The 57,671-nt window shown below is 34.3% G+C and carries 46 protein-coding genes, 4 tRNA genes and 11 pseudogenes (1 of these 61 running past the window's edge); 30 read left to right on the top strand and 31 right to left on the bottom strand.

Translation table 11 applies throughout. The features are described from left to right. Positions 1-52: 52 nt before the first annotated feature. The 4 genes from pstC (at position 53) to NBW39_RS08070 (ending at position 4,202) form a co-directional block, all read left to right on the top strand. Positions 53-1,141: a phosphate ABC transporter permease subunit PstC gene (pstC, locus tag NBW39_RS08085; RefSeq protein WP_250295801.1), complete on the top strand. Its 1,089-nt coding sequence runs from the start codon at positions 53-55 to the stop codon at positions 1,139-1,141. A 101-nt stretch (positions 1,142-1,242) separates the two neighbouring features. Next, positions 1,243-2,670: a F0F1 ATP synthase subunit beta gene (gene atpD, locus NBW39_RS08080; RefSeq protein ID WP_250295800.1), complete on the top strand. Its 1,428-nt coding sequence runs from the start codon at positions 1,243-1,245 to the stop codon at positions 2,668-2,670. 12 nt (positions 2,671-2,682) lie between these two features. Then, complete coding sequence (locus tag NBW39_RS08075) at positions 2,683-3,027, top strand: F0F1 ATP synthase subunit epsilon (protein ID WP_250295150.1); 345 nt, start codon at positions 2,683-2,685, stop codon at positions 3,025-3,027. A gap of 302 nt (positions 3,028-3,329) precedes the next feature. Then, positions 3,330-4,202, top strand: coding sequence for an IS982 family transposase (locus NBW39_RS08070; RefSeq protein ID WP_250294632.1), 873 nt, complete (start codon positions 3,330-3,332; stop codon positions 4,200-4,202). A gap of 55 nt (positions 4,203-4,257) precedes the next feature. Here the strand turns inward: NBW39_RS08070 and recO are convergent, their stop codons facing one another. Beyond that, positions 4,258-4,980, bottom strand: a complete 723-nt coding sequence (recO, locus tag NBW39_RS08065; RefSeq protein WP_250295149.1) for a DNA repair protein RecO — start codon at positions 4,978-4,980, stop codon at positions 4,258-4,260. A 150-nt stretch (positions 4,981-5,130) separates the two neighbouring features. Between recO and NBW39_RS08060 the strand changes: the two genes are divergently transcribed. After that, complete coding sequence (locus NBW39_RS08060; protein WP_250295148.1) at positions 5,131-5,751, top strand: hypothetical protein; 621 nt, start codon at positions 5,131-5,133, stop codon at positions 5,749-5,751. Between the two features lie 79 nt (positions 5,752-5,830). Here NBW39_RS08060 and NBW39_RS08055 read toward each other — a convergent pair whose 3' ends face one another. Further along, a complete protein-coding gene (locus tag NBW39_RS08055) occupies positions 5,831-6,169 on the bottom strand; it encodes an outer membrane protein assembly factor BamE (protein ID WP_370273642.1) in 339 nt (112 codons plus the stop codon). A gap of 131 nt (positions 6,170-6,300) precedes the next feature. Between NBW39_RS08055 and NBW39_RS08050 the strand changes: the two genes are divergently transcribed. Next, the gene (locus tag NBW39_RS08050; RefSeq protein ID WP_250295146.1) at positions 6,301-7,290 is read left to right on the top strand and encodes a ribonucleotide-diphosphate reductase subunit beta; all 990 of its coding nucleotides are present in this window, start codon (positions 6,301-6,303) and stop codon (positions 7,288-7,290) included. A gap of 211 nt (positions 7,291-7,501) precedes the next feature. On the opposite strand, the pseudogene NBW39_RS09065 reads toward NBW39_RS08050, so the two are convergent. Next, a pseudogene (locus NBW39_RS09065) lies at positions 7,502-7,658 on the bottom strand (IS66 family transposase); the annotation flags it as partial. Positions 7,659-7,754: 96 nt separating this feature from the next. On the opposite strand from NBW39_RS09065, the pseudogene NBW39_RS09270 reads away from it, so the two are divergent. Further along, positions 7,755-8,633 (top strand): annotated as a pseudogene (locus NBW39_RS09270) (IS5 family transposase). Between the two features lie 48 nt (positions 8,634-8,681). After that, positions 8,682-8,843 carry a hypothetical protein gene (locus NBW39_RS08035; protein ID WP_250295145.1) on the top strand — a complete coding sequence of 54 codons (162 nt, stop codon included), beginning with the start codon at positions 8,682-8,684 and terminating at the stop codon, positions 8,841-8,843. 159 nt (positions 8,844-9,002) lie between these two features. On the opposite strand, the gene NBW39_RS08030 is transcribed toward NBW39_RS08035, so the two are convergent. Both NBW39_RS08030 and NBW39_RS08025 read right to left on the bottom strand, forming a co-directional pair. After that, positions 9,003-9,698, bottom strand: a complete 696-nt coding sequence (locus tag NBW39_RS08030; protein WP_250295144.1) for a hypothetical protein — start codon at positions 9,696-9,698, stop codon at positions 9,003-9,005. 361 nt (positions 9,699-10,059) lie between these two features. Further along, a complete protein-coding gene (locus NBW39_RS08025; RefSeq protein ID WP_250295143.1) occupies positions 10,060-13,419 on the bottom strand; it encodes a peptidase M2 in 3,360 nt (1,119 codons plus the stop codon). A gap of 243 nt (positions 13,420-13,662) precedes the next feature. Here NBW39_RS08025 and NBW39_RS08020 point away from each other — a divergent pair. The 4 genes from NBW39_RS08020 to NBW39_RS08005 all read left to right on the top strand — a co-directional run bounded on the left by NBW39_RS08020 (position 13,663) and on the right by NBW39_RS08005 (position 15,948). Further along, a tRNA-Val gene (locus NBW39_RS08020) sits at positions 13,663-13,735 on the top strand. A 26-nt stretch (positions 13,736-13,761) separates the two neighbouring features. Next, the gene (locus tag NBW39_RS08015; protein WP_250295142.1) at positions 13,762-14,658 is read left to right on the top strand and encodes a cation diffusion facilitator family transporter; all 897 of its coding nucleotides are present in this window, start codon (positions 13,762-13,764) and stop codon (positions 14,656-14,658) included. Positions 14,659-14,897: 239 nt separating this feature from the next. Next, the gene (locus tag NBW39_RS08010) at positions 14,898-15,629 is read left to right on the top strand and encodes a hypothetical protein (protein WP_250295141.1); all 732 of its coding nucleotides are present in this window, start codon (positions 14,898-14,900) and stop codon (positions 15,627-15,629) included. Positions 15,630-15,705: 76 nt separating this feature from the next. Continuing rightward, complete coding sequence (locus tag NBW39_RS08005) at positions 15,706-15,948, top strand: hypothetical protein (protein ID WP_250295140.1); 243 nt, start codon at positions 15,706-15,708, stop codon at positions 15,946-15,948. Between the two features lies 1 nt (position 15,949). On the opposite strand, the gene plsY is transcribed toward NBW39_RS08005, so the two are convergent. Further along, a complete protein-coding gene (gene plsY, locus NBW39_RS08000; RefSeq protein WP_250295799.1) occupies positions 15,950-16,522 on the bottom strand; it encodes a glycerol-3-phosphate 1-O-acyltransferase PlsY in 573 nt (190 codons plus the stop codon). Positions 16,523-16,655: 133 nt separating this feature from the next. On the opposite strand from plsY, the pseudogene NBW39_RS07995 reads away from it, so the two are divergent. From NBW39_RS07995 to NBW39_RS07980, 4 genes and pseudogenes are all read left to right on the top strand, one after another. Continuing rightward, positions 16,656-16,982, top strand: a pseudogene (locus NBW39_RS07995) (transposase); the annotation flags it as partial. Positions 16,983-16,998: 16 nt separating this feature from the next. Beyond that, complete coding sequence (locus tag NBW39_RS08765; protein WP_256466296.1) at positions 16,999-17,127, top strand: hypothetical protein; 129 nt, start codon at positions 16,999-17,001, stop codon at positions 17,125-17,127. Between the two features lie 16 nt (positions 17,128-17,143). Beyond that, positions 17,144-18,029 (top strand): annotated as a pseudogene (locus NBW39_RS09265) (IS5 family transposase). 22 nt (positions 18,030-18,051) lie between these two features. After that, on the top strand, positions 18,052-18,222 hold the full coding sequence (locus tag NBW39_RS07980) for a hypothetical protein (protein ID WP_250295137.1): 171 nt from the start codon (positions 18,052-18,054) through the stop codon (positions 18,220-18,222). 105 nt (positions 18,223-18,327) lie between these two features. Here the strand turns inward: NBW39_RS07980 and NBW39_RS09060 are convergent. Together NBW39_RS09060 and NBW39_RS07975 are read right to left on the bottom strand one after the other, a co-directional pair. Then, positions 18,328-18,512, bottom strand: a pseudogene (locus NBW39_RS09060) (IS66 family transposase); the annotation flags it as partial. 140 nt (positions 18,513-18,652) lie between these two features. Beyond that, positions 18,653-19,720: pseudogene (locus tag NBW39_RS07975) on the bottom strand (IS3 family transposase). Positions 19,721-19,828: 108 nt separating this feature from the next. Here NBW39_RS07975 and NBW39_RS07970 point away from each other — a divergent pair. Then, positions 19,829-20,594, top strand: a pseudogene (locus NBW39_RS07970) (IS630 family transposase); the annotation flags it as partial. Between the two features lie 186 nt (positions 20,595-20,780). On the opposite strand, the gene NBW39_RS07965 reads toward NBW39_RS07970, so the two are convergent. The 3 genes from NBW39_RS07965 to NBW39_RS07955 form a co-directional block, all read right to left on the bottom strand. Beyond that, the gene (locus tag NBW39_RS07965; RefSeq protein WP_250295136.1) at positions 20,781-21,632 is read right to left on the bottom strand and encodes a ParB/RepB/Spo0J family partition protein; all 852 of its coding nucleotides are present in this window, start codon (positions 21,630-21,632) and stop codon (positions 20,781-20,783) included. Beyond that, positions 21,629-22,471: a ParA family protein gene (locus NBW39_RS07960; RefSeq protein WP_250295798.1), complete on the bottom strand. Its 843-nt coding sequence runs from the start codon at positions 22,469-22,471 to the stop codon at positions 21,629-21,631. Before NBW39_RS07960 ends, NBW39_RS07965 begins: the two co-directional genes overlap by 4 nt. A 90-nt stretch (positions 22,472-22,561) precedes the next feature. Next, positions 22,562-25,042 carry an ATP-binding protein gene (locus NBW39_RS07955; RefSeq protein WP_250295135.1) on the bottom strand — a complete coding sequence of 827 codons (2,481 nt, stop codon included), beginning with the start codon at positions 25,040-25,042 and terminating at the stop codon, positions 22,562-22,564. Between the two features lie 160 nt (positions 25,043-25,202). On the opposite strand from NBW39_RS07955, the gene hemF reads away from it, so the two are divergent. The 7 genes from hemF (at position 25,203) to sucD (ending at position 29,623) form a co-directional block, all read left to right on the top strand. Further along, on the top strand, positions 25,203-26,027 hold the full coding sequence (gene hemF / locus NBW39_RS07950; protein ID WP_250295134.1) for an oxygen-dependent coproporphyrinogen oxidase: 825 nt from the start codon (positions 25,203-25,205) through the stop codon (positions 26,025-26,027). A gap of 103 nt (positions 26,028-26,130) precedes the next feature. Beyond that, a tRNA-Glu gene (locus NBW39_RS07945) sits at positions 26,131-26,202 on the top strand. A gap of 28 nt (positions 26,203-26,230) precedes the next feature. Beyond that, entirely contained in the window at positions 26,231-26,917 is a 687-nt protein-coding gene (locus NBW39_RS07940) for a 16S rRNA (uracil(1498)-N(3))-methyltransferase (protein ID WP_250295133.1), read from the top strand. A gap of 207 nt (positions 26,918-27,124) precedes the next feature. Then, positions 27,125-27,198 (top strand) — tRNA-Pro (locus NBW39_RS07935). A 155-nt stretch (positions 27,199-27,353) separates the two neighbouring features. After that, positions 27,354-27,554: a 30S ribosomal protein S21 gene (gene rpsU, locus NBW39_RS07930; RefSeq protein ID WP_250295132.1), complete on the top strand. Its 201-nt coding sequence runs from the start codon at positions 27,354-27,356 to the stop codon at positions 27,552-27,554. Positions 27,555-27,583: 29 nt separating this feature from the next. Then, positions 27,584-28,735: an ADP-forming succinate--CoA ligase subunit beta gene (gene sucC / locus NBW39_RS07925; protein ID WP_250295131.1), complete on the top strand. Its 1,152-nt coding sequence runs from the start codon at positions 27,584-27,586 to the stop codon at positions 28,733-28,735. A 3-nt stretch (positions 28,736-28,738) separates the two neighbouring features. After that, the gene (gene sucD / locus NBW39_RS07920) at positions 28,739-29,623 is read left to right on the top strand and encodes a succinate--CoA ligase subunit alpha (RefSeq protein ID WP_250295130.1); all 885 of its coding nucleotides are present in this window, start codon (positions 28,739-28,741) and stop codon (positions 29,621-29,623) included. Between the two features lie 73 nt (positions 29,624-29,696). Here the strand turns inward: sucD and NBW39_RS07915 are convergent. The 3 genes and pseudogenes from NBW39_RS07915 to NBW39_RS07905 all read right to left on the bottom strand — a co-directional run. After that, positions 29,697-29,834 (bottom strand): annotated as a pseudogene (locus tag NBW39_RS07915) (Rpn family recombination-promoting nuclease/putative transposase); the annotation flags it as partial. 71 nt (positions 29,835-29,905) lie between these two features. Continuing rightward, positions 29,906-30,944 (bottom strand): annotated as a pseudogene (locus NBW39_RS07910) (IS110 family RNA-guided transposase). 525 nt (positions 30,945-31,469) lie between these two features. Further along, positions 31,470-32,642 carry an NADH-quinone oxidoreductase subunit D gene (locus NBW39_RS07905; protein ID WP_250295129.1) on the bottom strand — a complete coding sequence of 391 codons (1,173 nt, stop codon included), beginning with the start codon at positions 32,640-32,642 and terminating at the stop codon, positions 31,470-31,472. A 141-nt stretch (positions 32,643-32,783) separates the two neighbouring features. Between NBW39_RS07905 and NBW39_RS07900 the strand changes: the two genes are divergently transcribed. Then, the gene (locus tag NBW39_RS07900; RefSeq protein WP_250295128.1) at positions 32,784-33,401 is read left to right on the top strand and encodes a hypothetical protein; all 618 of its coding nucleotides are present in this window, start codon (positions 32,784-32,786) and stop codon (positions 33,399-33,401) included. Here the strand turns inward: NBW39_RS07900 and dapA are convergent. From dapA to virB9, 7 genes are all read right to left on the bottom strand, one after another. Next, a complete protein-coding gene (gene dapA, locus NBW39_RS07895; protein WP_250295127.1) occupies positions 33,394-34,272 on the bottom strand; it encodes a 4-hydroxy-tetrahydrodipicolinate synthase in 879 nt (292 codons plus the stop codon). The two genes, NBW39_RS07900 and dapA, sit on opposite strands and share 8 nt — an antisense overlap. Before the next feature lie 9 nt (positions 34,273-34,281). Beyond that, positions 34,282-34,755 (bottom strand): single-stranded DNA-binding protein, encoded by a 474-nt coding sequence (gene ssb, locus NBW39_RS07890; protein WP_250295126.1) that lies wholly within the window; start codon positions 34,753-34,755, stop codon positions 34,282-34,284. Positions 34,756-34,822: 67 nt separating this feature from the next. Further along, positions 34,823-34,896, bottom strand: a tRNA-Arg gene (locus NBW39_RS07885). 385 nt (positions 34,897-35,281) lie between these two features. Further along, a complete protein-coding gene (locus NBW39_RS07875) occupies positions 35,282-36,088 on the bottom strand; it encodes a hypothetical protein (protein WP_250295124.1) in 807 nt (268 codons plus the stop codon). Positions 36,089-36,092: 4 nt separating this feature from the next. Continuing rightward, a complete protein-coding gene (locus NBW39_RS07870) occupies positions 36,093-36,701 on the bottom strand; it encodes a hypothetical protein (RefSeq protein WP_370273639.1) in 609 nt (202 codons plus the stop codon). A gap of 4 nt (positions 36,702-36,705) precedes the next feature. Next, complete coding sequence (locus tag NBW39_RS07865; RefSeq protein WP_250295122.1) at positions 36,706-38,145, bottom strand: hypothetical protein; 1,440 nt, start codon at positions 38,143-38,145, stop codon at positions 36,706-36,708. A gap of 316 nt (positions 38,146-38,461) precedes the next feature. Next, entirely contained in the window at positions 38,462-39,244 is a 783-nt protein-coding gene (virB9, locus tag NBW39_RS07860) for a P-type conjugative transfer protein VirB9 (protein WP_250295121.1), read from the bottom strand. Positions 39,245-39,844: 600 nt separating this feature from the next. Between virB9 and NBW39_RS07855 the strand changes: the two are divergent. Continuing rightward, positions 39,845-40,824 (top strand): annotated as a pseudogene (locus NBW39_RS07855) (IS630 family transposase). A 276-nt stretch (positions 40,825-41,100) separates the two neighbouring features. After that, on the top strand, positions 41,101-42,348 hold the full coding sequence (locus NBW39_RS07850) for an IscS subfamily cysteine desulfurase (RefSeq protein ID WP_250295120.1): 1,248 nt from the start codon (positions 41,101-41,103) through the stop codon (positions 42,346-42,348). Positions 42,349-42,901: 553 nt separating this feature from the next. Here the strand turns inward: NBW39_RS07850 and ffh are convergent. The 7 genes from ffh to rseP all read right to left on the bottom strand — a co-directional run bounded on the left by ffh (position 42,902) and on the right by rseP (position 53,676). After that, entirely contained in the window at positions 42,902-44,245 is a 1,344-nt protein-coding gene (gene ffh / locus NBW39_RS07845; protein WP_250295119.1) for a signal recognition particle protein, read from the bottom strand. Then, complete coding sequence (locus NBW39_RS07840) at positions 44,230-45,789, bottom strand: proton-conducting transporter transmembrane domain-containing protein (RefSeq protein ID WP_250295118.1); 1,560 nt, start codon at positions 45,787-45,789, stop codon at positions 44,230-44,232. The genes ffh and NBW39_RS07840 overlap by 16 nt, the downstream gene beginning before the upstream one ends. A gap of 303 nt (positions 45,790-46,092) precedes the next feature. After that, positions 46,093-49,161 (bottom strand): WPE palindromic element domain-containing protein, encoded by a 3,069-nt coding sequence (locus tag NBW39_RS07835; protein WP_250295117.1) that lies wholly within the window; start codon positions 49,159-49,161, stop codon positions 46,093-46,095. Between the two features lie 52 nt (positions 49,162-49,213). Then, positions 49,214-49,663: a 3-hydroxyacyl-ACP dehydratase FabZ gene (fabZ, locus tag NBW39_RS07830; protein WP_250295116.1), complete on the bottom strand. Its 450-nt coding sequence runs from the start codon at positions 49,661-49,663 to the stop codon at positions 49,214-49,216. Between the two features lie 4 nt (positions 49,664-49,667). Beyond that, on the bottom strand, positions 49,668-50,219 hold the full coding sequence (locus NBW39_RS07825; RefSeq protein WP_250295115.1) for an OmpH/Skp family outer membrane protein: 552 nt from the start codon (positions 50,217-50,219) through the stop codon (positions 49,668-49,670). Beyond that, positions 50,220-52,550, bottom strand: a complete 2,331-nt coding sequence (gene bamA, locus NBW39_RS07820) for an outer membrane protein assembly factor BamA (RefSeq protein WP_250295114.1) — start codon at positions 52,548-52,550, stop codon at positions 50,220-50,222. It lies immediately after the preceding gene. A gap of 7 nt (positions 52,551-52,557) precedes the next feature. After that, entirely contained in the window at positions 52,558-53,676 is a 1,119-nt protein-coding gene (gene rseP, locus NBW39_RS07815; protein ID WP_250295113.1) for an RIP metalloprotease RseP, read from the bottom strand. Positions 53,677-53,775: 99 nt separating this feature from the next. Between rseP and NBW39_RS07810 the strand changes: the two genes are divergently transcribed. Further along, positions 53,776-54,054, top strand: coding sequence for an FAD assembly factor SdhE (locus NBW39_RS07810; RefSeq protein WP_250295112.1), 279 nt, complete (start codon positions 53,776-53,778; stop codon positions 54,052-54,054). Here the strand turns inward: NBW39_RS07810 and NBW39_RS07805 are convergent. From NBW39_RS07805 to NBW39_RS07795, 3 genes are all read right to left on the bottom strand, one after another. After that, complete coding sequence (locus NBW39_RS07805) at positions 54,029-54,355, bottom strand: cell division protein ZapA (RefSeq protein ID WP_250295111.1); 327 nt, start codon at positions 54,353-54,355, stop codon at positions 54,029-54,031. The genes NBW39_RS07810 and NBW39_RS07805 overlap by 26 nt on opposite strands. A gap of 72 nt (positions 54,356-54,427) precedes the next feature. After that, positions 54,428-54,706, bottom strand: a complete 279-nt coding sequence (locus NBW39_RS07800) for an HU family DNA-binding protein (protein ID WP_010963035.1) — start codon at positions 54,704-54,706, stop codon at positions 54,428-54,430. Between the two features lie 29 nt (positions 54,707-54,735). Beyond that, positions 54,736-56,388, bottom strand: a complete 1,653-nt coding sequence (locus NBW39_RS07795; RefSeq protein WP_250295110.1) for a 30S ribosomal protein S1 — start codon at positions 56,386-56,388, stop codon at positions 54,736-54,738. 139 nt (positions 56,389-56,527) lie between these two features. On the opposite strand from NBW39_RS07795, the pseudogene NBW39_RS07790 reads away from it, so the two are divergent. Beyond that, positions 56,528-56,899: pseudogene (locus tag NBW39_RS07790) on the top strand (class I SAM-dependent methyltransferase); the annotation flags it as partial. Positions 56,900-56,993: 94 nt separating this feature from the next. Continuing rightward, positions 56,994-57,671, top strand: partial view of an IS982 family transposase gene (locus tag NBW39_RS07785; protein WP_250294632.1) — the 5' portion only. It continues 195 nt past the right edge of the window; the window shows 678 of its 873 coding nt (coding positions 1-678); the start codon lies at positions 56,994-56,996; its stop codon lies beyond the right edge, outside the window.

The following is a 57,671-nucleotide window of genomic DNA, read 5'->3' as shown; positions in this document are numbered from 1 at the left end:
GATGGTGAACTTGTATGACATTTTCGTAGAATAAAATTTGATGTATGGAAAAATGAATTCGGTGATAGTTATACCTGTCCTACTAATCCTTTTATTTTGTCTTAGTAGGTTTCAAGAAGTAAATAAGGTTAAATCTTATCTATATCTTAGTTGTGTATGGATGCTAACTTGGTTGTTAATGCTCTATAATAATTGTTTTGTAACTTTTATTTCTATAGCGTTACTTTTTTTCATGCTTGCTTTTATCTTTAAAAATAAAAGAAATAAGATAATAAAATTTTCGTTATTTGTAGCTTTGGCCATATCATTTTTTATCACTTTATTTATAATGCTATCTATTTTTATTCAATCCATTAATTTTTTTAATAAAGTAACTATTTCAGAATTCTTGTTTTGCTTGAAATGGGGCCACAATGTAGTTACTGTCAATGAAGAGAAGGTAGGATGTTTTGGTATAGCGCCGCTTTTAGTGGGTACATTACTTATAACTATTATAGCAATGTTAGTTGTCGTTCCGCTTGGTTTATTTTCTGCAATATATATTAGTGAATATGCGAGTGAGAAAGTGCGTTATATTGTTAATACAACTTTGCAAGTTTTGTCTGCTATTCCTACGGTTGTATATGGATATTTCGCGGTTGTGTTTTTGTCTTTCTTTATAAAGCAGGTAGCAAATTTTTTTGGTTTAAGTATACACTCAGAAAGTGCCTTAGTTGCCGGTTTATCGATTGGGATAATGATTCTTCCTTTTATTATTTCTTTACTCGAAGATGCCATAAGATCTGTTCCAAAAAGCTTGCGTTATGGCTTTATGGCACTTGGCGCAACTCCAGCGGAAACTATATGGCATATAACAATACCTTATGCAATGCCTACAATTTTAAGTGCAATTTTATTGTCAATTTCAAGAGTGATAGGTGAAACAATGATTGTGCTAATGGCTGTGGGAATCAACGCAAATTTGACTTTTAACCCTCTTAATTCAGTTACTACCATTACCGTGCAGATCGCTACACTACTTACCGGAGATCAGGATTTCAATAGTGTACAAACTCTTGCTGCTTATGCGCTTAGTTTAGTATTGTTTATTATTACTTGGCTATTAAATGCATTTGCATTGTTTGTAATGAAGCGTAACTAGTAAGCGTTTTAATGTTGCAAAATTTCTATTAATAATATAAGATTTATTTTTTTTAGAAGTTTTTTTATGGAATTATAGTGTTAGGTGATAAAAATAAAGAGATGAATATAGGTAGAGCGATTAAGGTAACTCAAGCAGTTGTTGATATAAAATTTGAAGGTGAATTGCCTAAAATATTTAATGCTTTAAAAAGCAAACTAAAATATAAGAATAAGGAGCTGGTTTTAGAAGTTTCGCAGCATATAGGTGACAATATAGTTCGTTGTATTGCTATGGATAGCACAGATGGCATGTCAAGGGGGGATGAATTTGTTGATACAGGTGCACCAATATCGGTGCCAATTGGGCGTTCAACTTTAGGGAGGATTTTTAATGTTGTTGGAGAGCTTATAGATGAGTGTGGTCCACTGAAGGGAAAATATAACTTAGAGCCTATACATAGAGCACCTCCAAGTTTTACTGAACAGAGAATACAGGAAGAAGTTTTAGTTACGGGAATAAAAGTTATAGATCTTCTTGCACCTTATCTGAAAGGTGGCAAAATCGGCTTATTTGGTGGAGCTGGTGTTGGTAAAACAGTCCTGATAATGGAATTAATTAATAATATAGCAAAAGCTCATAAAGGATTTTCTGTGTTTGCTGGGGTAGGGGAGAGAACGCGTGAAGGTAACGATCTTTATCACGAGATGATCACTTCAAATGTAATAAATACAAATGAGCATGAAAAATCTCAAGCTGTTTTGGTTTATGGTCAGATGAATGAGCCTCCTGGAGCAAGGGCTAGAGTTGCTTTAACGGCGCTTACTATGGCGGAGTATTTTCGTGACCGTGAAAACCAAGATGTTCTATTTTTTGTAGATAATATCTTCCGTTTCACTCAAGCTGGCTCTGAAATTTCTGCTTTGCTTGGAAGAATACCGTCAGCTGTTGGTTATCAGCCAACCCTTGCAACTGATATGGGTGCAATGCAAGAAAGAATAGCTTCAACAACTTCTGGCTCTATTACTTCTGTGCAAGCTATATATGTTCCTGCGGATGATTTAACTGATCCAGCTCCAGCAACTACATTCTCTCATCTTGATGCCACCACAGTGTTGTCAAGGCAAATAGCTGAAATGGGAATATACCCTGCTGTTGATCCACTTGATTCAACTTCTCAATCTTTATCTGCTGAAATCATTGGTGAAGAACATTATAAGGTAGCTTCTGAGGTGAAACGTATATTGCAAACTTATAAATCACTGCAAGATATTATCGCAATACTTGGTATGGATGAGCTATCTGATGAAGATAAAATTATTGTTGATAGGGCTCGTAAGATTCAAAAATTTCTTTCTCAACCTTTTCACGTTGCAGAAATATTTACTGGCATGCCTGGTAAATTTGTTTCACTTTCTGATACTGTTTCCAGTTTTAAAGGGATTGTTGAAGGCAAATATGATCACTTACCAGAGGCTGCTTTTTATATGGTGGGGAATATAGATGAAGCAATAAAAAAGGCTGAATTAATGCAGGCTGAAGCTAAATAAAAGTTAAAGATTATGAATACTTTTAAAGTGCAATTTTTCTCTCCTGATGATCAAATTTCATTCAGTGGAGTGGTTTCTCTTTCAGTAAATGGGCTCGAAGGGGAGCTTATGATTTTAGCTCACCATGCTCCTTACTTAATTTATTTATTGCCTGGTATGATTACTGTTAAAATGAGTAACCAAACAGAAAAGAAGGTTGTAATTGATAGTGGCGTATTAGAAGTTGCAAATAATAATTGTAGCATTATAACAAGTCAAATTCAGGTTTTTGATCGTGCAATTCATGATGAGAAATCGTTTAAAAATAAGAGAATTAGTATATATTTAAGTTATCTTGATGAGAAGTTTCTTTCTTAGTTATTTTAGGCAAAAAGTCAATTATCATTCAAGTGGCTATAAGATTTTTGTTCAGGGAGCTCTTTTTTTGTCATCCCAGAAACCCCAGGGTGTTATCCAAGTAGTACTTTTTTTGTCATCCAATTTTTCTGTCATCCAGTATTCTCTTCCCTGTCATTTTTCATAATACCATTCTTTTTTCTGGATCCAAGTAGTCAAGCTACTTTTAACCTCAGTTATGGATTAGAAAATAGATAAAAGTATAACTAAGAAGAGGGAAACAGGGTAAACTCGAGTATTTTAGTAATAATAAGAGGTTACACATGAAGAAAGATATTACAGAACTGTACTGTTGCGTCGAGGATTTTTGTCGTGCGGTAGATGATAATTTTGCAAATAGGTTCTTATCAAACGGCAAAAAACCAACCAGAGTACCAGAAATAGCGCACTCAGAAATTCTAACCATAATCCTATTATACCATAAATCACCATGTAAAAACTTCAAGGCTTTTTATCTTTGTTATCTTCAGTTATTCTATAGATCAGAGTTTTCAAAGCTGCCTTCATATCACAGATTTATTGCCTTAAAGCCGCGAGTTTTGTGGTATTTAGCATTACTTTTGCAATGGTTTTGTGAACAAGCAAAAATGACCGGGATTTCCTACATAGATTCTACTTCAATAGCAGTATGCCATCGAAAAAGAATCTCAAGAAATAAGGTTTTCAAAGGATTAGCAGAGTTAGGAAAGAATACTTACGGCTGGTTTTTTGGTTTTAAATTACATGTAGTAATCAATGAAATAGGTGAAATTCAAGGTGTTACGCTAACCAGAGGTAACGTCGATGACAGAAAACCTGTACCAACTCTAACCAAAAAACTAACTGGACTTTTGTTTGGAGATAAGGGCTATATAAAGAAAGAGCTCTTTGAGAAACTATTCGATAGAGGTCTAAAACTCGTCACTAAAGTGAAAAAAGGTATGAAAAATGCACTGATTTCGCTGAAAGAGAAGATTTTACTAGGGAAAAGATCGATTGTTGAAACGGTTTTTGGCTGCCTAAAAAACAAATTTGAACTTGAGCACACTCGGCATAGATCCACAGTAAATTTCTTGGTACATATTTTTTCTACCCTCATTTCTTATTCAATGCAATCGAAAAAGCCCTGTATTTCTCAGCTTTACTTCGTTGGTTAATCCATAACTGGGGTTTTAGGACACCGTCATTCTTTCAAAAAAATGATAACTAAGATTAAAGCGACAACATGAGGTTTCTCAGCTCTGGAAATTTCACGTTTAACTGCAAAAATAGATACTTATTTAAAAAATATCCTGTGACTTTCAGTCCTAACTGAAATTCTTGGAATGAGTAGCTGTTTTGTAGGTTATTATTGTATACATCATGCAACATTTGTGGAAAAGGTAGGAGTTTATCTGCATAATAATCTCCTGCTTTTTTTGACACTGCTCTACCAGTTTTTGGAGAAATAAATTGTAAATTTTCCTTAACACCTGTTACAGCGCATTTGGATAAGTCTAACTTGAATCCCAATTGCGTAAGAAGCAGAAGCTCTAAGTTAAGATAATGGCTTTGCCAAGACTGATTGTTGTGTTTAATTACATCGATGAAATATCGAAAATTATCATACAGTACAGCACAAGGTTCACTCTCTGGAAGCACTTTTTCTAAAATAGAGGAGAAAGAAACAATAGTAATGCTTTTTAACCTATCTTGAAAGAAATGATGGAATGGAGATTCGATTAATTCACACTTAAAAAAACCTAGGTTTTCAGGTAACTTAGCACTCCATTCTGCATGTAATAGATTACTTATTTGAAACTTATAATTGCTATTGTTTGTTAGCTTAGTTAATCCCCTGCGCTTTCCATGATTTTTTGTAAACAGAGAAAGAATTAAGTTTTTATCGCCGTATTTTTTAGCAGCTATAATGATGCCTTCATCTTTCCATCTCATCTAGAGTAATTAACCGTATTGACCGTATGATATTATAGAAATAGTAAAATTAGTACAGCAAAAACTACGTCTTTGAGCTTAAATCAACTAAAATATATTGACTTTATGTGCAATATTAGCTTTAAACCAGTAAAACAAGCTGCTTAACATATGCGTTTTTTCTGTTCTAATTATATTCTTTTTTTGTTTTTATGTTGTTTTTTGCTTTTTTCGTTATCTTCAACAAAAGCCCAAACGAATGATACGTCAGTTGTTCCTATACCACAAAGGAAAAAAGAAATAGTTGAGCACACTGTTGTAGCACAACCGAGGCAAATTATCGAAATGCAAGAAGAAGTCATTATTGACGAGGGTAAAGAATTCATTCCAATTCCAAAAAGAAAAAAAAGTGTAGGGAAAAAACTAAGAAGGGATGTTAGAGAGGCAAAAAATGAAATAGGAAACGAGAAAAGCGTTGAGAGCAAAAAGGATGAATTAGTTGTAACAGAAATTATTAACTCTATAAGAGACAAACTTACAAAATGCTGGAGCATTCCTGAAAGCGTAGCTTACAAAGAAAATTTTAATATAAAAATTAACTTATTATTATCCAGTCAAGGCGAGATAATTATGGCCGATGTAGCAGACAGTGATTCCTATCGAAATAATCCACTTTTTAGGTCGATAGCAGATAACGCAATGCGTGCAGTATATAAATGTAGCCCATTGACTGGCTTGCCTACTCAGCACCATCACATTTGGCGTGAAGTAACACTAGACTTTATTCTATAGCTAAAGTAATTCTATAAGCCGTTGCTTGTCTATGCTGAGGTACCACGAATGAACCGTGTAGGAAGATCTGGGCAAACTTTTAATCAGAAACAGCCAAAGATCTCTCTGAGATGTCAGTTTCTTTTGTATCTGCAACTTTACCGTTCTGATCGAATGAAATTTGCAGAGACTTACTGCTATACTTCCTTTTTCCTAAGAAGTTAGCTTGTTTAATTTTATATGAGACATAGTACCAAACATTGTCATCGAACTTTGATACTAATGTTGGTGATCCTAAAGTGTGAACTATTTTTTCTTTATCATCGCCTACTTTTACTCGGCTCCACAATTCAAAACTAATGCCGGGAACTCCGTGATTGTGAATAGTGTGTGTGCAGCTCACTGTAAATAATAAAATAAAAGATATTAATACTCGCATCTTTGTTGATAAATTACTTGAAGCTATAATACACTAATAAACTATCTGCCGTCAAATTTCAAAAAGTTAAATTGACTGATTCTCAATATTGCTTAATATAACTATTTACTTGAGAAAATAATAGGTGTCTTATGTCATTGTTAAAAGCAGATCCAATATACAAACCTTTTAATTACCCTTGGGCTTATGATGCGTGGCTGCAGCAACAAAGGATACATTGGATACCTGAAGAAGTTCCGCTTGCTGATGACGTGAAGGATTGGAAAACTAAACTTTCAAACGTAGAAAAAAATCTACTAACCCAGATCTTTAGATTTTTTACTCAAGCGGACATTGAAGTAAATAACTGCTACATGAGGCATTATTCAAATATATTTAAACCAACGGAAATATGCATGATGCTCGCAAGCTTTTCCAATATGGAAACCATACACATTGCAGCTTATTCTTATCTTTTAGACACAATTGGCATGCCAGAAAGTGAGTATCAAGCATTTTTAAAGTATGATGCTATGAGAAAGAAGTATGAATACATGTTAGAATTTGAGGAAAGCAAAAAACACGATAAAAAACATGTAGCTAAAACTCTAGCAGTGTTTGGTGCATTTACCGAGGGGTTGCAGTTATTCGCATCGTTTGCAATTTTGCTCAATTTCCAACGCTTTGGAAAAATGAAAGGCATGGGACAAATAATTGCCTGGTCAGCCCGTGATGAAACTTTGCACACCAATTCAATTATTATGTTATTTAATACATTTATTAAAGAGAATAATGAAATTTGGGACGAAGAATTTAAAGAGGAATTATATTCTGCATGCCGCACTATCGTTGAGCTTGAGGACGAATTCATAAAGCTTGCCTTTGATTTCGGAGACGTTGAAGGACTATCCGCAGAAGAAGTGCGCAATTACATACGCTACGTAGCAAACAGACGGTTAATGCAATTAGGTCTTGAGTCCATATATGGTGTCAATGATAATCCTATTCCATGGCTCGATGAAATACTAAATGGCGTTGAACATACGAATTTCTTTGAAAATAGAGTGACAGAATATAGCCGTGCAGCAACTCAAGGCACATGGGAGGAGGCTTTTACTGAAAACGACACGAATAATAAGTGAGTGCTAATTTTACTCTTCTTTGTCATGCAAGTAGCTGACACTGGAATCTAGAAAAAAAGAAGAACCTGTGCCGCTAATTTGATGATGGGCAAGCAGTCCGTTTGATTATGCATATTGATACTCCTATAAAAAATTTGGGTTGTTGAGTTTACCGTTTTTAAAATCCACTAGAATTCTAACAGTTTCTGGTGTATCCGTTCAGCAGAGTGGTTTAAGAAACAATAGATAGGAGATTTTGGAAAGCCCCTTTGTTTCCATGTTAAGTATAATGAAATTATCCGTTCGAGGAATGTGTTTCCTCGCTGTGATTGTGTAAAATATGAGTTTTTACGGTAAACGACATAATGCCGGATTTGCCGTTCAACGTGGTAATGGAATGGCTTTGTTGCATAGCAACCGAAAAAATCTGGCAGTTACTGACAAAATTCATTATAAAATAGCCATTTAACCTTTGAAGAAAAAATATGCCACAAAAAATGAGAGTCAGTAACCATAGCGAATATAACAAATTTCTCCAAGAAAGAGGAAGCATTTTTTGTTATATCAATGACGCTATAGAAAATTGGTACGAGAATTGTCCAAAAATGCAGGGCGGCAACTATATTTATAGTGATAAAGTTGTAATTTTGGTGCATATAATCACCAGTCTCTTTAGAATTGGTTTAAGACAAACAGTCGGATTTATAAAAGGATATTTGCAACAAATAGGAAGAGATTTGCAGCTATTCACAAGCATCAAAAGAAACTTAATATTAAGATAAATGATTGCAGAAAATAACATGGAAGATATCGAAATTGCTATAGACAGTACAGATATACAACAACACTCCTGAAGGAAAATAGCGAAGATAGAAAGTATCGCAGCTATAGAAAATTGCATGTAATGTTGAATATATAGCTGTAAAATACAGTAACGGTCTGATCACTATGGAGCTTGTGATTTGCTTAAAGAAGTTCATGCCATAAAAGCACTATATGCAGATAGGGCATATGATAGGCACAAGTTTTATAAATTGTGTAACGAATATGATATAAAGGCAAAAATTCCACCAATAAACAATGCGGCAGAACATCCAGAAATAGATTATATGTCTGACAGAAATGCTGCTATTAGATTAATAAAATTATACGGTGAAGATGGCGTGAAAGAATGGAAAAAGAAAGTAAATTATGGGAAAAGATCTTATGTAGAAGGTTTTTTCTCGCGACTGAAACAAACATTCTGGTTTAGTTTTCGGAACAAATCTGAGGTTAATCGTGAGAAGGAACTGCGACTCAAGTGTTATTTGCTCAATAAATTCACTGACATTGGTATGCGAAATGGCTACATGAATTTATCGTAAATTACTACCAGTATAAGGTGCGATGCAACAAGGTCATCCCAGACTGGGATGACAGGAGAAGGAAGCACTGGGATGACAAGAAAGGGCTACTCGGATGACAGAAGAAGGAAGCACTGGGATGACAGGAGAAGGAAGCACTGGAATGACAGAAGAAGGGCTACTCGGATAACAAGAGAAGGAGGCTACTGGGATGACACCATCATAAGGTGAAATGAGATCCCAGTGTCACGCACTGGGATGACAAAAAAAGGAGCACTGGGATGACAAGAAAGGGCTACTGGGATGACATAGCGGAGTGTTATCCCAGTCCTTTTTTCCGTCATTCGAGAACCGTATGACGTCATCCAAGTAGCGTGACTACTTGCTGGATTACCAAACCGCAGAAATTGGAGCACTTTCATCTTCTGGAATATCACAGTACGGTTGTGACATTACTCCTCTTACGGCGCCTGGAAAATTTGCATCATTCACGGCAGGATTGATTGCAATAGCATTTGTGAAAGTGGGATTCTTTGCAAATGCATTAGCTATAGCATCAGCATTGGAACCATCGGTTTTAACAAAACTAGTATCTACATCATGTTTAGTGTAAACATCTCTAGAATTAGCTTTGTCAGCTAGAGCAGATGTATCAGCTTTTTTTGCCAATTCATCATCTACATTTTTTTTAGTGTAAACGTCTGCAGTATTAGCTTTATTATTTAGATCAGTTTTCTTAGCAAAAGTAGTACCTATTTTGGTTTCAGAGATTTTGTCACTGCCATCTTTTGCATCGAATATGGCTTCAACAACCTCTTTTTTTGCTACTTCTTCTGCAAGAACTGATTTACCAGCCGTATTACCATCTATAGTAAGTAATTTTCCTAAAGCTGTTGCTAGACCATTTACTGTGTATTCCGTAGGTTGAGGATTACCATGTTTATGGTATATTAATTTAAGATCATTTCCTGTTACGTCTAAAGTATATTTATTACCCGTGTTATCTTGTAAAGTTACAATTTTAACCTGAGTTAAATCTGCTGTTGCTGTTCCTACAACACTTTCAAATTTTAAACCAGCCTCCATATCACTCTCCGTTAATTATAAAAACCATAGGGTGCATGAAAAAAGTATAATTTTCGTTAATGCTAGATTTTACATAAGATTTCCTTGAGGTTTTTTGCTTCAGAGTTCTTCTCTTGTCATTCCAGTCCCCTCTCCTGTCATCCGAGTAGCTGACACTGGGATCTCATTTTTCCATCATCAGAAACGTTGTACTTTAATATAAAACGGCTACTTTTATGCTCATCAACTTAACTAGATTCCAGTGTCAAGCACTGGGATGACAAGAAGGGGGCTACTGGGATGACACCGAAGGAGCTACTTGTTAGCGGCTAAGAGATACCGCGAATGAATCGCGGTATGACGTAGGAAAACCTTTCTTGGGTTAGCTATAGATGTAGGCCGAGTTGTGATCGTGATAAATGTGGTCGCTTGCGCAATCAAACATTTTCACAAAGCCATTCTCTAGATAAAGATTATATTCGTGATGTTGGTCTGATAATACAATATTATCTTGCTCCCCTAAATTGAAATGACTTGAGTCTGACAGCAATTCGTAATTTGGATTATCTATTTTACTAATGCTGCTTATTACCTTGCCATTGCCATTTGATATAGCTAAACTATAACTATCACCATCTTTCATTATCTTGATGGATACCTTATCTTCAGGTAACACTATAAGCTTTTTCGTATCATTATCGTGAATTACAAATTTGCCATCTTTAAAGTAATACTTGTCTTCCTGCAAAGCACCAACCTTATAATCTGATGTATGCAATTTGTTCCAGAAATCTAACACAGATTGCTTTTCCGCTCCTTCTGCTCTATCATAAAAGGCTTTCACATCATTGTAATCTATCGTTACATTTGCCTTATGCTTCCCTTCCGAGAATTGATCAGAGCTCCTTCCTATTTTCAAGATTGTGTCTTTTAACACTACCTGTTCTTGCTCTTTTTCCTCCACTGAAGCTGTTCTTTTCGTTCTTGTTAAACTTTGTGATGGAATTGGCTGATCAGACTGCATTTCGTCTTCTCTCATGACAGTTTGTTCTTTAGCGGCTTGTGCAATAACATTAGTAGTGCTATGAACTTCTGTCTTAGTTTCACTTACCTGCCCTTTTGGACTTTCAATTTGCTTCTCTTTTGTGAATATTCTCTGATAATCCGTGTAGCCTCTATTAGTGTCACCAATATCGCCATCACCTTGATCGAAAGTTATTTTTTTACTTCCATTTCCCATATTCTCAATTTCAACTTGAGGAGAAACAGATGCTAGGAAGTCGTTATAACTGTAGTTATAATCAGCAGAAAAGAATATTTTACCTTTGAAATTATGGAAGTTATTAGATAACATTCCAATTTCTTCATCACCATCAAACAATTTTACCTTAGTGGAATATGTTTGATCTTTTATTCTAACTATTTCACCACTGGAGTTTTTTTGTATGTGGTAATCATTTGGGTCGTACTTTATAGCAAAAAGTTTGCCAGAGCCATATTTCTCTAAGTTTATAAGGCCCACATTTACATGTTTATGGGAATGATCTCCCTTCTCATATTCATGTGCAAATATTGGATCTATGTATCTATATTCATCTGATATATTTGGCATACCTATTGGATGTTCATTCCCATCTTTCGTCACCGGAACAAGCTTATATGCTCCGTCTTTTTCCACTAATTTTAGATGAGTGATACTAGTTGGTAATTGAAATCTTACATTTGTTCCGTGATCATGAATAAATAGATTACCTTTCTCACTAATATAAAAACCCATATTTTTGAATGCATGTAGATTTTCGCCTCCTTGCTTTACAACCGCTTCGTATACATCGTCGTCTGTTCTATCTGTTCCTTTATTATCCAGTAATGTTCCTTTTTCCACGATTACTCCATTTGCCTTTTGCTCATCGGAATATTGTGCATGCTCTGAATCTTGATGATTCAAGATTTTGGTACCTCTAAGAAGCAGAGAATCTAAATCTTTTTGGATGTGTCCAGTGCTAGGATGCAACAACTCATTTTCATGTAAATGCGCCTCATCAAAGTATTCATCACGTTCAACTGTTCTGCCATCTATCAGAGAAGCTTTATAATGACCATTTTCTTTTGTAACTGCCATGTAAGCACCGCCTTCGTATGAAACATTTAAGTTGTGCAATATATCCTCAAAAACGAAAGTTTCTTTGGTTTGGCCTTCAACTTGTTTGAAGAATCCTGATTCACTTAATAATTCTCCAAGCTTTGTATTTCCGTCATATATAGAAAGTGCACCCATATCTCCTTTACCAAGAGCTTTTATAGAGAAAATCTTACCTTCTTGTGAATCAATTGTACCTCTGATCAAGTTTGGATCGATATTGACCAGCCCATCTAATATTTTTGCTGCTTGGGAATTATTTTCAATTTCATCAACAGCTTTGTTTTTTAGTTGATCAAACTTTAAAAATGCTGGTCTGTATTTTGTATTTTCCTCATTACGTAACTCTTCAATAGTAATCTCTCCTTTATGATATTTTTGATACATTTCACCACGTCCTTTATTCAAATTATCAAATTCATCTACCTGATTCTTAATTTCTGTATCATATTTTGATAATATCCTTAAAGCCTGATTTTTATACTCTAGACTGTTTCGGTATTCATTACCTTGTTGGTCAGAGTAAGTTAGTTTATCCTGTCCATCGGAAGTTTTTACTACCTTGAGGAAATGATATTCCTTTGATATATCAAGTGTATCATTTGTTGCCCTATTTATAGCACGAGCAACATCATAAAATGCAACGTGTTCTACAGGAGAAAAACTTCCAACGTTTTCTCCATCCATTTTTTCTATATTTGCTTTATAGTAGGATACGTTTTTAATTTCTCCACCCACTATTTCTTGACCAATTGCTATGAAATCTCCTTTTGTAACTTGCAAAGCGTTGAGATGTTCCATTGCAGTTTCTGTATCATTCTCAGCAAGCCAACTTTTGAAGTCAGTATCGTGTCCTTTTATGTCTTTCAAGAAACTTTTTGACTCATCTGAGTTACCTTGACGTAAAGCATCTAGGTAGTCTCTTAATAAACTAGGATCTTTTTCCTGTAAGTACATTATCAACGCATGACCTGTTTTATAAACCAAGCTATTTGCTTCGCTGTCCTTTGAGTATTCTAAACTTAAAATTTTATCTAAATCCAAATTTGCAGCTTCAGTTTTGTCGATACTTGATCCTTGAGAATTGAATTTATGATCTGAATGATGCTCAAAGTAGTCTGCAATTCCTTCCATTAATACTGTAGGTAAAGATTTGCCTCCTGTAGCCAAGTAAGTTAAACCATGTGCAAATTCATGCTGAAGGTTATGAACGCCACCTTGCTGGTAGACGTACATTTCAGCAAAAACGTCAGCTTTCCCTTTGTAGTAACATTTACCACCTTCGTCTCCAAGGTAAGAACCGAAACGCTCGCTTCCGCCAAGGTGAGTGTAATCATCCTTGTCATCAAACATGTAAATTTTAAATGTTTGTTCTGAACTGCCGCGTTCTAACTCGAATGCGTTTTTAAAATTAGTAGCTGTTTCTCTTATCTCACTTTCAATGTTAGCAACTTTACTTGCTCTTAAATTATGAGAATAAACCTCTACTTTAATATTTAAATCTTTAACTTCTATAACATGTGGCGAATTAAACCCTTTGCCATTATTGTTGAAATATTCTTCTTTAGTTATATTTTTATTTATTTGTTGATTGATTGTCATAATTCTAACCTCTAATTTATTAACTCTTCAAATATAAGGTGATCTCCCTAAAAAAAACGTAAATGCTTGTATTAATATAACTTATATCTTAGTAAAAAAATATAAGTTGTTAATTTTATGTGAAAAATATAGGGTATAGCTGAAGTTCTATACAGCTATATTCCGGAATCACATTGGACAAGGGCAAAAGCAAAGTGGTTTATTGACTTTCATTCCACCAAAGCACTATACTAAAACCACGATGGGTAATTAGCTCAGTTGGTAGAGCACTTGCTTGACGTGCAAGCGGTCGCTGGTTCGAACCCAGTGTTACCCACGTTTTTGTTCATGAAAAGATTTTATATGACAGCAGTGCATAACGGCAAACACTCAGCAGCACAGTCTAAGCGCTTAATCTATTCCATAATAATAGTTGCGATAACAATGTTTATGGAAATAGTAGGTGGAATAATTTCACATTCGCTTGCTCTACTATCAGATGCAGGGCATATGCTCACTGACCTCTTTGCCTTAGTTTTAAGCTGGTTAGCACATAAATTTTCAGCTAAGAAATCTGATCTGCAAAGATCATACGGGTATCATCGGTTGCAGATAATTGCAGCATTTGTTAATGGTTTAACTTTATTCTTCATTGCAGTAATCATTATAATTGAGTCAATAAAAAGATTTATTTTTCCGGTAAATGTTGAGTGGAAAGTAATGTTAGTAATTGCTACACTTGGCCTGATCTCTAATATTATAGTCTTTTTTATATTACATAGTAAATGCGAGAGCAATATAAACATAAAAAGTGCTGTACTACACGTTATAGGAGATATTTTAGGTTCTGTAGCTGCTATACTTGCATCCATAATTATCATGTTTACTGGATGGCAAATGGTGGATCCGATTTTATCGGTATTTGTCAGTGTAATCATTTTGAATAGTGGCTACAAAATTCTAAAGAATTCTTGCCACATACTCCTTGAAGGTACACCTGAGGGTATATCTGCTGAAGAGATAAAAAGTAAGATCACATCAGAATTACCTGAAGTGATAGATGTGCACCACATACATGCATGGTCACTGTCTGATAATTATTTTATAATTACCATGCATGCTAAAATAAAGCAAAATGTGCAGCACACCAATGTTTTATATGAAATAAAAAAAATATTGCTAGATAAGTTCGAAATAGCACACTCTACAGTCGAGATCGAATACGATGAGTGTGCGGATAATAAGATACTTAAACATTGACGTTTTAAATTATTATGCTATTACTAGAGTGTAATGATGTTGAAGGTAAGTTATGATAGGTGTTTCTCAACTACAATTTCCTCGCAGTGGTTCCAGTAAAGTTAGAACTGCTCTCTATTTATATTTTTATTATGCGTTAACTGTAGTAACCATACCTACTTCGATAATAGTTAGCCTGGTATCTATTCTATATGATGCAGAGATTAAAACGTTTCTTGGATATAAAAAAATAAAAGGTGATGAGAAAATTAAGTAAAAAAGAATATTGGAAAATATTTGGTCAAGGTAACATAATCAAGTCGATCTTAATTTCATGTATTGCAGGACTAACAATTCATTATTTTTTTTCTAAGCTTTTTATATTAACTTGGCTATTAGCACCGATACCATTGGCAGTTGGAATAATCCTGCTACAGCCTGAAACAAGGCCAGCAAAACTTAACCCTATAGCCTTACTTAAAGCTTCATTGAAATTGCTTTCTGAAGGTTTATATGAGAATCTAATTGGTACAAAGAATATGGTGAATGCTATGAAAGAACATATGATGCCTCATATGGCAAATGGTAGCATTATTGACAGTATTAATACACTAAAAGATAAATATGGTGAGAAGATACCAGAACCTAATGGTGTTATACATAATGATGAATTTGTTAAGTTTATTAAGTATATAGAAGGAAAAAAAGAGTTTGGAAGTAATAATAAAAAAGAGTTGATCAATTTTTTTAATAAATGGTGTAATGATGATAAACAAATTCATGTTTCTGGACTCACGGGAGGGCAAATTTTATATTTGATTCTAAAGGCCTGTAATAGTGGAGATAGTGAATCAGTTACAACAAAAAGACGGGAATTGGTAGGGTCTTTAATGTATGCCGTAAACTATGCTAAAGGAACAATTGTTCCCGAAACCTGCTTTACTGGTATTATTTGGTGCAATGTTAAGGTCATTACAATTCATACACCCTGATATTAGAGTAGAACACCTTATGGAAGACAGAACTGGAACGTGTGTAGATGAGGCATGTGAGTTTATTAAGAAATAGTTGAAAAAAAAGAAAAATTACGAAGAGATCTTAAATGCTTGGGATAAGCCAGATGATAGCAGTAACCAAATAACTTCTAATTTTATTCAAGAGATCAGGATACCTTTAATGAGAAATTTGTTTAGCTTGGATTGTAGTGAACAGAATGTAGTAGATACAATAGAAAATCTTGAATATATTAATCCAGGAAAATTAACCGACCCAAACATCGATAATATAAGAAGCAACATGGTCAGCACATGAATTATAAAAACTTATGTTCCTTGCCTTGCAAAAGGTTTGTGATATTTTTATAGTGCTTTAAGAAAATTAATATTGCTACAGTGAGTAGTGCAAAAAATAACTCTTTTTGAAAAAAGAAAGATGCTACAATAGCTATTGCAGTAGCAGTCAAGGAAGCAAGAGAAGAATATCGAAAGGTAAAAAATACTACTAGCCAAACAAATACAAACACTAATGTTACAGGTATATTAAGTGCTATCAACACTCCCAGAGTTGTTGCAACTCCTTTGCCTCCTTTAAATTTTAGCCATACAGGAAACATGTGTCCTAAAACTGCTAAAATTGCAGATATGTATATACAAAGATTGTCATCGAAAAATTGTTGTGCTATATAAACTGCGATGAATCCTTTCAAGGAATCCAGAAGTAATGCCAAAGCAGCAAGAAATTTATTTCCTGTTCTTGCAACGTTTGTAGCACCAATGTTTCCTGAACCTATTTCTCTTAAGTTTATCCCTTTTATTCTTGTAATGATTAAGCTAAACGGTATTGAACCGAGTACGTAGGATAGTATAAGAATTATATACTTCTCCATCATTCTAGCATCCTCTCTCTTGTCATGCAAGTAGCTGACACTGGCATGGCTTTGTTGCATAGCAACTGAAAAAATCTGGTGGCTACTGACAAAATTCATTATAAAATGACGATTTAACTGATTAAGGATAAATATGCCAGTCAAAATGAAGGTCCGCAACCAAAATGAATATAACAAATTTTTGCAAGAAAGAGGAAATATTTTTCGTTACATAGATGAAGCTATCGAAAATTGGTATGAAAATAGTCCAAAAATGCAGGGCGGCAACTATATTTATAGTGATAAAGTTGTAATTTTGGTGCATATAATCGTCAATCTTTTTAGAATTGGTTTAAGACAAACGGTAGGGTTTATAAAAGGATATTTGCAACAAATAGGAAGAAATTTGGCAGTTATCAGCTATTCACAAGCATCAAGGAGATTCAAAAAACTTAATATCAAGATCAATGATTGCAGAATTGTATCTGTTCAGATGCATGGCTAATGCTGAAACAAAAATTCCAGTGCTCCCTTTCTTGTCATCCCAGTCTGGAATGGCTTTGTTGCATAGCAACCGAAAAAATCTGGCAGTTACTGACAAAATTCATTATAAAATAGCCATTTAACCTTTGAAGAAAAAATATGCCACAAAAAATGAGAGTCAGTAACCAAAACGAATATAACAAATTTTTGCAAGAAAGAGGAAATATTTTTCGTTACATCGATGAAGCTATCGAAAATTGGTATGAAAATAGTCCAAAAATGCAAGGCGGCAACTATATTTATAGTGATAAAGTTGTAATTTTGATACATATAATAACCCATCTATTCAGAATAGGTTTGAGGCAAACAGTTGGATTTATAGCAGGATACCTTGAGCAAATTGGGAAAAATTGCAAGTTATCAGCTATTCACAAGCATCAAAAGAAACTTAATATTAAGATCAATGATTGCAGAAAATAATATGGAAGATATCGAAATTGCTATAGACAGTACAGATATACAACAATACTCCTGAAGGAAAATAGCGAAGATAGAAAGTATCGCAGCTATAGAAAATTGCATGTAATGTTGAATATATAGCTGCAAAATACAGTAACGGTCTGATCACTATGGAGCTTGTGATTTGCTAAAAGAAGTTCATGCCATAAAAGCACTATATGCAGATAGAGCATATGATAGGCACAAGTTTTATAAGTTGTGTAACGAATATGATATAAAGACAAAAATTCCACCAATAAACAATGCGGCAGAACATCCAGAAATAGATTATATGCTTGATAGAAATGTCGCTATTCAGTTAATGAAATTACATGGTGAAGATGGCGTGAAAGAATGGAAAAAGAAAGTAAATTATGGGAAAAGATCTTATGTAGAAGGTTTTTTCTCGCGACTGAAACAAACATTCGGGTTTAGTTTTCGGAACAAATCTGAGGTTAATCGTGAGAAGGAACTGCGACTCAAGTGTTATTTGCTCAATAAATTCACTGACATTGGTATGCGAAATGGCTACATGAATTTATCGTAAATTATTACCAGTATAAGGTGCGATGCAACAAAGCCCACTGGGATCCAGGAAAAAGAATGGTGTCATCCCAGTGCTTGACACTGGGATCCAGGAAAGTTTGCTTGTAAGCAAGCAAACTAGCACAGAAAGTGGTTACAACATTTTCGATGAGATTATATGGAAAACTGGATTCCAGACTGGAATGACATCATAGGGGCTACTCGGATGACAAAAAAAGGAGCACTGGCATGACACCTCTCTTGGGCTCTTTTAGCCATAAACATTAAGAAATTTACTAGTATCCGTTCAGCAGAGTGGTTTAAGAAACAATAGATAGGAGATTTTGGAAAGCCCTTTTGTTTCCATGTTAAGTATAATGAAATTATCCGTTCGAGGAATGTGTTTCCTCGCTGTGATTGTGTAAAATATGAGTTTTTACGGTAAACGACATAGTGTCGTATCTGTTGTTCAGCATGTCAATGGAATGTTTTCTGAATCATTCAAAGGAGAGTAGACCAGCGGTATAGTGCACCCATTTGTCTAGACCATTTTTTTCAAAGTAATCCGATTTTTTTGTAAAGAAGTTCTAATCTAAAAAAAATAATGAATATGTGCGTCCACACACATTTAAAGCACATATTCATTCATTGTCTATGATAATAGAGATCAGCAGGAGTTTTATAATGTAAAGACTGATGTCGCCTTCTATAGTTATACCAACCAACAAAATCCTTTATTACAACATCCAAATCTCTGATACTGTTTGGTCTATAGTAATATATGGCTTCTTGTTTTAAAGTTCTCCATAAGCGTTCAATAAATATATTATCAAAGCAGCGTCCTTTATGATCCATGCTGATTTTTATATTAGCACGCTCTAACTCCATAATGAAATTATAGCTTGTAAATTGCACACCTTGATCACTGTTGAAAATCTCAGGTTTACCTTGTTTTAGAGCTTCTTTGAGAGTATGAATGCAAAATCCAGCATCAAGATATGGTGATAATGAATGAGCAATAATATAGCGACTATACAAGTCCATTATTGCTACAAAATAGACAAACTTACCTTCAAGCATAATGTACGTTATATCAGTGGCCCACACCTGGTTAGCTCTACAAACAATCAAACCTTCAAGTAAATAAGGATATATTTTATGTTTTTTATCTTTAATGCTAGTGTTATGTTTTTTTCTACAATATAACCCAGTAATTCCCATCTTTTTCATTATTCTCAAAACCTTCTTATGGTTGATTACTATTCCATTTGCTATAATTTCAGCAGTAATTTTTCGATATCCATAATGGCAGTCTGAAGCCAAATATATTTCTTGAATTAAATTTGCTATCTCACTTTCATCATTAATTATAGGACTATAATATAAGCTAGACCTGCAAATCCTCAATAAATTAGCTTGTTTTCTTATTGATAGATCAGAGTCTTTTTCTATAAGTTTTATCCTATCTTTTTTGTTTATTTCAGTAATTTTTTTTTCAAGTAATTATTTTCAACCGTCAATTCCCCTATAACTTTATGCAAATTTTCTATTTCTTGTCCTAATATCCTTTGTTTTCTTATACTCTCACTTTCTTCTATAAATAGGTCTTTTAATCTTGCTAATACTCTATCACGCCAATCATATAAATTTGTTGATGGTATTACTACATATCTCTGCTGTGCTTTTTTGATTTTTTATTGCTTCCAAAGCTATCTTTGCTTTTAACTCTGCTTTTTTGTTCTCATACTACACTCCATTCTTTTCCCTTTTTACTCGGATTAACCATTTTTTTTTGGTCTAATTTATGGGGTGCATTATAGTAGAGCAACTGTTGCCAAGAGATTTAAAATTGGAAAAACGACTTTATATGAGTGGCAGAAAAGGCGTGAGGAAACGGGAGATTTTCAGTCAAAAAAGCCTGGAAGCGTAGATAAAATTACCGACTGGAATATCTTCACCGAATTTGCAAAAAACCATGGTGGCAAAACTCAGTTAGAGATGCTGGGGCAATATCAGTCGACAAACGATTCACCGCGCACTTAAAAATATTGGATTTACAAGAAAAAAAGACCTACGGATATAAAGAAAGAAATGAAGAAAAGCGAGCTCAATTTGCAAAGATTATAGCAACAAAACATCCTGAAAATCTTGTATATATTGACGAATCTGGGATAGACAATACAGAACATACGGATATTGCAGAAAAGGAGAGAGGTTTCATTCACTAAAATCAGGTAAAAAAACTCAGCGCGTCAGCATGATTGCAGCTCTAAATAAAAAGAAAATCATTGCTCCATTGACCTTTGAGGGATACTGCAACAAGGATGTTTTTGAGGCTTGGTTTGAGCAGTTTTTGACTCCAATTTTAAGGTCTGGCCAAACTGTAATTCTTGATAACGCTGCTTTCCATAAATCTAAAATCGATGATCTTGCTAAAGGAGTAGGTGCTGAAATTCTTTATCTTCCTCCATATTCTCCAGACTTTAACGAAATTGAGCATCATTGGTTTGCTATAAAGAACAGAGCTAGAAAAAATATCCCTATTTTTCAGTCTTTCCGTCAAGCTGTTGATTCTGCTTTTTTATGATTTGTTCTGACTATTATGAGAAGAGCTATACTGTGACGGTATGACGAGGGAGAACAGTTGCTACGTGTTAGCGCCGCGGCGGTATGACGTAGGGGTTGCCGAGAACTTGTCATTCCAGCGCGTGACGCTGGAATCTAGACTTTTTTTATACAGCATGGCGGAGAAGAGAAATCTTACTTTAACTAGCTATACCTCAAGCTTCCTATTCAAAATTTTCAATATCAAATCCAATTCACTGAGATTGTTATACCGTATCATAACTTTACCCTTAGAATTGTTGTCGTTAATTTTGATCTTTAAACCAAGTTGAGAAGATATAGTACCTTCTAGTACTGCCATATCTTGATTTCTGGTATATTTCCGCTCTTTTTGATTATTATTTTGGTGTAAGTCTTTTATCAATTTTTCAGTTTGTCTAACGCTTAAGCCCTGAGAAACTATTTTTTCTGCAATATCTTCCGCATTTTCAACATTAATCAACGCTCTTGCATGACCCATAGACAACTTTTTTTCATTGATCATTGTTTTCACCCTATTAGGGAGTGACAACATCCGAGTCATATTGGTTATGTGGCTGCGGCTTTTGCCTATAGCTGAAGCTAATTCTTCATGTGTATAGGAAAACTCATCTATCAGTCTCTTATACGCTTCACCTTCTTCTATTGGATTAATATCTTGCCTTTGTATGTTTTCAATAATGGATACTTCCAAGCATTCCTTGTCGCTCAGATCTTTTATGATAACGGGTGCACTATCAAGGTTTGCAATCTTGCTTGCTCGCCAACGACGTTCTCCAGCTATTATTTCGTAACCATCGTCATTTGAGTCTTTGCGTACCACGATAGGCTGTATAATGCCACTTTTCTTTATCGAATTTGCAAGTTCTCTTAATGACTCCTCGTCAAAATGTTTCCTCGGTTGAAATTTGCTTGGGTGCAGTAATGAAATAGGCAAATACTCTTGTCGATCTTCTTTATTATCATAATTATCGCCTATGAGGCCGGCAAGACCTCTGCCGAGGCGTCTATCATCCTTCATACCATGCCCTCGCTCACTAGCTTCTTCTCCTTACAACTACTCGCGTGCTTTTTTAAAATTTCCCTTGCCAAACTTATATATGCTTGTGCACCAGGACACCTAAGATCATACACAATAGCGGGTTTTCCATGAGAAGGCGCTTCTGATAACCGTACGTTACGTGGAATAACAGTCTCATACAATGGGATGATAGTTTTGTATACTTTATCATTTAAATACTGGCAAATATCGTTTTTAATCTGTTCACTGAGTTTGTTGCGCCTGTCATACATTGTTAACACTATCCCTTCTATTGCTAAAAAAGGGTTTAGGTTATTCCTTTTTATCAGCTCTACAGTTTTAACTAAATGGCTTAATCCTTCCAGAGCAAAAAATTCACACTGAAGAGGAACAATAATAGAATTAGCAGCAGTCAAGGCATTGATGGTTAGAAGCCCAAGTGATGGAGGGCAATCAATGATTATATACTCATAATTATCGCGTATCTTCTCCAATGCGCTTTTTAGCACAAATTTTCCTCGCTCAAGTTGCGATAATTCAATTTCTGCAGCTGATAAATCAACTACTGACGAAATTAGCGATAAATTTGGAATTTCCTTTATATTGAAAATTGCCGATTCTATCAATTTATTTTCGCTGCTTAGTAATATTTTGTATATATTTTTTTCTTCCCTACTACGATAAGAAATCCCGAGTCCTGTGCTAGCATTTCCTTGAGGATCAAGATCTACCAATAAAGTGCTTTTTCCCACAGCAGCAAAGGCTGTCGATAAATTTATACTAGTTGTGGTTTTGCCAACTCCACCCTTTTGATTTACTATTGCAATAATCTTGCTCACGCCCTTTATCTCATGTATAAAATAATTCCATTGTATATATGCAAGAAACTTTTGCATTAGAAAATTTTGTTATTGCTAATCGTACTAAAATTAGACTATTTTTTTTGTTTCGTGTAATACACTTTGAACCTTGTTTCCTAATTCATTCAGAGTGAATGGTTTTGGCAAAAAGTGAAAATCTTCTATATTGATGTCATCACTCTTTAAAAAAGCATCTTCTGCATATCCAGATATAAAAATAATGTTAATATCTGGCCTATAAATCAGAGCTTTTTTAACTATTTCTGGACCGCTGACTTCTGGCATTATTACATCAGTGATTATTAGATCTATGTGTTGATTTTTTTTACTGATTATTTCTAGTGCCTCGCTGCCTACGCTCGCTTCTATTACATCAAATCCTTTTCTTTTGAGTGCTTTAGAGATGAATTCCCTTACTGAATCTTCATCTTCAATCAATAAAATTATACCATTACCTTTAATTTCACTTACTACCGGTTTTTCTATTTCTTCACTATCTTCCTCTCTCAAAATTTCATCTGATATGTAAACCATGGGCAAAAATATGCTAAATTTAGTTCCATGATTTACTTTGCTAGCAACATAGATGTATCCTTCAGTTTGTTTAATAATGCCATATACAGTAGAGAGGCCAAGACCTGTACCAGAGGTAATATCTTTGGTAGAAAAAAATGGGTCAAATACCTTTCCAATTGTATCACTTGTCATTCCACATCCAGTATCAATTACTTCAATCACAACATAATTTCCATGTTCGATCGTTTCCTTGTCTGGAGAAAACATATCCTGAGGTGTAGAATTTAATGAGTCAATCTTTTGATTAAAGGTTCGTATAGTTAATTCTCCGCCCTTTTCCATAGCAGCACTAGCATTGACTGCTAAGTTAAGTATAACTTGCTCTAATTGCCCTTGATCAGCCCTCACAGCACCCAAGTCTCTACCATAATAAATATTAAATTTTATATTTTCACCTATTAATCTTTTTATCATTTCATAAAGATTAGCTATAGTTCTATTTACATCAATAATTTTTGGCTGCAAGGTCTGTCTTCTTGAAAAAGCAAGCAACTGTCTTACTAAATTTGATCCACGCTTCGCATTTTGCTGTATCTGTATTATATCTCCAAAAGATGGATCTCCAGCTGAATGTTGGAGTAAAAGCAAATCGCAAAATCCTATTATCCCAGTCAATATATTGTTGAAATCATGCGCAATACCACCTGCTAACTGCCCTATAGCTTGCATCTTTTGATAATGCTCAAGCTTTATCTCTAGGTTTTTGTGTTCAGTATTATCAATAAAATAACAAAGTATGAAGATCATTTTATTATGAAGAAACTTATTGAAATATATTTTTATGTTATTACCGCAGTTGAGCTGTACATCAAAGGACGCATTATTTATTCTATTACTCGAAAAATATTCACGTATTTTCACATGATAACTATCCAATATCAACGTAAAGATTGAATTATTATCTAACCCTGCAAGCTTTATTAGTGCCGTATTTTTCTTTACAAAGTTGCCGTTTATGTCACATTGTGCAATAGCAATTGATGAATTTGCAAAACAAGGGTGTAATTGATAATCAACAATATTTGATTCGGTTGGTGTTATAAAGCCATATATATAGCTATGGTTGTATTTATCACAAAATATAGCAGTGCTCATATAAGCCTTGAATGGAATACCACTTATAGTAAAAAACAAAATTTCATTATCGGTTGTTGTATTGTTATATTTAGATTGAGATATAAAATCACTAATTGAGCTACCTTTTTCCAGTTTTTTCAGTTCAAATATGTCTAAAAATCTTTTATTTACAGATAAAATCACCCCTTTGGCATTTGCAATGTAAGTTCCTATACTGTGTTTTTCTATTAACTCTTCATATATCTGCTCCTTGTTTATCTGTGTTGCTTTTAACACAAAATACCCATCTGGCCTTGCTATTGGCACTAATGATAAATTTAAAATCTTATTACTATTTATAGCAATTTGGGGATTATCTGGTATCGGCTCAAAGAGCAAAAGAAAGTTAGATACTCTATTCTTCTTGTTTAAGGAAATGCATACCTGTACAGAAGAGTTATTTTTTAGTGCATGATAGAGTACTTTTTTGTCTTCTTCTGAAACATCTCCTATTTCAAGAATCTTGCCTAACGTAATGTCATCATCTATATGATCTTTAAACCTTTCGTAGAACCTTGCATCAGAATAAATAATACCCTCATCTCTATGTAAAATAAGGCAAAATTCTGTATTATGATTTAGTGCATTTGCAAATATTGCATTTTGAAATTCTATAGTATTAAGTAGGTGTCTGTAGCGTTTTACATTATATATCATAAAAAGAGTTGTTAGAATGCTAACTAATAAATTAATCTCTATATTAATATGCTGACTATATATATCAAAAAAGTAGAGTATCGATATTGCTACTGGAGGTAAGAGCATAATAACTGCCATCACAACAATTGACATTCCATAATTTCTTAGTATGAAGTCAACCCTGTTCTCTTTTTTGTTATCTATGTATCTTTTACTCATTATTGTTACTTGGCATCGTTGTACATACGAAAATGTTTTATTATATTGATTTAATTATTATAGATTTATTAACGTCTTTGATAGATAATTATCATCCAAATCTAATTAAGTTCCTTAAATATCAGATATAACAATGTTAATAAGCTAGCGAGAGGATATTATGGAAAAACAAAGAACACAAGCATTTAAGTGGTTCTGTGCACTAAGAGATAAGATCATAGAATCTTTCTTATTAATTGAAAAACAATCATCCGCAGAGCCAAAGATCGAAAAAAGAAAGTGGGATCGCCCAGGTGGTGGAGGTGGTGAATCTACAATTATTTTTGGTAATGTTTTTGAAAAAGTTGGAGTAAACGTTTCAAAAGTACACGGAAAATTTGCAGATTCAGCCATTAATGAAATTCCTGGTGCAAGTGAAAGTAACGGAGAGTTTTGGGCAAGCGGCATATCTTTAGTGTCTCATATGCAATCGCCCCTTATCCCTGCAGCACATATGAACACAAGGCTGATATATACTTCAAAACAATGGTTTGGTGGAGGAATGGATTTTACGCCAATACATAAAAATGAAGAAGATTGCAAGTATATTCATGAATCAATCAAAATGACATGTGATAGATTTGACACCAGATATTATCCAAAATTTAAAGAGCAATGTGACAACTATTTTTTCTTACCACATAGAAAAGAGCCGCGTGGCATTGGTGGTATTTTCTATGATAATCTGAGTTCTGGCAATTGGAGAAATGATTTTGAGTTCACAAAAGCAGTAGGTGAAGCCTTTTTGGAAATTTATTTGCACATCATACGTAAACATATACAAAAATCTTGGACAAAAGAACAACGAGAAAATCAATTAATAAAACGCGGCAGATATGTAGAATTCAATCTGTTATATGATCGTGGCACAAGGTTTGGTTTGATGACCGACGGCAATCCAGATGCAATTATGATGTCAATGCCACCACTCGTTAAGTGGTTATAAATCACTCTTATCACAAATTGGGATTTCACAAAAACTGCTTGTATCGTAAAACAATTGAATTGACTTTGTGTGCATAATCAATATAACTTGAGTTATTCGCATTGACTCTTTCGTCTAGTGGTTAGGACACCACCCTTTCACGGTGGTAACACGGGTTCAAATCCCGTAAGAGTCACTCAAGTAGAATATAATTAAAGTTTTGAATGGGAAAAATTAGGCTTTATGTTGAAGAAGCTTTATCACAAGGCGTGAGTTTAGCACTTAATCCACAACAAAGTCACTATATTTGCAATGTAATGCGGCTTAAGAAGTATGATAATCTCTCTCTTTTTAATGGCAAGGATGGAGAATGGTTAGGAGAAGTAGTTAATATATCACGTAAATTGACAAAAGTTACACTCAAAGAATGCACTAAACAACAGCAATATGAGGAAAATTTATACCTGTATTGTGCCATGGTAAAAAGTGCTGCTTTGAACAACATAGTAAGACAGGCAACTGAAATGGGAGTAACCTGCATTCAATTTATTTCAACAGAACGTACAGTAGTAAAAAACATTAACCTAAGTAGAGCAAAATTACAGGCAATCGAAGCTGCGGAACAATCAGGTAGGATAAGTATACCAGAGATTTTGCCTCCTATCAATTTTTGTGAGTTACCTGATTCCCAGAGTAAAAATTTTATTTTATGTGATAAAACAGGTAAAACTGATAAAGTGCTGAAAGGTAAGAAAAATGTTGCCATTATTGTTGGCCCTGAAGGTGGTTTTTCATCTTATGAACTTGATCTTGCCGATAAGTTTTGTCAAAAATTGAGTCTAGGAAAAAGAATTTTAAGGGTCGATACTGCTGTAGTTGCTGCATTAACTTTCACCAATTGGTGTAGCTAGATTTTTAAATATGGCTAAGATAAAGAAATCTGGTTCAGTGTTGCATGCGCTAAATTCTATAGGCCACCTGCGAAGCAGTTTGCTACTAAAGAGAAGTTAATAAAAACATATTCTGGAATAATATTAAATCTCATATTATATTTTTTCTAAAGTAAACAAATGAACCTTGCATTTTGCCTGAATTATTGATAATCTGAGTAAAGAAATCGGGGCGTAGCGCAGCCTGGTAGCGCATTTGGTTTGGGACCAAAGGGTCGGGAGTTCAAATCTCTCCGCCCCGATGCTAGCAGAAGTTTTAACGCTTTTAATAGTTAGAGCTTTTAAAGGCATTCCGTTCATATTGCAATTTAACGCTCAAGTTTATAAAATAATTGACAATGTTAATTTTCTAATTTATAAATAAATTCTGAAATGATTACCGAAGGAGGTATAGAGTTTGATTGAAGTATCAGTTCATTATGGTGATGTAGACAGAGCTCTTCCAGTATTGAAAAAAATAATTCAAAAGGAAGGAAAAGGGTTGAAAATGAAAAAAAAATATCATGAAAAGAAATCAGAAAAAAGAGCTAAAAAGAAAGCTGAAGCGAGAAAGAAGAGGTATCAGCAAGGATGCAGAAGACAGCGTTACGGTTGGTAATTTTTTAATAATTTATCATTGGTTGTTTTATGAATATTCACGAATATCAAGCAAAAGAGATTTTGCATAAATTTAATGTCCCAGTGCCAAAAGGTTTTGTTGCTACATCTGCGGAAAGAGTAAAGACTCAAGTAAGTCAATTAAAATCTGACGTGTTTGTAGTTAAAGCTCAAATTCATGCAGGTGGTAGGGGTAAAGCCGGTGGTGTAAAGCTAGCAAAGTCAGCTGAAGAAGCCAAGCAGTTTGTAAAGGACATGATTGGTATGATTTTAGTTACTCATCAGACAGGGCCAAGCGGGCAGCAAGTAAGAAAAGTGTACGTTGAAGAGGGCTCAAGCATTAAGAAAGAGTATTATTTAAGCCTGGTAATCGACCCGAAGCTCAGTAGGCCAATGTTCATATTTTCCTCAGAAGGTGGAATGGACATTGAAGAAGTGGCGAAAAATTCTCCTGCAAAAATTGTGAAATTTGATATTGATTCTGCTACAAGTTTTGATAGCAGTAAGTTGAACAGCAGTTTTGGTTTAAGTCCAGAACAAATAGAAAAAATAACAAATGTTGCAAAAAATATATACGATGCGTTTATTGCAACTGACGCAAGCCAAATTGAAATTAATCCACTGGTTGAAACAAATTCTGGAGACTTTATTGCGCTCGATGCTAAAATTAATTTTGATGATAATGCTTTATATCGTCACCCAGAAATTATGGAACTTCGTGATTATGATGAAGAAGTGAAAGAAGAGATGGAGGCTTCAAAGTATGGGCTCAGTTACATCAAAATGGATGGCAGTATTGGTTGCATGGTAAACGGTGCAGGTCTTGCTATGGCAACAATGGATATAATAAAATACTACGGAGCAGAGCCTGCTAACTTTTTGGATGTTGGTGGTGGAGCGAGTAAAGAAACTGTAACTGAAGCATTTAAAATCATATTGTCTGATAGCAACGTAAGAGGAATTTTGGTTAACATATTTGGTGGTATAATGCGTTGCGATATTATTGCAAGTGGAATTGTTGCGGCTGCAAAAGAAATAGATATTAAGGTTCCTCTAGTGGTTAGATTATCAGGCACTAATTTCGAAGAAGGAAAAAGAATTTTAGAAGAGTCAGGATTAAATATTATTGCTGCAGATGAATTGGGCGATGCTGCGCAGAAAATAGTACAAGAGGTGAAATAGAGTATGTCCGTTTTAGTAAACAAAGATACAAGGTTAATATGCCAAGGTTTTACTGGTGCACAAGGTACATTTCATTCAGAGCAAGCAATTAGCTACGGAACAAAAATGGTTGGTGGTGTAACTCCTGGTAAGGGTGGTAGCACTCACCTTAACTTACCAGTTTTTAATACTGTAGCAGAAGCTAAAGAAAAAACCGGTGCAAATGCTACAGTTATATATGTACCAGCTAAATTTGCCGCAGATGCGATACTTGAAGCAATAGATGCAAAAATAGAATTGATAGTTTGCATTACAGAGGGCATTCCTATACTTGACATGGTAAAGGTGAAGCATGCTCTTACTCGTTCAAAAAGTCGATTGATTGGTCCTAACTGCCCGGGAATTATTACGCCCGAAGAGTGCAAAATAGGGATTATGCCTGGCCATATCCATAAGCGTGGACATATAGGGATTATGTCTCGTTCTGGAACTTTAACTTACGAGGCAGTAGCACAAACAACCGCTGTTGGTCTTGGTCAGTCAACATGTATAGGGATTGGAGGGGATCCAGTTCATGGTATGACGTTTGTTGACTGTATGGAGCTGTTTTTAAAAGATGACGATACTCATGGCATTGTAGTTATTGGTGAAATAGGTGGAAATGAAGAAGAGGATGTATCACATTTTGTGAAAACAGAAAAAACTAAAAAGCCAATCGTTGGTTTTGTAGCAGGCCAAACGGCACCTCCAGGAAGACGTATGGGGCACGCTGGAGCAATCATCTCTTCCAGTGGCGGTAGTGCTGGTGCAAAACTAGAAGTTATGCGGAGTGCCGGAATTGCAATTGCTGAAACCCCTGCGGTAATTGGTAAGAAGGTATTGGAAGTAATGCATCAGTGCCTAATCTAAACGCAACTATTGTGATTTACCCTACTAGATTTATCGTAAATTACTAGTATCTGTTCAGCAGATACATAACCGTTTACAAATTTCCACTTAATTCTTCAATCTCACTAATAGAAAGGCCAGTAAACTTGACAATAGTGTTATTATTAGCCAGCATTGCTTTTGCAGCTTCAACTTTCCCTTCCTCTTTACCAATTTTTTTACCTTTTTCATACCAAATCTCAATAGTAATTAGACAAATGAAAAAGAGCGCTTTCTGCTAAGCTAATTTATCGTATTTGTCTCCTATGATTGTTGTCCAGTAAAAAATTCAAATTTTGTGAAATCTTTAAAAACCCAATCATTTTTAAGAGTATAGAAAATGGTTATCAGGAATTTCCTTGGCAGTAGCAGTTATAGCCTTGGCAGAACCACGCTTCTTTTTTATATGCTCATAAAAGCTTTTCAAGTAAGGGCTGTAACGTATAGCAATCCAAGTACATTGAACTAAAGAAGTACGCGCTATTTTTGACCCTCGTTTGGTAATTCTTCCAACTGTACATTGCTGATTGGATTGAGAAACTCTTGGTACAACTCCAAAATATGCAGTAAGTTTCTCAGGCCTACGGAAATCATTAATGTCTCCAATTGTCGTGATAAAAATAGCTGCAGAAATTGAGCCAATTCCCTTTATGCTGATAAGATTGTTAAATCCAGGAAGTTGTTTAGCAAAAGCTATAATTTCCTTTTCGAGTTTTTTAAGGCTTTCTCGGATAGCTTCTAAATGATAACTAATCACTTCAATTTCAACTTTTTCTAAAGTATCCCAGGTATACTTTTGAATAGAACTCTCAAATCCCACTTTAGTTGTAAGTACCTCCTTTTTAATCTTTATCCCATGGTAATTAAAAAGACCATGCATTTTATTGATTAAAGATACCTTTGATTTTACTAACAGATCTCTTGCTTGAAGAAGAGAAGCTAACTACTGACATTGTTTGCTTTTATATCTTGCCTCAGGCAGCATATCTTTGCTTAGAAAGAAAGCAATAGCTCGTGCATCATGCTTGTCTGTTTTGTGTACAGAGCGGCGAACAACTTCGAACTGTCCGTGAGCAATTATCACGACACGTTTAACATAAGGTGAAACTGCATCATAAAAGAAACAGCTGTTACCTGTTGCTTCTATAGCTACTTCATCTGTTTCTTGAAGACCTTCGATAAAATTATCCAAGTCTTTTAAACGAAACGTTTGAATATGCTCAGGTTTCCCTTCTTGTAAGTAACAAGTAGTAAAACTATTGGTATGTACCAATGTGACGCATATTTTTTCCTCCAATTGCATATTTCAATATATCAGAGTAGAATATTGCCGGTTGGTCCAAACTCCTATACGAGGTCATCACATTTTGTGAGCCTCACGATGATTTTCGGTGGCATAGGCAATTAATCTTCCCAACGAGGTCTTCTTTCTAATGAAAATAGAAAGTGCCTCAGACAAATAGTCAACCTGCCACCTATCCACTCTGAGAAGTTATTATCTTCTCTTGCTTCCAACTAAGCAATATAATACTATTCATACCATCTTCCCAATAACGAAGTTTGGTATAAATTAAATCAGGCTCAACTACAGCAAATTGAAGAGTGGATAGAAGAAAATCCTAATATTACCACTAAAGAAATGAGAAATTGTGCTTATTTTAGTTTTAATTTTATCTCTTATTTCGTAGTCTGGTTTAACCTTAAAAAGGTCAATGCCTACAAGAAAATTTGTTTCATCAATAAAAAAACTCATATTAGCCTCTTGTAAATTATTATAAGCGCAATATGGAAGGCGGAAGTTAATATATGATGAATGTTGTTAGTTATTTTACCTATCAATCTCACCAAAAACTATATCGAGTGAGCCAATAATTGCCGCAACGTCGGCAAGCATGTGTCCTTTTGCCATAAAATCTAAGGCTTGTAAATGTGCAAAGCCAGGTGCTCTTATTCGACATCTATAAGGTCTATTGGTACCATCTGAAACTATATACACTCCAAACTCACCTTTTGGTGCCTCAACAGCTGTGTAAGCTTCACCTTTTGGTACGTGATATCCTTCTGAGTAAAGTTTAAAATGGTGAATCAGAGCTTCCATAGATTTTTTCATCTCCGCTCTTGGCGGTGGAGAAATCTTTCTATCTTCAGTTTTTATTGGCCCTTCAGGCATTTTCTCTATGCACTGCTTTACCAAATTAATAGATTGCCTAATCTCAGCCATCCTCACTAAATAACGATCATAGCAATCACCATTTTGGCCAATAGGTATATCAAAATCTAGCTGATCATATATTTCATATGGCTGGCTTTTTCGCAAATCCCAAGCAAGCCCAGCAGCACGCAACATTGGTCCACTAAAGCCCCAATCAAGTGCTTGTGCCACTGATATTTCACTGATTCCTACAGTGCGTTGCTTCCATATCCTATTTTCTGTTAAAAGTTCATCAACATCATCTATATATTTCGGAAATTGCTCTATAAACTTTGCAATATCCTCAATCAAACCTTCTGGAATATCTGCTGCAACTCCACCTGGTCTGATGTAAGCTGCGTGAAATCTTGCACCTGAGGCTCTTTCATAGAACTCCAGTATTTTTTCTCTCTCTTCAAAAAGCCATAAAAGAGGGGTCATTGCTCCAACATCAAGTGCTTGAGAAGAGACATTCAGTAAGTGATTTAGTATCCTTGTCAGTTCACAAAACAAGACACGCAAATATTTTGCCCTAATTGGAATTTCGCATTGCAACAATTTTTCAACGCATAACGAATATGCATGCTCTTGTGACATTGGTGATACATAATCAAGGCGGTCAAAATATGGCAAAGCTTGAAGATACGTTTTATGTTCTATTAATTTTTCAGTACCACGGTGCAAAAGCCCAATATGGGGATCAGCTCTTTCGATTACTTCACCATCCATCTCCAAAACAAGACGTAACACCCCATGTGCAGCTGGATGCTGAGGGCCAAAATTTAACATCATTGTCTTTAGATCGGGCATGTCCGGTAGTTTAAGATATTAAAGTTGTATAGACTGAAGTGCGCTCAAAGTCAATGACAAAAAAGAATGACATAAGAAGTATATTGACTATATAAGCTAAAGATGTCATAATTATTAATAAATATTAGTGAGGTAAATACTATGAGTTATACAAGAACACAACTAAAACAGGCACTACAAGCAAAAAGTGACCCGACAGAAGAATTTAAACCACACCCAGTAGCAATGACGTTAACACTAGCAGCATTGCTAGGAATAATGGCAGGCATCTCGGCTGGTGCAGGGGCTCTTGCAGGTTTGGCTCTAAGTTTCATCAGCTTGCCACCTCTTATTGCAGGTGGAATTATTGGTTCTGCTGTGATATTAATATCCCTTATAATCGATTCTTGTCGTTCCCAAAAAACTACAAGTCTCAACGATATATCAGAAGACATGTCAGAAGAACATAAACGAGTTTTGAGAGAATATTATAATAGCACTGAGTGTAAAGTTAAGAATTATGTAAATATTATTACTAATATTGGTGTCTCTTTTGGAATTGGAGCAGGGTTGGTTGCTCTTGTTTTTACATCACCAGCAGCTATAGGTGCTTTAACTTTTGTAGTGAGTTTGATTGCTTGTATTCCTTTAAATTTCTTAATTGATAAAGCAATTGAGTGCTTTTTTCCAGAGGGAAGTAAGCAGCCAGATAGCTTGGTTGATAGCGATGTGGAAGTTGATGTTGCTGTTACAGGTCTTAATCCTTGTCCTACTAATTAGTCGGTTCTTTCCATCCAAGAATCATTTTATTAGCTTGCCTTAGTATTCCAACAGAAGGCAAGTCTTCTGTGCTGAGTGGTAGGCGGACAGTTTTGTGTTCTATAAGACCAATATCATGTAGGAGTGCTTTAGTGGGTATTGGGTTGCTGGCAATAAATAGAGCTTTGCAGGCTTGTTGCCAAACATCTGACTGAGGATTCTCACCACTTAGGCATTGCTTAACGTATTCATGCACTACGTGTGGCCAAACATTAGAAGCAACAGAAACCAGGCCAGCCGCACCCTTAGCAGCCATATCGGGTATCATATTATCATCTCCACAAAATACCTCGATATTTGGTGCAACTTTCTTATACTGAGCTAAAGTATCAACGGTGCCACTTGAATCTTTGATAGCCCAAAATTTTTCGTGGCTGGATAAGTTATGCACAGTTTCAGGATGAAGATTTATTCCTGCTCTTGATGGAATATTGTAAAGCATGGCTGGCACATGTGCTCTTTCAAGTAGCTTTTCAAACCATAAAGTCTGCCCCATGATTCCAGGCTTTGCATAAATGGGAGTTGTCATTAGATAGCCATGAATAGGCATATCCTTGCAAAAATCAAGCCATTCAAGAGTCTGATATAGATTCACTCCTGGTACACCAATTACAATTTTTGTATTTAATTTTAGCTCACATACAAATTCAACTAATGTACGCTTTTCAGAATCAGTAAGCGATAGGCTTTCACCTGTGCTACCCAGTAACACTACACCATTTTCAGCTTCAGCTTGCATTATTAGTAAACGCTGCAAGCTTTGGTAATCTATACTATCTCCATTGCAATTAAAAGGAGTAACACAAGCAGTCCATAAAAATGTAGATTTCAATTTAAATTGTTAAAATGGTATTTCATCGTCGAGTAGTTCATCTTTTATATCGTTGTCAAAACCTTCGTACTTATTTTTTTGTTCTGTTTCATTTTGTTTATATTCACTCGGCTTGTAATCGGAATTTGGTCGTGAATCGAGGAGAGTAAGAGCGCTATTAAAATTATATAGAACCACCTCTGTTGTGTATCTTTCACTGCCATTTTGGTCAGTCCATTTTCTAGTTTTCAAAGAACCTTCAACGTAAACTTTACTGCCTTTACGTGCAAAATCTTTGACAATTTTTACTAATCCTTCACTAAAAATTACGATATTATGCCATTCTGTCTTTTCAGAGCGCGTACCGGAAAGTTTGTCAGTCCAACTTTCAGATGTGGCTATTGAAAAACTTGCCATCTCTTTTCCATTTTGTGTAGTCCTAATTTCAGGATCTTTTCCTAAATTACCAACTAGTATGACTTTGTTTATGGTACCACCAGACATAATTATGCTCTAAATAAATCTCTTTATTATCTTATGTGAAAGTACTATTGTCAAATTTAATTAAAAGTGCGCTTGGAGGGATTCGAACCCACGGCCTTTGCCTCCGGAGGGCAACGCTCTATCCAACTGAGCTACAAGCGCATATATAGCTACCCACCCGCGGTATCTCTAGATCCCGCTAACACGTAGCGGACCGTCATACCGCCCACAACTGTACGAACATTCGTTTGTGAAAGCAGTGTGTTAAATGTTATAGCAGGTTTTGCCTCAAACACAAAGATGTCATCCCAGTGCCCAGACACTGGGATCCAGAAAAATTGATTGTAAACAAACGACTATACAACATTTTCAATAAAATTACAAAAAAGCTGGATTCCAGTGTCACGCACTGGAATGACATCATTTATTATGCAACATCGTGTCACATTGCAACGTTCGTACAGTTGTGCACGGTATCTCATCAGCTAACAAGCAGCGGGATGACGGTTTTTCAAATTGTCGTAAGTCACTTTGGCTATATACTAAATTATTTAATAGATAAGCTATCCAAGTCAAATTTTTGTTTTGGATAAAGCGTAAACATAACACTTCCATGTCCAAGATATACATTTTGAGAATCATTCGCATGCTTTTTTATTGCTTTTTGATCTACGGCCCATACAAAAGTCACACAATTTTCAGTGACTGAGTGCACCTTTAAGTCCTTAGTATTTATAAACAGCTTTCCATTTACCCATATTTTCCATGTATCGGAAGAAAGATATAAAATTGAGTCTAAACTTACTACCTTACAGTTGAAATTCTCCTCTTTTGTAGCTCTTGAAGGCCGTAAATTGAACTTTTCCATTTCATTGACCATTCTATTAACTGGCTCTTCATCAAAAAAAATGCTTTTTACGTTACTATATTGTGACAAAACGTCAAAGTCACTTTCCACTGCTTCTCTTATTATATCGTCCCGATCTGTATAGCTTAGTTTTTGATTGTTAATAAAGAAACACTCTTTTGCACGCAAATTTGCTATATCAATAAAATCATCGATTTCTTGATTGCCAACTTTAAGAATACTTTCAAAATATCTTTTTTCTATCATCATTCCATACTGAGAATGATGACAAACCATTTCATCATTACCTTGTTTTTCTATGTATACGCATAAATTTCCACTATTTAATCCTAATATTTTATGCTCAATAAAATCTTCATTGCCAATATATTGTCGGCAAGAATACTCCTTACAAATTTCTATGCTTTCTATGATATCTTCACAACTGCAATATGCATTAACATTGGAAATGAGTAGCGTAAAAATAAAAAACAGCTTTATGTTCATCACCTTATCTACTTAATATAATATACCAATCAAAGACTATATTAGCTCTCACTATCTTTATCATATTACCATTCAAAATCTGATTCATAGTTGCAGCATCAATATTTCTCTGCTTGTTTAAAATAAGAGATTTGATCATAACATAACCGGGCAGATTTGGAATAGACTGTAGAAATAAAAAAATATGCTTATCGCTGATTGAACTTAAATTTAGGACCACTTCACTTTTTATTACTTTTGTGCGTCCACTTTTATTGTGGAGTTCAACTTCTTCGGGTATAGAAATTGATATTTCAGGTTCTAATATATAGTACTTTTTATATAATCTGCTAAGCTCGAAATTTAAATTTGCAATGTATCTGCTACTGTGTAAATTTGAAGAAGAAATTTTTTTCCATAAATCTAGGTTTTTATTTAGAACAACTTCCTTTTTTTGAATTCCAGTAATCTGTAAATTAATAGAACGTATTTTATCAATCGCAATTTGGTTTTTATTATAAACTTTTTCATTATAGATAACAACATATGTTAATAACCCTATTAATCCAACAGATAATAACAAATACGATATAAACTGAATTGTAGCCTTTCTTTTTAATTGAGAGATAGTCATTAATCTACATTGCCTCTCCTATTTCAACATCAATAGATAGATTTTGCCCTTTAGCAGCAGGTAAGCTAGAAATACTAATGTCATAGGTACGAAAATTATCGTTTAAATTTTTTCGTAGTTTCTCGTATTGATGAGAAATATTTTTACCGGATCGAAAATTAAACCTTAAAATTGTGGTAATATAACTTTTTGCCTCATTATAATTCCATTCAAATGATCGAAGCTCTATACCTGGTACTTTTAACTTTTCTACATACTTAACTTGTGTAAGAGGAGAATATTCTATTTTTGATAAAATATTATTGATATTAATAAAATCATAAATTTCATCTATTTTTTTTACATTGTAGCTTTGGCTAAGTTTTGTTAATTGGTTATTTAAGGTGCTCTGCTTTGCGGATAAATTATCAGCGACATTGAAATTTGAATACAAATTTAGCAAACAAAGGGTGTTTGTTATAACTAAAACCAGGGCGAAGTATAGAAAAATTCGAGAAGAGTTTAAATAAAGGTAATTGAATAGATAAAATTCTTTAGTTTCCTTTGTATTAAAAATAGCTGCTAATTTATTCTTAAAGCTGTGAAACAAAATTATGGTATCGCAAAAGTTATCTTTTTCACTTATAGCTAGTTCTGCTCCTAATAGCTTGCCTAACTCATATGGAGTTAATATGTTCACACTGTTCTCTGAAAAATTTATGACTGATAAACTAGCTTTAATATCTTCTGACACTATGATGCAAAGGTCGATAGGGTTATTTTTTTTAAACCCAAACTTAGTTAGGGATCGAATAGTATCTTGCACTTCCTGATATATTCCACCAGCAATAATTCCTGGTAAATTATCATTAGTAAATGATGTTAAACGCGTAAATACCATTTTATTCTCTTTAAGAACCACTTGTCTATAGCCTCCCGTTTTAGTTGCAGCAACTATAATTTTCCAATTACTGGGATCTTTATGTAGAATCTTTTTTGTTATATTACTTATTTCTATAGGAAACATTAATATTCCCTTAAAGTTGGAGCCTATCTCAATAAACACATTCAACCAATATTCTACTAAATGCTTTGCTTTTGATGAAACAAGAAGATAGCACCAGTTTTGATTGAATTTGTTTGGCTTCTCAACCAAAAAAACTGAACTTATGTCATTATTACGAGAAAAATGCTCCATCTTTGTTTTTGCTGATAGATAGGCGCTAATCTTGTTTGCCCTTGTAATAAACTGTAGCGAGTAATTTTGATCTGCATGATTAAGTACCAGGTATAAAGGTGCTTTTTTATCTGACGAAAGACATGAAATTAAATCAGAAACTGCTTTATCGTTTTTGCCCTTAACAAAATACCTTTTATTTAAAGTGTTATTTTTAAAATATAGTAACATTATGCCTTCTTCTCCAATAGAAAGCATGAACTTACTTTTGGATTTTGAACTAAACATATTAACAAAGCGTATACTTATCTAGAATTAAAAAGGCAATTTATTGAAATTCATTAAACGTTAGAGGGAAATATTGTTATAAATTTTCGCAGCAACATTATTTATATTATAATTTTTTATAAAATTACTACTAATATTAAGTTATTTAATTGATGAATTAAGAAAATTTATTAATTAGAAATACACACTAGGTCAATTAATTTTAATTGACCTAAAACGCTAATATAGTTGTTATTAATATTGTATTAATTGTGAAGGTGAAAAATTCTGATACATCTTCAGTAACTTTTTCTCTACTTTTTTTGGGTAAGGTCAGTTACCCTTTTTTGAAAGGTATGTTTTCATTAAATAAGCAAACTGTACTTGATCCATTTCTCAAGGTAAATACTGAACTTACCCTTTCGATTATCAGGTAGTCGTCAGTTGTGCGGAAATTTACTAAAGACTCATACCCTGCAGAATCAACCATAAAAACTGCTGGGAAATCAGAGTTTATTTTATTGAATTGTAGATATGTAAATTTTCCGTCATCAAAAACCTTAATTGGTATTATTGACTGACTGCCTTTAACGTGCGAGATGGAATAATTAAAATTTAAGCCCTTCTTTACAACTTCAATGTCGTTTATATCAGGAATAATGGTATGACTAGCTTGTTCGAAGATATCGCCGTTATTTGTTGTGTAAATCTCATCACTGCTAAATAGTGGATAAAGAAACCTTACTTCATACGCTAATTTTGGATCATCTAGTCCGGTTGCTTCTTCAGCATGAAACTCAAAGTAATAAACTCTTTTATTGGTAATTATAGTTGCGTTAGTATCGGCAATATCATCTATAGGCTTAATAAACAATCTGTTACCTTGAGGAAGAAGTTGCCAACCAGTTGGATCACCCATTGAAAGGTTTTGTATTTCCTCCCCTGGTTCAAACAATATACTGGACTGATAACCATAAAAACCCGTATACTTATGTATAGCTTGTGGGTTATAATTTATTACCTTTATGTGATTATCTCCAGCTATTGAACGTGGCTCCTGTTTTGCAAGTGCATCACTACCACAAAAAAACAACAGTACGGCAAACAGTAAACCAATCATGATATCAAAATAAATTAATCTTCATTTTATCATTGATAGACATGCACTGCAACTATTAAGCTATACTATAAACCCCAATTATAAGTTAGCAAGCGGTAGAAAAGGCAAGCTTCATGACGCTCAACGAAAAAAAGGAAGCATTTGGCTTGCCACCACTGCAGAGTGATAGATCGGAAATTTGACATATAGTATTATTAACAAGTATTTAATATTCATGTTAAAACTTTTTTAATTATATTTTATGTGAGGAAATTATATCAGGTACAATAGAAGGAAGTCAAAATGAACTGGAAGAATTGGGTAAGTTTAACCAGGTACAATGGAATAAGTTTGTGGAAGGTTCTATTAACAAGGGAAAGAAAGAGTTAAAAGCAGAGCCTTCTATTTCCTATACTTTCTTCCTTAATCCAGAATTCGTGTTAGTAGGGTAGTTATGGATAAAAATGAAGCTTTAAAAATTGTAAGTTAAAAATATGATATAAATAAAGATAAGAGGAAAGATAACTCTATATACTCATACCAATTCCTATTACATAACAAACAAATAGACAATAGAAGTGAGAAGGTTATACTAAGGCAGTATAATGATGGAGTTTTGGAATGGCATTGGTATCAAAATTATTAGACGAAAAAGTTGTGGATTTAGCAAAGGAAATGTTGAAAAAAGTAAGGAATAATGCATATGTTTCAAAGAAATTACAAGCCGTAATAGCAGCCAAAAAGCACAGTATATCGGAGGTAGCAAGAGTGTGTAAAATCTCGAGAACCGCATTGACTGAATGACCTAAAATTTGGAAGGATAGAAAAACTGTTTGCGCCGCCTGAGCGCCGTAGAAAAAGTATACTAAATCAGAGTCAACGCGGGCAAATTGAGATGTGGATAGAAGAAAATCCGAACATTACTATTAAAGAAGTAAAAGTGAAGATATTAGAAGAATTTGGCTTAAATATCAGCAAATCTACAGTTCACAGCGAGATGCAAAAGATCTACATAACACCACGACCAATGCACCATAAACAAGATCCAAAAAAACAGGAAGAATTCAAAAAAAAATCTCAATGAGAAAGTAAATTCATATCCTCAAAAAGAGGTATTTTTCTTCGATGAATCTCGATTTGGAACGCATTCAAAAGTTGGACATGGATGGTTTAAAAAAGGTATGAGAACGCAGGTAAAGGTGAAAATAGGTAGAGAAAATTTCTATCTTTATAGTGCTGTAAACCCAGAAGTGGAGAAGATTTCAGCCTATTTGCACCAAACGTAAACACTGATTGTATGAACATATTTTTGGAGCAAATGTCGAAAGATTTGGAGTCTCAAGAGGCCTTTTTAATTATGGATTGTGCTAGTTGGAAAAAGCTTAAAAGTACCACAAAATATCACCATAATTTATTTGCCACCATACTCACCAGAGCTCAATCCCGTTGAGAGGTTTTGGTTATACATAAAACACAATATTTTGCGCAATAAAATCTACGATACTATCGGCCTACTTGAGGATGTTTTGTGCAAATTTATTGTCGATCTTTCCCCTGCTACAATTAAACAAGTTTGCAATGTCTCTTATTTGTTCACTTAGTAAGGGGAGTTGGTATCACTATAGGAATAAAGTTATCACGGGCGTGTGCGACCGCGCCAGCATTATAATATGTAAACAATGTCATTCCTGCGCGTAAGCAGGAAAAAAGGGCATAGTGTTGTGGCACTTGGATAGGAGCTGACACCATCACAAAGTGAACCAGCGTCATACACACATCCCTTTGGTGACAATGTTTGTTGATGCAAGATTATACCTTGAAAAAATTAAGTTTTAGTGCTATTAAATAGTTATAAATTTTGTCTCTGTGGTAGCTTTATGAATGTTAAAAGTAAAAAAATACATGATGCTAAAATAAAATTACCAATATTTCTTGATTATCAATCTACTACTAAAGTGGATCCCCGTGTTTTAGAGGTGATGATACCTTACTTTGGTGAGTTCAGCAATGCACACTCTCGCAGCCATTCATTTGGTTGGACTGCTGAAGAAGCAGTGGAAAAAGCAAGGAAACACATCGCTGATCTGGTGAACGCAGATAGCAAAGAAATTATCTTTACCTCAGGTGCAACTGAGTCAAATAATACGGCAATCAAGGGCGTTGCTCACTTTTATAAAAATAAAGGAAATCATATAATAACTGTCTGTACGGAGCATAAGTGTGTTCTGGATTCTTGTCGGCATCTGGAAAATGAAGGCTTTAAAGTTACATATTTGCCTGTTAAACAAAACGGAATTATAGATTTATCAAAGCTTGAGGAAGCAATTACTGATAAAACAATCCTGGTTTCAGTGATGATGGTAAACAATGAAATCGGAGTAATTCAGCCTGTCAAAGAAATTGGTGCAATATGTAGAAAGCATAATATATTTTTCCACACAGACGCTGCTCAAAGCTTTGGAAAAGTTCCAATTGATGTAAATGGAATGAACATAGACCTTATGAGCCTTTCTAGCCACAAAATTTATGGGCCTATGGGAATAGGTGCATTATATGTCCGTAGAAAGAATCCTCGTGTTAGGCTGATACCGCTAATTAGTGGTGGTGGACAGGAAAGAGGCATGCGCTCTGGCACAGTTCCAACTCCCCTTGCAGTCGGTTTTGGTGAAGCGGCACGTATTGCTAAAGAAGAAATGAAAAAAGAAACAACTAAAGTAGAAGAATTAAGGGATGTTTTGTATAATAAGATAAAAGAAGCATTTCCTGATATCGTTTTAAATGGTGATTATGAAAATAGAATTCCTGGCAACCTAAACTTGAGCTTTCCCTATGTTGAGGGTGAGTCTCTCATCATGGCAATCAAGGATTTAGCAGTAAGTTCTGGTTCTGCGTGCACGTCTGCGTCTCTTGAGCCTTCCTATGTCATACGGTCGCTAAATAATGGCCATGACCTTGAGCATTCATCAATTAGATTTGGCCTAGGCCGATTTACAACTAAAGAAGAAGTTTTGTACGCAGCAGATCTTGTTGCTAAAAATGTTGGCCGACTGAGAGAAATGAGCCCACTTTGGGAGATGGTACAAGAAGGAGTAGATTTGAACACCGTGAAATGGGACTCTCATTAAGAGGTTGTCCACAAACTAGTAAATCAAGCATATTCCCTACTTAACATAACTTTACTCATAGCTAAATATAAAGGGAATGTTCAAAAAACCATACGCGTCAAGTTAAGGAAATATTGCCCAATATAGCAACATTTAAAAGGGGTATCTTGTTTGTTACGTTTACTTTTCAAGGAAGTTTTGATTTAAAATGAAATAAATTTTTCAGAAAAATCTATAAACTATTAGCTTTATTGCTTACTATCTAAAATAGTTTTTACCATTTCCCTTTTTTTCTTATACTACTTTTCCTTAACTTGACGCGTATGCTTTTTTGAACATTCCCCCAATTTTAGGCGCATGAGCAAAGATTATGAGCATTCTCCTCTTACTTCAAAAAACAATATCTTCTTTAATATGATTACTTCTATGCTTACTAAATTAGCTACTTAAGTCCTTTCAAGACAGGCTCTTACACCTTTTGAATTTATATGTTTACAGTGCTCCTGAATTATTTATACTAAATCCATACCATCACACTCTGGGACCATACAGTCTCATTCCACTACCTGCTGACTTACTTTCTGCTTAGCATATCCATCAAATCAGATTCTTTGAGTTTACTATGGTCAACTTTACTGAACTTATTTACCATAGAGCTCATTTGATTATACTGCTTAATCAGAAGATTGACGTCAGTTACACTTGTTCCGGACCCCTTAGAAATTCTAAGTCTTCTTTTGCCATTTAAAATATCTGGATTTTGCCTTTCTTTTTCAGTCATTGAGTTTATGATGGCTATATATTTTTTCACTTTATTGTCATCTGGCACACTGCTGCTTAGCTTTTTTGTGAATGAACTGGGAATGAATTTCATTATGTTGCTAATACCATCAATTTTACTCAGAGTTTTTAACATTCCCACTAGGTCGTTTAGATCGAATTTACCTTTTTTTACTTTCTTTTGCAGTTTATCGATTTCTTCCTGACCAACAATCTCAGCAGCCTTTTCAACCAATGAGACAACGTCGCCCATGCTAAGTATCCTTTTTGCAATTCTGTCGGGATAAAAATCATCAAGGTCACTTAATTTTTCACCACAAGCAATAAATTTAATCGGACAATTGATGATCATTTTCATAGAAAGAGCAGCACCACCACGTGCATCACCATCAATACGGGTAAGAATAATACCAGTTACACCTATTATTTCATTGAATGACTTAGCCATGTTTACTGCATCTTGACCTATCATCGCATCGGTTACTAAAATAACTTCTGCAGGTGAAGCTATTTCCTTCACATCTTTCAGTTCATTCATCATATTATCGTCAATATGAAGCCTGCCTGCAGTGTCTAGTATTAATACATCATAATTATCATTTTTTGCTGCTGCTAGTGCCCTTTTTGTAATTGTAATGGGCTTCTCGTCTATTACTACAGGTAAAGTTTGCACATCTATTTGTTTACCTAGCACTTCAAGTTGTTTTTGGGCAGCCGGCCTATAAATGTCTAAAGAAGCAAGCATCACTTTTTTCTTTTGTTTTTTTAACTTTAAAGCAAGCTTCCCTGAGGTAGTTGTTTTACCTGCACCTTGTAAGCCCACCATCATAATCACAGCAGGGGGTTTAACTGCTAGGTTTAAGTCACTTTTTTCTGATCCGAGAACTGCAACTAAATTATCCTGCACAATTTTGATTATCATTTGCGCTGGAGAAACACTTTTTATGACTTTTTCTCCAATCACTTTATCTTTAATGTCGTTGATGAATTTTTTTGCAACTTCAAGTGAAACGTCAGCTTCAATTAAGGCTATGCGTATTTCACGCATGGCAAGATTAAAATCATCTTCAGAAATGATTGATTTTCCTCTCAGTTTACTAAATACAGAATTTAAACTTTCGGTTAACGATTTAAACATAATAGCATTAGTAGAATACTCATTAAAAAGAGAGAAGAAGCTGAAACAAAACTCACTGAGTTATAATCCAGCACTTCTTTAAGTTTAGTAATATTATTAAAGTATAAACCAGCAAGTGAATTAGTCAAGTTTTGCAGTACATTGGCAGACATTTCTCTCACTCTAAAGATCAGTTGATTGAACAGCAAGATAATATAGGGTATGAAAGCTCTAAAAGTCCAATCAACATCCATTTTAAAATTTATTCTCGGGTAAAATAACTTGTGTAAAGGAATGAACAATAAAGTGGTACATAATAACAAAACAAATTGCGACAAAATATTTTTTGTGTTGTATACAAAATCGAAAATCGAAGATTTATTGTAAATAGGTAAGTAAGGATTGCCGGCAATTATACATATAAATGCTAAAATAATCATAGTCATTTTGTCTCCCCTCTCTGCTAAAGGTTTTGACTTACTTTTTGCAATAAATAAGTAATAAAGAAACTTTAGCCCCACGCTTAAATGAAGCAGCAAATTTAGAACCTTGTATAAGTTTTTATACACTTCTAAATTAGTACCATTCGCTTCAATCCCGGCTGTAATGTATGATTTACTAATAAATCCAGCGGTTCCAGGAAATGCAGCCATTGTAAGTATTGCGATTATAGCACACATGCCTTCCACTGACACCAATTTACCTACTCCATTAAAACTAATTGTTTTTGTTCGTGAAATAATCGAATTGCTAACCACAAACAATAATGATTGATAAACAAGAGAGAAGATTATATGCAGTATCAAAATTGGTGTTGCCTTTTCCGAAGGGCTGAGCAAACTTCCTGCAATAATCAGCAAGCCCATTTGTCCTACAATATTATAGCATAAAAATCTGCGAATATTTTGCTCAAGAGAAGCAAATATAATGCTGTAAATTGCAGTGATGGCACCTACAAACGCTAATATTTCAGTACAATCTTGCCATAGGTTATAAGTGTGTAAAAGCATCACTAAAAAAGAGACTTTAGTGGTAAATAAAGAGAGATATGTAGTGCCATGTAGCGATGCAGCAGGATATGCATCAACAACCCAAAACGAAAAAGGAAAACAAGCGCAGTTTATCAATAAACCCAAAATTATCAGGTTAGTGCTTTGAAGTGCCAATCCTGCTATTAATATAACTCCAACCAAAAAGTGTACACAAGCGTACCTTACTGCAGGTCCACTATCTCTACAGCTAGCTGCGATAATAAAAAATGCACTGACGGTCATTAATTCAAAGAATATTATAACTAATATTGTCTGCTTAGATAAAATTGCACACAATGAACTGATAGTGTAAGCAAAAAAAGAAAGCATCTCTGAAAAAGTCAAATTTTGTGCTGGTAGAACAGCTAAAAATGCAACTGATAAAAAAGATATTAGTATGATACGAAAAGATAAATCAAAATCTAGAATTGGGAGAGACCAATTTACTGCAATGCTCAAATTTTCAGGTAATTTTAGGACTATAACTATTAATACAGTCAGTAGAAGTAACAGTGACGATTTATAAAGTTGCACAATAATTTAAACCAATATGGTTTATGCTATCTCAATATATGAATAAAATCAATTTGCATATTAACCACTAATTAAACTAATTATCATATAATTATATCAGAGTTTAGAGGGTTATAGAGAAACCGGTCAGATTAGGTTTTTAATCTAATCTGACCGATAGCTTTAATAGTGAGGTAAGCTTTAATATAGCATTCTTAATTCATAATGCTACACTCGTGCATAATTTATTTTTAATTTGTGCACGAGCGTTAGTAAATTATTTACTTTTTGAAATAAAATTTGGCATCACTTTAATATCCAGACCTAGTAGACTTCAGTAGGGCTGCCAGTTGGGCCCATAAGAATTATTTGCTCGCCTTCTCTTAAGTGTCTGCATAAACCAGTGGAACCGCCGATTTCCAGCACAATAGTGGAAATAATTCCTTTTTTTTTGTCTACTTCAGTGCCAGTTACAGCTATACCCTCCATAGCAAGGTTTGTATTATTGGCTTTTCTGCTATTGGTTTCAAAATTTTGCAATCTAAAGAATTGCCCAGGCTTAAAATTCTTTGCCGCAAGTGGTACTTTGATCACTATTTCCACAACTTTGTCTGTTAAATATTGAACTTTTATAACCTTTGCAGTGAATTGCTCTTTGATTTTATTGAAAAATTCTTTGTTAGCCAGGTGTTCTGATATTATTCCAGCGCGTGACGCTTTAGTGTACAAATGCTGCAATTTGTAGGTAATTCGCATAGCAGGTGGTGTCATGCAAGTAGCTGACGCTGGAATCCAGTTCTGACTATACAACCATCTGGTGTACTCATTCAAAATTAAGTTTTCTGGATCCCAGTGTCTGGGCACTGGAATGACATCTTTTTTGGTGAAAGTTACTCTTACATTACAACATTCATACAATTGTGCATATGACTCCGAGATTCTATCTGGAGTGGCAGAAATGAAGCTATTAACTCTATTCAAAAGCTGAGAAATGATAGGGTAACCATTCTTAGCGCTTGCCATAGCTTTCACGACGCTACCGCTATACGAAGGATGAAGATCACCAAAAAAGCTAATTGTTTTATTGCCTTGCTTATATACTAATATTCTGTCTTTATTCTGCATCTTAGGAGAAAATATTGGATCTATTTCTTTTCCTGATGAATTCAAATGAGTAAAATACCCATTGCTTAATTTAAAATGCTTTTTATCTTCTGTTGCAATAACTGTATTTGGCTCAGTACCTGCTGCTATAAAAATAGAACGTGCTTTCATGCATTTGATTTCGCCGGATTTTGTGTCTATTAGTTTTATTGATTCAGCATGATTATATTTATCCGTCACAACTTCAACTGGCTCTAAGTTTTCAATAAAGTAAATCCCTTCTGACAGTGCATTTTGCACCTCTTCGCTATTTAATCGATAACTTGGTGAATCTTTTAGCTCTTTTCTATATACAACTTTCACTCCCCCCAAACTCTGCATTAACTCTAATATTTTTATTTCTCTATTCTCTTTTTTTGCTAACTCTCGCTCTGCTTGGATCAACTTTGCGTGCGATATGAGCTCATTTGCAATTTTGTGTTCTTCCTCTGTCCAATCTTTTTCAACACAGTCCTTTCCATACTTATCAACTAATATCGCATAACGAAGAAGAAATTTTTCTACTTGAATTGGATAATACGCTAAAGCTTCAGTGGCAGTGTCAATCGCAGTAAGCCCCGCACCTATAACAACTATCGGCATACGAACTTGCAGATTCGCTATAGAATCAAATTTAAGAGCGCCAGTCAGTTGTAACGACATAAGAAAGTCAGATGCCATACGCACTCCACGAGCTAGTATATTCTTTATTTTGATCATTCGTGGCTTGCCAGAGCCAAGTGCTAGGGCGATGTGATCAAAACCCAAGTTGAAGGCATCATCAACATTAATCGTGCCACCAAAACGAATGCCTCCATAAAGTGCGAAATTCTCACGTCTTTCCAGCAGTAATCTAATAATCTTTAAGTAATTCTTATCCCACCGAGAAGTAATGCCATATTCTGCCACCCCACCAAACCCATCTGCCATGCGTTCACTCAATTTTTTGTGTTTAAAATCTTTAATTAGTTGGAAATTATCGATCAAAGGCTCAATTTTTAATCCATCAATGGCGATAACGCTATGCCCATCATTCAACAAATGATGAGCTAAATTAAAACCAGCAGGACCAAGGCCTACAACTAGAACGTTTTTTCCGGTGTTTTCTCTTGGTAATGAACGCTGAAAATTTAAAGGATTCCAACGGCTGAGCAGAGAATATATTTCAAATCCGTACGGTAAACTAAGTACATCATCCAAAATCCTTGTTTCGATCATTGGCACATTCACGGGTTCTTGTTTCTGATATATGCACGAGTTCATACAGTCATTGCATATTCTGTGCCCAGTAGCCGCACATAATGGGTTATCTATCATCACAATTGCAAGGCCTGCTATGCTGTACCCTTCGCTTTTTACCAGGTTCATTTCTGATATTTTCTGCTCTAGTGGGCAACCGTGCAGCTCAACTTTGAGTGGGGACTGTTTAAAGGTATTGTCGTTATTAATTAGCCCCTTTGAACAACTGTCCTTATTTTGCTTATGACAAAATATGCAGTAATGAGCATTATCCAATGCTTTATTCAAACTCACCTTTTCACTTGTTAAGTCAAAACCATATCGTCTTTTTATTTCGCTTGAATACAACACTTCAACTTTGTCTACTTCTTTTTTAGAAAATGGTATGAGATTTTCGTGGTCAAATTTTTTATGAATACTGAATAATATACTCTGTTTGTTTTTTACTCTCCACACTGCATATTGTGCCGCAAGTTCTATTTCTTCTTTGTGATCCTCTTTATTTTCAAACCAATGCATCACCTGCTCAGCAAAATTTTTTTCTGTTGTTGGCAAAGTAAGGAAACTATTTAATCTGTTGGTAACATAATCAATATTTGCTATATCAGTGTATTTCTTCAATGCATAGCGTTGGACAAATAACCTTTTGCATTTATATATTAGAGCAAAATTGTTGTGCTTTTTCTTTAGTTCCTTTATTTCTTTTTCAATGTTGAAAAGTTTTGCAATGAACTCGTCAAATAAATATGAGAGGTCTATTATTAGCTGACTATCTGTTATTTGAGTGGCCAACATTGGTTGTTCTATGGATCCCAGTGTCACGCACTGGGATGACTGGGGGTGACACTGGGATGACATCGAAGAAGAAGCTGCTTTTTCTCTTGCTTCAATTAATGAACAAAACAAGCTTTCATCACATGATTTAATATAATTCAAAAATGTCTCATCTAATTTTATTAATCCATTGCGAGTATATAGATTAGAAAATGAGATGTTGAAATTCAGTTGCATTGCTATATTATATAGTGCGTACACTATAGAGATAGTTTTTTATAGATGAAAATTACTGAATTTGCGTGTTTTGCAACATAGCTAAAATCGTTGCTTCTGCAACTTTTTCTTCGCCAACATATGCAACACACTCAAATTTACATGCACTTAAACGTGCATTTTTAATGTTAGCTTGCAGAATCAGTGTGTCCCCTGGAGTGACTGGCTTTCTGAATTTTGCATTTTCAATAGACATAAAGTAAATAGCTTTGTTTTCTATTGTACCTTGACTTTCTTTACCAAGAATACATATTGCAGATGCCTGAGCTAGAGATTCAATTATTAAGACTCCTGGCATTATTGGATGACCAGGGAAATGGCCAATAAAAAATGGCTCATTGAAAGTCACATTTTTGATTGCTTTTATACTTTTACCAGGATCACACTCTATAACCCTATCTACTAAGAGAAACGGATAAGAATGTGGTAGTATTTTTATAATATCACTGATATTAAATTGCATAAGCCTACTCAATGCCTTTTAAAGCAAATTCAGGTATTTCCTTGTTTATATTGTTTAATACCATATCCGATAAATCAACTTCATCCATAGAGTATAAAACTTGGTTCTTTTTTGAAATAAATAGTACCAAATCTATGTTGTCTTTTTCTGCCGTTTTTTTAGCAACTTCTTTTATCTTGTTAAAAACACTCTCTACTCCATCTCTATAACTTTCTTCTAAATACAACATTTTTTTAGCGTAAGCATCTCTAGCATTTACAGTATGCTTATTAAACTGTTCTGTCTTTTCCTTTTTTGCTTCTTCTGACAAAAGTTCAAATTCTTCTTTTGATGGCTTAAGTTTTTCTAACTCACTTTCAAATTCTTGTTGTAATCTAGAATTCTGCTCCTTTATTTGTTGTTGTATGTTTTGCAGAGCAAGGGATTCATTGATAACTTTATCACTATCAATAATGGCAGCCTTTGTGTTCTGAGGTTGATATCCTACAAACTTATACCCCACAAATAAGGAAATAATTAAGGCAATAACTGATATAAATAACTGTATATATTTCATTCAAATCCCCGCTTCAATAGAAAATTTAACATTTGGTGATGGTATTATATCATAAGATTCCTTTACTAAAGGAAACCCAAAATCTAATCTAAGTCTACCAAAAGGAGAAGGCATTGAAAAGCCAAAACCTGGTGACACTCTTATAAGCTTACTATCATTATATGGATCTTTATATTTCCCATTTTTATCATCTAAGCCAAAAAGTGTTGCATAGTCAACAAATAATGAGCCTTTGATACCAGCATAGTCATATAGTTTTGGTAGTGGGAAATCTACTTGCTGTGTTAAATTAAAATAAGTTTTGCCTCCTAGTGAGCTTTTATTTTTGTCTTCTGCTCTTGGTCCAATACCGGAAAGGTCAAACCCTCTAATCTCATTACCCCCTTTAAAAAAGTGCTGGCCAATGTTTAGATCTTCATCGGTATAAGAAAAAATATGACCTGCCGCCATCTTAAAGCGTAGTATTATGCTATCGTCAATTTTACTTAATATAGGATGCGTGTAAAAAGACAAGAACTCAGATTTTAGGAAGTTTACATTCCCTCCCAATCCTGAAACATCCTGACTTATACGCAATAAATATCCTTCTTTTGGAGCATAAAGATTATCTAGTTTATTATATGCCAATGTGTATCCTACTGATGAAATCTGATGTTCACCTTTTCGGTCCAGTATTATTTCAGAGATATCGGTGTCTTGTCCACCCTTATTATCCATGTGTATATGATTATACTTATAAGAATAGCGAAGGGAATTAGTTAAGTTCTCTGTGGCTTTATATGATAACTTTGTAAAAAATCCCATATCGCAACTATCAAAAGTAGTGTTTGGCTTATCTTGTTTTTCGTAAAATACGCCTACACCTAGTGATGTATCAGAATCATTAAAATTATTTTCAACAAACTCTAAATCAGTAGAAAATACGTATTGACTTTTTTCGAGAGCAAAAGAGAGTTCTTTTCCAGTACCAAATAAATTACGGTCTTTGAGGTCAATTTTAATCAATGCTCCACCAGGAAAAGACACACCTCCTCCCAAATACAACGAAGTAGTGTTTTTTTCTTTAACATTTAAGTCAAGATTTACTGCATCGCCATTAACTGCGTAACTATTTACTTTCACTGTTTCAAAAAAATCACTACTCATTAGTTTTTTACGTGATTTTTGAATCTCAGATATATTGTATGCATCACCTTCTGCTACACTTAGCTTACTTCTGATCACTTTATCTAAAGTGCGATCGTTACCATCAATTGTAATTTGATTTATATAAATCTTTTTACCCGGCAGCACTCTGTAGGTCACATCTACAACATTGTCACGTTGTGCATACTCTGGATTAACTTTTGCAAATATATATCCTTTCTCATTTAAATACTTGTTTATTTTTTCTACTGTATTATTAATTTTAACTCTATTAAATACCTTATCGTTTTCCTCTGTTATAAAATCCAATATTTCTCCTTTTAGGCTCAAATCCTGAATTTCAGTTTCAATATTAACCTCATTATTTCCAAACAAATATTGCTGTCCTTCGTCAATCAAAAAAGTCAACTCTATCTGATTGTTATTATCAACCTCAACAATCGGTTGAATATTATTTTGAATATATCCCTTAGACGAATAAAAACGATCGAGCAATTCTGTGTTAATCAATAAATATTGTGGTGAATAACGAGTTCCGCCCTTAAACATGGCTCTAAATAACTTACTAAATATGTCATTACTATGCACTTTAATAGCTTGCTCTAGCTCGTTTTCAGAAAAGTTTTTGTTACCTATAAATCTTATATCCTTAATTTTAGAGGTTTTACCTTCTTTTATTTTAAAAATTAGATTGACCCTATTACTATCAAGCTTATTCAGCTCATATGCAACGTTAACACCAACCTTACCGTTATTTCTATAAGTAGTGATTAAATTCATTAAATCGTTTTGCAATTTTGTTTCAGTGAAAATAGTTAGCGATTTTGATTGAATTACATTATTTAGCAGCTCTTTGCTGTTAAATAATTTATTACCCTTTAATATTATCTTGTTAATTAGTGGATTTTCTTGAATTTTTACTACTAAATTTTTTTTATCATCGATATAAGCGTTAACACTAGCAAACAACTTTGTTTTATATAAACCTTTTATAATCGAATCTATATCATCGTCATCTACATAGCTACCAGGTTCCAACTTTATATAAAACCCTATTGTTTGATTGCTTACTCGCTCATTGCCAATGCATTTGATATCTTTTATCTGTACTTTTTCCTTATTTTCTAAAGCAACAAGTAGAGCGGGAAAAATTACTATTAATAATATGTAAAGTAGCTTTTTCATATTTATTTTAAAAAAGACTCCTAATATCATTCGAAATTGCAATTGCCATCAGCAAGAACAAAATGAAAGCACCAAAGGTAGCCTCATATTTTTGATATTTCAAACTTAAATCTCTACGTATAACTGCTTCTATAATATAACGAAATAAATGCCCACCATCCAGTAGCGGAATTGGTAGCAAGTTAATCGCAGCTAAATTAGCTGAAATAATTGCCATGAGATACACAACCATAATAAATCCTTTTTTGGCTGATTGCCCTGAATATTTTGCAATTTTTATTGGTCCACCTATTTCACTTGCACTTCTCTTACCAACGATAATTTGAAAGATAGCTTTGATCGTTAAGCACATAGTGTGGTAAGTTTCACTTACTGATAAGCTCACAGCCCCAAGAAAAGATGACTGCTTTAATGTATTGACTGAAATAATCCCTATAGTTTCTCTTTCTATTATGTTGCCAAAAACATCTCTACTCTCAATTGTCAATGGAGTCAGGCTAGTTCTACGCTCCTCATTATTTCTGCTATATTTAATTTCCATTCTCGTCTTGGGGTTCGACATTATCACACGTGAAATATCTTCAAAGTATTTTATTTTATGTTCATTGATTTGTGTAATAGTGTCACCTGGTAATAGGCCAGCTTGTTTGGCTGCACTTCCTTCAATTACATCCCTAATCACCGGTGGAGTGCGGTAATACCCTGCCGTACTAAAAAATATTGTAAAAGCTATAACAGCAAGTATCATATTTGCAAAAGGTCCTGCAAAAATCACTGCTGCTTTTTTATACCGCGGTTTTGTATGAAATGAATACAACTTTTCTTCTTCAGTTAATTCTTTTTGATCAGCTGGGACACTCGCTGCATTAGTATCCCCTAACATCTTAACATAACCACCCAATGGAACAGCGCTTAATTTCCATCTAGTTCCAGACTCATCGTTAAAACCAAAAATTTCAGGACCAAAACCTATAGAAAAAGATTCAACTTTAACTTTGCATACTTTGGCAACAACATAATGCCCATATTCATGCACGAATACTATGACAGAAATTATTAAAGAAAATGACAAAAAATAATATATTCCATCGCTAAATTGATGGATAAGATTAGAAATTAATTCCACCTGTATACTTAGATCTTAACAAAATGTTAAGTATATTAAAACGCGCCTCGCTTGACAAGTATTTAGTTTAACTTTTAAATTAAAAAAAGTTTAATTGTAATGACAGATACCTCACTACTCAGAAGAAAATTAATGTATAGAAGCTGGCATAGGGGTTGCAAAGAAACCGATATACTTTTAGGGCATTTCGCATTGAAATATCTTGATAAATTTTCCTTAAGCGAACTAATCGAATACGAAAAAATAGTTGATCTTGATGATTACGAATTATATTGTTACATAACTCGTAAGACAAACCTCCCTCCTGGCTTAAATAGTCAGATAGTCAATTTAATTGCTTGCTTTATTGAAGCTAATCCTTTATGCATTCAAGATTAGTGATAATCTTATTTACCTTATCTAGTACCTCAGTATATTCTATTCTTTTCTCGTTTCTATACTTTTCACGCTCTTGATTTGCTTCATCCAACCGCTTTGTTAATTCTAAAATTTTATCCTCAAGAATTAGTGCTGCAAGTAAGAAATTTAATGCATCCGAACCCTTACCTCCAGTTTTTTGAGATACAGAACCAACTAGCTTATCAAAACTATTAGCAAGGCGTAATAAATGGCTCTTCTTCCCACTTTCGCAAGATATTTTGTATGTGTTATTACGTATAACTATTTCTACTACTTGCATATGGTGCTAAAAATTTCTATCGTACAGTATAGACTCAAACCCCTACTTTCATCTTATTTATGGTATAAATTTTTATTCATTTATCAAATCAGATAATTTTTTACTGCTACGAAAATATGTTTTAAAGTATTGATTCTTTGTAAACTTCTGTAACATTAAATGGCTTGTTTCTTTCAAGTTATAACTTCTAACTGAAAAAGAACCAAACCCCCTAATTTCAACTCTATTATGATGTTTCAATGTGCTTGAAAGTATCCCAAAAAATCTATCAACTATAGCTGCTATAACAATCTTATCTAAAAAAGGATGTCTTTTTGCTACCCTCGCTATTATATCAGACTTTGTTGCCATTTATATGAAATCAAAATAAGTAAACCTTATCACTTAGCAGATAATACTATGTTATATTCTTCAACACCCAATACTTCAACTTCTATTTTTTCTGACATAGAGAACTTTTTATTTTCCGGTAAATGCTCTTGATCTATTAGAAGGGTTACATCGTTCTCAACTTCAACGACTAGTCCATTATCTTCTCTCTTACCTACAATAACCTGTATTTTATCGCCTACCTTAACTTTCTTTATCAGTTCTTCAAGAGGATCATACTCTATTTGTTTTATTCCAAGATAAATTCTTGCCCGATTCACGTTAGCCCTTATTACTTTTGCTTCTATTTTATCACCTACATTATACTTCTTTATCTCATCTGAACCATTTTTAGACCAACTTAAATCTTTCGCATATATTGTCCCTTCTACGTTCTCATCTATTTCAGAATCACTGAAAACAACAGATACATATGAGCCGGTATTATTCTTCACTTCACCAGAAACAATAGAACCAGGAGGATATTTATTGATAAATACTTGCCAAGGGTTGTCTACACACCTTTTCATGCTTAAACTCATCCTACTCTTAGCAATGTCAATACTGAGAATTTTTACATATACTTCTTGTCCCCTTGTCACAAGGCTACTAACTGGTAAATTGCTCTTAACCCAAGTTATTTCCGACGAGTGCACTAAACCTTCAATTCCAGGTCTAAGCTCAACAAACAATCCATAATCTTCTATACTTGTTACATGACCCTTATGCACACTATCAACCAGATACTTTGACTCTGCATCTTGCCAAGGGCTATCTTCTAGCTGCTTCACACCCAAGGAAATTTTAGCATTTTCCTTATCTATTTTTATAATTTTAACTTTTATAGTCTGGCCACAAGCAAAAACTGCAGATGGATGACTTACCCTACTCCAAGAGATATCTGTAATATGTAACAATCCATCTATAACTCCCACTACATCTGATTCATGAATGCCGACAAATACACCGTAATGAGTGATGCTTTTTATTTTTCCTTCTATTATATCGCCTTCATTTAAAGATTCTAAAAATTTAATTTTTTCACCAGCGTGCAATTTTTCTAACACCAGCTTTCTTGATACTACAATATTACCTTGCTTCTTATCCATTTTAAGCACGATGAACTTTTGTTCAGTTTCAATAAGGTGCTTCGCGTCTTTTACTTGCTTCAAATCCACATGACTCAGCGGTAAAAAAGCGCTTATTCCGTCACCAAGATCAACAATAAAGCCACATTTAATTGAGCGTTTAATAACTCCGCTTACTTCAGCCCTTGTAACTGTATCTTCTTCGAACTTATTCCATTTTTCGTCCCTAATTGCTTTTTCACGGCTAAGAACAACATTACCATGATAATCTTCAATTCTTTCCACATAAACTCTAATTTTCGAGCCAATAATGATCTCATCATTACAACCGAGTTCCTTGATCAGAATTCTCCCGTCAGACTTTAAACCAATATCAACTACAACGTCGTTAGGGTTTATTCTTGTAATTACACCTTCTACCACATCTCCTTCTTTAATTTTGTTAACAAAAGAATCTTCGAACAAGGCATTATCTTGATCCTCAAATTGGCCTTGACATATCTCTTCTATAAACTTGTTTGATGATAGCTTTCTGATAGTAATCGGCAAATTTACAGATGGATTATTATTATTCATACCTTTAACTTAAACTTTATTAGAACTCACATATTATATAATATTAACAATTATTGACAAGTAATTTTTCGTTAATTCATTTCGAGAATTGTTTAAGCTATATAAAATATAGTGAGAAAATTATATATGTATCAAGAATATGCTATTTAAGAATAGTAAGTGGATCAGATCGTTCTCCAGAAGGTCCAGGCTAAAACCGGATGTTGATGAAATATTGGAAAGATATTCTATTCAAAACAGCAAGGAATCTATAGAGAAGATTGTAAATTCACAAAAAAGAATATTGGTAGAAATAGGCTTTGGCAACGGTGAAAATATGCTTTACCAGGTGCTCAATGAACCTGATCTATTATTTATAGGATGTGAGCCCTACTTAAAGGGGGTTTCTCGCTTGCTAACAAACATAGAAATACAAAACATAAAAAACATTTTAATATGGACAGAAGATGCAAGAGAATTGATTGCAAATTTTCCTGACAACAGTGTTGAAAGATTCTTTATTCTCTTTCCAACCTCAGTTATGGATTAGAAAATAGATAAAAGTATAACTAAGAAGAGGGAAACAGGGTAAACTCGAGTATTTTAGTAATAATAAGAGGTTACACATGAAGAAAGATATTACAGAACTGTACTGTTGCGTCGAGGATTTTTGTCGTGCGGTAGATGATAATTTTGCAAATAGGTTCTTATCAAACGGCAAAAAACCAACCAGAGTACCAGAAATAGCGCACTCAGAAATTCTAACCATAATCCTATTATACCATAAATCACCATGTAAAAACTTCAAGGCTTTTTATCTTTGTTATCTTCAGTTATTCTATAGATCAGAGTTTTCAAAGCTGCCTTCATATCACAGATTTATTGCCTTAAAGCCGCGAGTTTTGTGGTATTTAGCATTACTTTTGCAATGGTTTTGTGAACAAGCAAAAATGACCGGGATTTCCTACATAGATTCTACTTCAATAGCAGTATGCCATCGAAAAAGAATCTCAAGAAATAAGGTTTTCAAAGGATTAGCAGAGTTAGGAAAGAATACTTACGGCTGGTTTTTTGGTTTTAAATTACATGTAGTAATCAATGAAATAGGTGAAATTCAAGGTGTTACGCTAACCAGAGGTAACGTCGATGACAGAAAACCTGTACCAACTCTAACCAAAAAACTAACTGGACTTTTGTTTGGAGATAAGGGCTATATAAAGAAAGAGCTCTTTGAGAAACTATTCGATAGAGGTCTAAAACTCGTCACTAAAGTGAAAAAAGGTATGAAAAATGCACTGATTTCG

The organism is Wolbachia endosymbiont of Oedothorax gibbosus (assembly GCF_936270435.1).
GTDB lineage: Bacteria > Pseudomonadota > Alphaproteobacteria > Rickettsiales > Anaplasmataceae > Wolbachia.
This window is presented reverse-complemented; position numbering and strand designations above follow the sequence as displayed.

Excerpts from the sequence above, each read along its gene's own strand:
- pstC (WP_250295801.1), top strand. The coding sequence starts at position 53 with ATGAATTCGGTGATAGTTATACCTGTCCTACTAATCCTTTTATTTTGT.
- NBW39_RS07905 (WP_250295129.1), bottom strand. The coding sequence starts at position 32,642 with ATGCCCGATCTAAAGACAATGATGTTAAATTTTGGCCCTCAGCATCCA.
- recO (WP_250295149.1), bottom strand. The coding sequence starts at position 4,980 with ATGAGATGGAAAGATGAAGGCATCATTATAGCTGCTAAAAAATACGGC.
- NBW39_RS08015 (WP_250295142.1), top strand. The coding sequence starts at position 13,762 with ATGACAGCAGTGCATAACGGCAAACACTCAGCAGCACAGTCTAAGCGC.
- plsY (WP_250295799.1), bottom strand. The coding sequence starts at position 16,522 with ATGGAGAAGTATATAATTCTTATACTATCCTACGTACTCGGTTCAATA.
- NBW39_RS07835 (WP_250295117.1), bottom strand. The coding sequence starts at position 49,161 with ATGCAACTGAATTTCAACATCTCATTTTCTAATCTATATACTCGCAAT.
- NBW39_RS08060 (WP_250295148.1), top strand. The coding sequence starts at position 5,131 with ATGCGTTTTTTCTGTTCTAATTATATTCTTTTTTTGTTTTTATGTTGT.
- NBW39_RS07865 (WP_250295122.1), bottom strand. The coding sequence starts at position 38,145 with ATGTTTAGTTCAAAATCCAAAAGTAAGTTCATGCTTTCTATTGGAGAA.
- virB9 (WP_250295121.1), bottom strand. The coding sequence starts at position 39,244 with ATGATTGGTTTACTGTTTGCCGTACTGTTGTTTTTTTGTGGTAGTGAT.
- NBW39_RS08055 (WP_370273642.1), bottom strand. The coding sequence starts at position 6,169 with ATGCGAGTATTAATATCTTTTATTTTATTATTTACAGTGAGCTGCACA.
- hemF (WP_250295134.1), top strand. The coding sequence starts at position 25,203 with ATGGAAAAACAAAGAACACAAGCATTTAAGTGGTTCTGTGCACTAAGA.
- NBW39_RS08010 (WP_250295141.1), top strand. The coding sequence starts at position 14,898 with ATGAGAAAATTAAGTAAAAAAGAATATTGGAAAATATTTGGTCAAGGT.
- sucC (WP_250295131.1), top strand. The coding sequence starts at position 27,584 with ATGAATATTCACGAATATCAAGCAAAAGAGATTTTGCATAAATTTAAT.
- NBW39_RS08025 (WP_250295143.1), bottom strand. The coding sequence starts at position 13,419 with ATGACAATCAATCAACAAATAAATAAAAATATAACTAAAGAAGAATAT.
- NBW39_RS07965 (WP_250295136.1), bottom strand. The coding sequence starts at position 21,632 with ATGAAGGATGATAGACGCCTCGGCAGAGGTCTTGCCGGCCTCATAGGC.
- fabZ (WP_250295116.1), bottom strand. The coding sequence starts at position 49,663 with ATGCAATTTAATATCAGTGATATTATAAAAATACTACCACATTCTTAT.
- NBW39_RS07850 (WP_250295120.1), top strand. The coding sequence starts at position 41,101 with ATGAATGTTAAAAGTAAAAAAATACATGATGCTAAAATAAAATTACCA.
- NBW39_RS07805 (WP_250295111.1), bottom strand. The coding sequence starts at position 54,355 with ATGCAAGTAGTAGAAATAGTTATACGTAATAACACATACAAAATATCT.
- ssb (WP_250295126.1), bottom strand. The coding sequence starts at position 34,755 with ATGTCTGGTGGTACCATAAACAAAGTCATACTAGTTGGTAATTTAGGA.
- ffh (WP_250295119.1), bottom strand. The coding sequence starts at position 44,245 with ATGTTTAAATCGTTAACCGAAAGTTTAAATTCTGTATTTAGTAAACTG.
- NBW39_RS07955 (WP_250295135.1), bottom strand. The coding sequence starts at position 25,042 with ATGAGTAAAAGATACATAGATAACAAAAAAGAGAACAGGGTTGACTTC.
- NBW39_RS07940 (WP_250295133.1), top strand. The coding sequence starts at position 26,231 with ATGGGAAAAATTAGGCTTTATGTTGAAGAAGCTTTATCACAAGGCGTG.
- NBW39_RS08050 (WP_250295146.1), top strand. The coding sequence starts at position 6,301 with ATGTCATTGTTAAAAGCAGATCCAATATACAAACCTTTTAATTACCCT.
- NBW39_RS08765 (WP_256466296.1), top strand. The coding sequence starts at position 16,999 with ATGGCTAATGCTGAAACAAAAATTCCAGTGCTCCCTTTCTTGTCATCC.
- NBW39_RS07980 (WP_250295137.1), top strand. The coding sequence starts at position 18,052 with ATGCAACAAAGCCCACTGGGATCCAGGAAAAAGAATGGTGTCATCCCA.
- bamA (WP_250295114.1), bottom strand. The coding sequence starts at position 52,550 with ATGAAAAAGCTACTTTACATATTATTAATAGTAATTTTTCCCGCTCTA.
- NBW39_RS07795 (WP_250295110.1), bottom strand. The coding sequence starts at position 56,388 with ATGAATAATAATAATCCATCTGTAAATTTGCCGATTACTATCAGAAAG.
- NBW39_RS07875 (WP_250295124.1), bottom strand. The coding sequence starts at position 36,088 with ATGAACATAAAGCTGTTTTTTATTTTTACGCTACTCATTTCCAATGTT.
- NBW39_RS07825 (WP_250295115.1), bottom strand. The coding sequence starts at position 50,219 with ATGAAATATATACAGTTATTTATATCAGTTATTGCCTTAATTATTTCC.
- sucD (WP_250295130.1), top strand. The coding sequence starts at position 28,739 with ATGTCCGTTTTAGTAAACAAAGATACAAGGTTAATATGCCAAGGTTTT.
- NBW39_RS08030 (WP_250295144.1), bottom strand. The coding sequence starts at position 9,698 with ATGGAGGCTGGTTTAAAATTTGAAAGTGTTGTAGGAACAGCAACAGCA.
- NBW39_RS08075 (WP_250295150.1), top strand. The coding sequence starts at position 2,683 with ATGAATACTTTTAAAGTGCAATTTTTCTCTCCTGATGATCAAATTTCA.
- NBW39_RS07900 (WP_250295128.1), top strand. The coding sequence starts at position 32,784 with ATGAGTTATACAAGAACACAACTAAAACAGGCACTACAAGCAAAAAGT.
- NBW39_RS07870 (WP_370273639.1), bottom strand. The coding sequence starts at position 36,701 with ATGACTATCTCTCAATTAAAAAGAAAGGCTACAATTCAGTTTATATCG.
- NBW39_RS08035 (WP_250295145.1), top strand. The coding sequence starts at position 8,682 with ATGACAGGAGAAGGAAGCACTGGGATGACAAGAAAGGGCTACTCGGAT.
- NBW39_RS07800 (WP_010963035.1), bottom strand. The coding sequence starts at position 54,706 with ATGGCAACAAAGTCTGATATAATAGCGAGGGTAGCAAAAAGACATCCT.
- atpD (WP_250295800.1), top strand. The coding sequence starts at position 1,243 with ATGAATATAGGTAGAGCGATTAAGGTAACTCAAGCAGTTGTTGATATA.
- NBW39_RS07810 (WP_250295112.1), top strand. The coding sequence starts at position 53,776 with ATGACAGATACCTCACTACTCAGAAGAAAATTAATGTATAGAAGCTGG.
- NBW39_RS08070 (WP_250294632.1), top strand. The coding sequence starts at position 3,330 with ATGAAGAAAGATATTACAGAACTGTACTGTTGCGTCGAGGATTTTTGT.